Here is a 57,671-nt window from a genome sequence, read left to right as displayed (position 1 = left end):
CAATTGAACTCTGCTCAAGTAGAGCTAGCTAAGCGCATGACAGAGAATATTCAAGCTCTGAGATTGCTGCATACGTTTGGTACTCAGGAGCGAGCTATTGATGAGATAACGCTGGTATTGCAGGATATGCAGACTCAGCTACAGCAACGGGCACAAATATTTTATTTGCCAGAACCTATTCTGGACACATTGCCTATTCTCTCTCTGGCTATTCTGGCAGCACTTGCCTATAGCATGAGTAATACGCCGGAAGCAATTTTGCCACTGCTGGTAACCTTTCTACTGGCGTTGCAGCGGTTATCTGTCCGGTTGCGGGGAGTAGCTGGGGCATTTACTCAACTAGCAGACAATAGTGCCAATATGCAGCGCTTAAACAGTATTTTGGAAACTGGCGATAAGCAGTTTGCCTGGGTTGGAGGTGAACGGTTTGAATCATTGCAGACAGATGTTTGCTTTGAAGAGGTGAGCCTTTCTTACACCAACGATCAGTCGCTGGCATTGCAAAACTTGAATTTTAAAATTCCTAAAAATCAGGTCACGGCCCTAGTGGGACAGTCGGGGGCTGGAAAGTCTTCAATTGTGGATCTATTGATTGGGCTGTACCAGCCGAGTCTGGGACAAATCACTGTGAATGGAAAGAGCTTGCACAGCTTCAACCAGGCAAGCTGGCGGCAGCATATTGGGGTAGTCAGTCAAGATACATTTGTTTTCAATACCAGCATCTTGGAAAATCTGCGTTATGGTGCGCCAGAAGCAACGTTTGATGAGGTGGTAGAAGCAGCACAGGCAGCACAGGCACACCAGTTTATCCTGGATTTGCCGGATGAATATGACACGACGGTAGGAGAGCGAGGGTATCGGTTGTCTGGAGGTCAACGACAGCGGTTGGCACTCGCCAGAGCAATTTTGAAGCGTCCTGAGATTTTGATCCTGGATGAGGCAACCAGTGCATTAGATAGTGAGTCGGAGCGGCTGATTCAGCAAGCATTAGCGGAGTTTCAGCAGGATAGAACTGTGATTGTGATTGCTCATCGTTTATCGACAATCGTAGAAGCAGATCAAATTGTGGTGCTAGAAAAGGGACGACTCGTTGAAGCCGGAAATCACCAAGCACTAGTGAAGCAGCAGGGGCGTTACGCTTATTACTGGAATCTACAAACTCAAGAAGCAACAGTTTAATCAGCAGAAGAAGAATGAAACGTTATTTGAGTTCTAACTTGGAAATGATGCAAACCTCTTCTGAAAGGCGCTCAGCGATTAGCCAACTCAGCCGTTTAATGAAGGAGAAGCGTCCGTTTAGCTATTTACGAATGGGAGATGGCGAACTTCAATGGTTGCTTCGAGTACAACAAGGGCAGGAAATAAAGCAATGGTCTTATGTAAACCAGGGAACATCTGTAGATGAAGCCTTCGGTGTCAATGGATTAAAAAGAGAACAATATAAGCGACTCTTAGAAGCATATGAGCAATGCAGTTATATAGACTTATATGAAAGAGTACCTTACAATCAACAGAGTTTACCTGCACTGAAAATAAACTTTTCTTCTCATACTTATAAGGCAGCAGGAGAACTATCACACTTGATCTTTGAATGGACATACTTCGAGTTCGGGCAGTATGTCTCAAATCGAAAATGTTTATTTGCTTGTGCCGAATCACTCCTGCTGGAGCAACTTTATCTTGATCCTCGCTATCGCCAAATTGCTATAGATTTTTGGACAGATAGCGCTGCTCCAATATTTATGAGAATTCAGAATGATGGACGCTATTATTGGGATTGTTTGGATGAGATCAAGGAAAGTATTCGACAAGTAGTTATTAATCATCAAGTAGACACAGTATTTATCTCTTTGGGCACAGGAGCTAAAATTTTATGCTATGAATTAGCTGAAGAACTAGGGATCTGTACTTTTGATTTAGGTTCAGTTAGCCGAGCATTAGCTTATGCAGGTAGCCCGGGTTATCAAGCAGCTCGTGATTCTCATTTCCCCTTCCTTTTTCGAGTGCCATTTAACATCTACATGGAGGGATTAGAAAAAGCTTACCCGGAGATGAGTGTAGCAGATCTTCTTTCAAAGGCACATGCTCAGCTTTGTATAGACTTACAAAGGAAAATTATTGCCGGTAGTACCGCAACCGATGTTTGTGATAAAAACAGTTTTGATCCTAGTCCAGAAAACCTTCGATATTTTTGGGAAAGTTTTCAATACTACAAACAAAGGTATGTTCCTCTTGCAGAACAAGATAAACGAGCAAGAGAACTTATAAAAGATTTCAATCGATACCGAGTTGTTCAAGGTTTAGGAGTTGATGGATATATTTTCAAACAGCTTGTATCAATCAAGGGGATGCTTCGCAAAATCCTAAAGTTTGATTAGGTAACCTGATTGAAGGTTAACCACTTCCTAAACACCTCGATCGCTTACAACATGGCAGGAGCTAGTTTTAGTAACTAGAGCCGTACTACTTCGCTCTAACAGCACTAGCTCATCCTCAACAGAAATACAACTTAACTTCTGTCAATCATCTAGGATACCTTACTTCATAACTTAGACATCTTTCATAACCAGACATCGCTACCCTTTGTTCTAAAGTATGCAGTACTCATCAATCGCCTCTGCTACCAATCTTCCTCGAATTAGTATTATTACTCCTAGCTATAACCAAGGTCACTTTATTGAGGAAACTATTCGATCAGTTCTTGATCAGAATTATCCTAATTTGGAGTACATCATTATTGACGGCGGTAGTACTGATAACACCATAGAAATTATTAAAAAATACGAATCCCGTATTACCTACTGGGTGAGTGAAACTGATCGCGGTCAAACCCACGCCATCAACAAAGGAATTACCAAAGCAACTGGAGGGATTCTGGCATATTTAAATAGTGATGATTATTACTTACCAGGAACCCTATTTAAAGTCGCTGAACATTTTCGTCAGTTTCCCAAGACTGATTTACTGCATGGGCGCTGTCGATATGTGAATGAGCAGGGTGAAAAGATTGGAGAGCATCTCGGCAGTATCCAATCCTTTGAAGAAATTATTGACCTTTGGGGAGTCTGGTGGCAAGAGAGACAGTTTGTACAGCCGGAGGTCTTCTGGTCAAAGCGAATTACTGACCAAATCGGCCAATTCTGTGAGGACTTACACTATGTGATGGACTATGAATACTGGTGCAGAATACTACAAGCGGGTGGGGTAGTTGGTTGTCTAGATTCTGAATTGACCTGTTTTCGCTTCACTACCACTCAAAAATCTAACCATAGTGAGGCAGTTGCTGAAGAGTTATTGCAGGTTGTGCAACCTTGGCTATGGAGTCATCAAACTGCATTACCTCTGAGACACCGTTTGAGGCTACAGGGTCAATGGTTATATCAAGCTGTACTTATGAAGCAGATTGAGCGCTCGGTGCAGAGTGGCGATCGCAAAGTTCTACGTTGGCTAAAATCTGCTCTTACGCTCATTCAGCACCCAAAAATTCTCCTGGTTTCAGGGTTTCGAGAACGTGCTACTCAGTATTTCTCTCGCTTATTACCCAGTTAGTCAACTCACGATAAAGCTTATGTCGATCGGCTCCCTGGTTCTCAAATTTCAACAAAAGTACGAACACGGTTGGCAGACAGCCCATTTCCGCGATACTGTTCGTCCTCGCATCCTCAACACAAAACCGATCGCTCACACCCTCGATTACTCATGTGAAATTCACGTCCTCACCTACGAGCTAGACTGGCTGAATCTAATTTGGGCACTCAAAACTTTCTATTACTATTCAGGTCGCCACTACGCCCTCTGCATTCATGATGACGGGACTCTTACCACAGAGAATCGCGTTACTCTACAGCACCACTTTCCTAATGCCCGAATTATTGAGCGCCCCACTGCCGATCAGCATGTATTTGCTAAGTTAGCGAATTATCCTCGCTGTTTGGAGTTTCGTAAAACGAATCATCTCTCCCCTAAGGTGTTTGACTTTGCGGCTTATCTGGAGAGCGATCGCATGTTATTGCTCGACAGCGACGTTCTCTTTTTTGCAGAACCGACAGCATTACTCCAGCAGATTGAGGATTCTAACTATCGGCTCAATAGTGTCAATGGCGATGTTGAGAGTGCTTATACCGTTGATCCGGCGATCGTTCAGCAGAAGTTTGGGTTTGAGATGATCGAGCGATTTAACTCCGGCTTAGGATTAATTCATAAAGCCTCGCTCAACTTCAATTGGATTGAAGAATTTTTAGCCTTACCCAATATTCTGGGTCATTTCTGGCGAATTGAACAAACGCTATATACCTTGTGTAGCTGTCGTTTTGGAACCGAGCTATTGCCGCCTGAATATGATGTGCATCTTGAAGGCGACATCAACGGTGCGCCCAGTCGTCACTATGTTGGCAGAATTCGACACCTAATGTATGGCGAAGGAATTCGACATTTAACAAAGGCTGGTTTTCTCAAACATTTAAGTGCTTGATCCATCATCATTTGCTTCCTTACAATATGCAAGTTCTCATGATGCCGGATTATCGAATTGATAATCCTTACCAGACCCTCTTATCTAATGCATTGCAGCAGGAAGGAGTCACCGTTAAATTTCCTGTAGGATATCGCCGTGTATTGCCAATTTATAGAGCAATCAAAAACCTTCCTGAATCAACTAAAATTTTGCATTTACACTGGATCGATCCCTACATCAAAGGCAACAATATCTTTGTTAAATTTATCTATTGCATCAAATTCTTAGTCGATATTACATTGACCCAACTATCTGGTGTTAAAGTCGTTTGGACTGTTCACAATCTTGTCTCTCACAGCTCTAAATTTCCTCGTCTAGAGCTTTGGACACAACGAATGTTAGCAAACCGGGTCAATCGCGTTATCGTACATCATACGAGTGCTGTATATGAAGTTACTCAACAGTACAAATTCTCTTCCTCAAAAGTAGAAGTAATTCCTATCGGGCACTATCGCGATATTTATGAGGGGGCAATTTGCTCTATAGAAGCTCGACAGAAACTAGGCTTACCTGAATCTAGCAAAATTTATTTGAACTTAGGTATTTTGAAACCTTACAAGGGAATTGAACGGCTAGTCCAAACCTGGAAAGATAACCAAACGATTCTAAGTAACAACACATTGCTGATTGCGGGTAAAGCTCTAGACGATCGCTACGGTCGAACCCTTGTAGAGCAAGCTTCTGAGGCAGAAAGCATCATTCTTCAAAATATATTTGTGGAAGATGATCAGATTCATCTGTATTTTAGTGCAGCCGATGTTGTAGTGCTGCCATTTGAGCGCATTCTCACGACCAGTAGCCTGGTCTTAGCTATGTCCTACGGTAAACCCGTGATTGCCCCCCGATTAGGCAACATTCCTGAAACAGTTGGTGCAGCAGACCGGCTACTATACGACCCTAACGAAAAGCATGGCTTACTGCACGCAATTAAGGAAAGCACTCAAATTGATTTGGAAGCTTTGGGGCAACTCACCAACAAAATGTGCGATCGCTTGAATTGGGGGGCGATTGGACAGAAAACCGCCCAACTCTATCAAATAGCACTGTGAACATGCATCCTAAAGTTAGTATTCTCATCCCCTGCTACAATGCTGATCGCTGGATTGCTCAAGCTATTCAAAGTGCCCTCGATCAGACTTATCTTAACAAGGAAGTAATTGTCGTTGATGATGGCTCGACCGATCGCAGTTTAGAAATTATCAAGAGTTTTGGCGATCGCATTCGTTGGGAGTCCCAGCCCAATCGAGGTGGCAATGTCACCAGAAACCGATTGCTTGAATTAAGTACAGGAGAATGGATGCAGTACTTGGATGCTGATGATTATTTGTTACCCAACAAGGTTGAAAAACAGCTTCAATTCTTATCTGAAACTCAGCAAGCCGACGTAATTTATAGCCCTAGTATCTTCGAGTATTGGAACGGTGATCATTCAAGGCAAGAAGTTCTACTGATTCACGAACCGCACGATCCCTGGATTTTATTGGCTCGCTGGTATCTCCCTCAAACGGGTAGTCCCCTATGGAAGAAGCAGGCGATCCTGAATGTAGGAGGATGGAAGCCAGATCAATCCTGTTGTCAAGAACATGAATTATATCTGCGGTTGCTAAAAGCCGGAAAACAATTTAAACATTGTCCCGATGCAAGTTCGATTTATCGGCAATGGAGCGAATCAACGGTTTGTAAACGAGACAAATCAGAGACATTCCGTCAGCGGTTGGTAATCGAAGATGCAATTGAGCAGCACCTAAGAAACATAAACCAACTAACACCAGAACGTCTTCACGCTATCAACCAGGCTAGATTTGAATGTGCTCGAATGATTTGGCTCTTTAATCAACGCTGGGCAAACAAGATTATTACCACTATTAAAACCAGCGATCGCTACTTTGTACCTTCTGGAAGCGCTGCACCTCAAACCTATCGCTTTACTTACAAATTCTTTGGGTTTTCAATCGCTGAGAAAATTGCTGGATTGAAGCGATCGCTGACTCATCCTGCTACGGTATCAACAGTTCTTTAATTTCTTAGCTTTATCAAGTCATTCTCAGCCAAAGTCATTTCAATTATGACAACTCTATTACCCGTCTCGGCACTCGTGCCCACACGCAATCGAGCAGAACCATTTGCTAGAACGCTCAACAGCTTAGCTCAACAGTCTGCTCAACCGATGGAGATGATTGTAGTTGACGGGTCACAGGATGACAAGACAGAGCAACTTTGCCAGCAGTCTGTTTCTGGATTAGAAACCGAAATTCGCTACTACAGAGCAACTGCGCTCGGAGCTGCTACACAACGCAACCAAGCTTTCGCTCACGTATCTCAAGAGTTCATTTGGCTAATGGATGACGACATTCTGCTAGAACCTGAATGTTTAACTCGTTTGTGGAACGCCTTACAAAGTGATCCACTTATGGGCGGGGTTAACGCGATGATTACTAATCAACGCTACTTGCCACCTGGTCGCATCAGCCGTACCCTATTTCAATATCTGCACGGGCAAGCCGAATCTACCTATGCTGGGAAGTGCATAGGGCCGGCCCTCAATCTTTTACCCGAAGATGATCCCGATCTACCGGAAATTGTTCCTGTAGAATGGCTCAACACTACCTGCACACTGTACCGACGAGTTGCATTACCTAATCCCCTATTTCCATCTAATTTTGTGGGGTATTCCTTGATGGAAGACGTTACCCTCTCGCTAACGGTTGGGAAACAGTGGAAATTAGCCAATGCTCGCACTGCGCGAATCTTTCATGATAGCCAGCCCGGAGATCATAAAAATAGTCACTATGTGTTAGCAAAGATGGAATTGCTAAATCGTTATTTTGTAATGACCCAAGTTTTGGAGCGACAAACTTTAAAAGACCACCTTAAGTTAGCCGTGCTGCAATTGTTTGAACTGGTTGCTTTACTGCAAACCTTCAAGGGATGGCGATCGCTTCCATCAGTTCTAATTGGTAAAGCCGAAGGATTGCTCCAACTCTGGCAATCTGGACAGCTTAAAACCGTTGCTGAATCAGTCAAGTAATTCACCTGTTAGGTTTTGCTATGCATCGTGTCATTGAAGGAGCACATAGCCGATGGCGCAACATCTACTATCGCAGTCTTGGCGTAAAGCTTCACGGCTATGTATGGATGCGCCAAATTGAAGTTCCTCGCAATTTTGATGAAATTGAAATAGAGGCGGGAGCTTCGCTTGATCAGGGTGTCGTGCTTTTGTGCAGTGGTGAATCTCAGTCCCATCCAAAAATCTATATTGGAACTCAGACTTATATCAATCGCAATACTTTTTTGGATGCATCTCTATCAATCATCGTGGGTCGACAGTGTGCAATCGGTCCCAATTGCTACATTACTGACCATGATCATGGCTTGGAGGCAAACTTACCACCCCTGGAACAGCCACTCATTTCTAAACCAACTTGTATTAGCGATCGCGTCTGGCTTGGAGCTAACGTCACAATCTTGAAAGGAGTCACTATTGGGAATGATGCCGTAATTGGAGCTGGTAGTGTCGTTACCAAAGATATTCCAGAGAGAGCGATCGCTGTAGGAGTACCTGCAAAAGTGATTCGCCACCGTGATGGTAATGAATTATGAGCAGAAGTGAAAAGTGACTTTTAATTCAAACCTTCAACAGAATTCTACTCGTTTTTTGTTTATAGATGGGCTGAGAGGATTAGCTGCAATTGCTGTTGTTAGCTACCACTTCTATGTAGGAAGTCCACTTCGAGGGACTTTGGCTGGAATCTTTCCAAAGCCATTTATCCTTCTTTTAGAAGAAGGAAGATTGGGCGTTGAAGTATTTTTCGTCATTAGTGGTTTTGTAATTGCTTATAGTTTGCGAAAGACTGCCGCCAATTCACAAAATCTTAAAAGGTTTATTTGTCGCTTTTTAATTCGACTCACCCCTTCTTACTGGGTCACAATCTTTCTAACAGTTATTATAAATTTAACTTCTAATTTTGTCATAACTGATCGAATTGCTCCAATTCCAAATTTAGAAGAAGTTGTTGCTCATCTCTTTTATTTGCAGAATCTATTTAAATACGAACAAATTGTTCCAGTGTTTTGGACACTTTGTTTTGAGGTTCGATTTTACTTTCTTTTTGCCACTTTACTAGTGTTACTCACTTAATAGCTCAAAAAAACAATTAATTTGAAACGCTCAACAATTTTGCTAGGCGTTTTTGCGCCATTTGGATTGCTATCAATTTCACTGACCTATCAAGCTCCTGCTGGAGAAGTTTTCCTTTCTGAATGGTATATATTTTTGTTGGGAGCAATAGTATGTTGGGTTTTTGAAGGCAAAATTAACTCTATCTGGCTTTGGATATATACAGTGGTAGTTGGGGTTACTCTTTTTCCTTCTTAACAGCTAGAACTCATCGCAGCGTTGACAACGGCGTATTCTATCTATTTTGCTGCTCAGTATAAACAACTTTATAATTGGCTCAACTTTGCCTGGCTTCAGTATTTTGGAAAAATCTCCTACAGTTTATATCTGATTCATTTAGTAACAGGTATGAGATTAATTAATATTGGATGTCGAGCAAATTACGACTCGGGACTTTTATCCTTTTTGTTATTCATAATTGCTTTTGCTGTAAGTACATTATCAGCACACATACTATATGTTTCAGTGGAGAAACCTAGTATGAAAATCAGTACAAAGATACGCTGAGTAACTACTGACTGAGTAGAATTATCATTATTGAAAATGAACACTTGCGAAGTTACCGCTGTAATACCAACATACAATCGTTCTAAGCAACTTCTGAAGGCTATTAATAAAATTCTAGAGTGCGATCCACAGCCTGAAGAAATCATTGTCCATGTTGATGCTAATGATACGGCTACCCAAGTAGTGCTTCATAGCAGCAAATTCCAAAGTGTTAAAGTTATACAAAGTGCAACTCAGGTTGGACCTGGAGGAGGGCGAAATAAGTCGATTGCCCGTGCCAGAAATCCCATTGTTGCTAGCTTTGATGATGATTCTTATCCGATTGATCCAGATTATTTTGCTCGGTTGCTTCAGTTATTTGAAATCTTTCCAAAAGCGGCCGTGATTGGTTCTGCTATTTTTCATCAGAATGAAACCGTTACTCCTGATGAGTACACTGCAACCTGGGTCGCAGATTTTGTAGGATGCGGCTGTGCTTATCGCAGAGATGTTTTCTTGCAGACCAAAGGATATGTACAGCTTCCTGTTGCTTATGGAATGGAGGAAACTGATCTGTCACTTCGATTACATCATTTAGGTTGGGGGGTTCTGCAAAGTCCGTGGCTGAGAGTGTTTCATGACACAAAGCTAGAACACCACAGCAATCCTAAAATCACAGCAGCTAGTATCGCCAACCAAGCGCTGTTGGCGTATCTCAGATATCCTGCCACTTTGTGGTGGTTGGGTGGAATGCAGTGTCTTAGCCGCATTTCCTGGTTAATGCGACATCAGCGGTGGAACGGAATTATGACAGGTTTATTTTCAATTCCTGGATTGATTCGGCAACAGCACCACCATCGCCAAACCGTTTCCTCTCAATCGCTATTGTCTTACCTGCGGTTGCGTCGCGGTGGAACTTCCGATATTCCCACTCTGGAAGTGCTATGAAACATCCATCCTGGATTTGCTGCCAGCTTGGCGCACGAGAACACTATGCGATCGCGCGATCGCTTTATCAAGCTGGCAACCTCTCTCTCCTGATCACCGATGCCTGGGTTAAGCCGCAATCGCTCCTAAACTCATTTCCAAATCCGTTATTGAAGTCGCTACAAGAGCGCTTCTATCCAGACTTAGTGGCGGCTCCTGTTGCATCATTTACGGGTTCACTGCTTCGGTTTGAAGTGAGTCACCGAGTTCGCAAAACTGGGGATTGGGAGCGCATGATTGCCCGAAATCGCTGGTTTCAGAAACAGGTAATTCGACATTTGGAAGCAATTCAATCTCGTCGTCCTTTCAAAACTCCGCCTGTTTTATTTACCTATAGCTACGCTGCTCTTGATATATTGTGCTACGCCAAATCTAAAGGCTGGATGACAGTTTTAGGACAGATCGATCCAGGTATTTTTGAAGAAAAAATTGTTTTAGCAGAACATCAAAAACATCCTAATCTTGCTTCAAGTTGGCAGCCCGTTCCGCCTAAATATTGGGAAGATTGGCAAACAGAATGTACATTGAGCGATTGCATTTTAGTTAACTCAAATTGGTCAAAGCAAGCTCTTCAGCAAGTAGGAATTGATGAGCAAAAAATTGAGGTTGTACCGTTGGTTTATACACCACAAAGTGTAGCAAAGAACTTTCAACGAACCTATCCCGACCGCTTCTCCCAACAACGTCCTCTACGGGTTTTGTTTCTAGGGCAGGTGATTTTAAGAAAAGGGGCAGCGGCACTTTTGGAAGCAGCAAAACTGCTGCAAGATAAGCCGATTGAATTTTGGATTGTAGGTCGATCAGAGGTCACTTCAACGGACACATGCAGTCACAATATTCGCTGGATTGGGGCTGTTTCTCGCAGCGAAACGGTGAAGTACTATCAGCAGGCTGATGTCTTTTTGTTTCCTACCCTTTCGGACGGATTTGGCTTGACACAACTTGAAGCACAAGCCTGGAAACTTCCCCTGATTGTTTCAAAATTTTGTGGAGAAGTAGTCATAGATGGCATTAATGGAAAGGTTTTACCGGAAGTGACGGGAGGGGCGATCGCCATCCTACTCCAGAGTTTTGTAGAACAGCCGCAATTGCTCTTAAAGCTGTCCCAATCGTGCCATTCTCAAACTGTTTTTGGCTTATCAAAACTTGCAGAGCAACTTCAAGCCTTGACCTGAGTAAAACCGCTATTTAATTTCTAAATGATTTTTGGCAGCAATGGAAGAAGTTAATTTACGCCCACTTAATATCGTTTTTTACTCAATTGTTCCCTCACCTTACCAGAGGGATTTGTTCTATGCGTTGTCACAACACCCAGAGGTTAATCTGCAAGTCTATTATTTGGAGGCAGAATGTGCAGATTCTCCCTGGTCGCAGAAGGCATTACAATCTTACGAAAAGGTTTTGCCTGGGCTGTTTTTGGCTTGGGGATTGTCTCGGTTTCATCTCAACTGGCATTTGCCTAACTTACAGGATGTTGATGTTGTAATTCTCAACGGCTACCAAAATTCAACTTCGCAGCTTTTACTGTGGCTTCATGCAGGTCGAGTTCCCTGTATCTTTTGGGGTGAGAAAATTGTTGCGGCTTCAAGTGGCATCAAAAGCAAATTGCAAAAGGTTTTAGCTCAGGCATTAAAGCGGTGTTGGGCAATTGTGGCAATCGGTTCACGCGCGGAACAGGATTATCAACAGCGATTTCCACATCATCCTATTTTTAATATTCCCTACTACTGCAGCCTTTCAGATTTTCAAGTAACGGTTCAACGTCCGCGTGAGCCAGTGACAATTCTATTTTGCGGACAAATGATTGAGCGTAAAGGTGTAGATCTGTTGCTGCAAGCGTTCGATCGCCTCCTAGGAACAGGAGTCAATGTGCGGCTGCTGTTGGTTGGACGTGAGGCAGAACTGCCAGAAATGATGCGATCGCTCTCCCCTCAAGCAAAACAACATATTGAATACGCAGGCTTTCATGATCCAGAGTATTTACCTCAATTTTTTGAGCAAGCTGATTTGTTTGTGCTGCCAAGCCGGTATGACGGTTGGGGCGTAGTCGTCAACCAAGCATTAGGGGCTGGACTGCCAATTATTTGCTCAGATGCGGTTGGTGCGGCTGAGGATTTGGTTGATCCAAGAGTGAATGGAGCGATCGTGCCTGCGGGCGATGTGAGTGCTCTATATAATGCCTTGGCGCAGTACGTTTGTGATTCGGAGGCAATTGCCAAAGCCAGTCGAGCATCACTTGCCAAATCAGCAGCCTGGACACCGGAGGCTGGGGCAAAACGTTGGGTTGAAGTTTTTCAAAAAGTTACGGATTTGACCCTTACCGATAGAAAAGGGACTTAGAGCCGCTTACTCGGTAACTTTTCTTACATGACTTCCCGCCGCCTTCGGATTTTATTTCTCGCTTCCTACTTTCCCAAACCTGACAATTCACTCATGGGAACGTGGGCATTAACTCAAGCACAGGCGATCGCCCGTCAGGATGTTGAGCTATTAGTCGTGTCGTTCACCTCTTGGGTTCCTAAAGTTTTAGCGAGAACTGCGGGAGCAAAAGCCTATGCTGATTGCCCAAATGAGTTTATTTGGCAGGGCGGTGTTCGGGTGCGTTATCCCCGCTGGCTCTATTACCCTGTGCCGCCTGTCAAATCCTGGATGTACACTCATTCTGAACCCTACTTAAAAATGGCGTGGTGGTCGGCACAGCAAAACTTCCTTTTCCTTATGGAAGACTTTCGACCGGATGTGATTTTTTGCCATCACGCCCTGCCTAATGGCTGGATGTTAACCCAGCTTCCCTCAGCTCTCCAAAAACCCCTGCTCACACTGGATCACGACTTTAATGAAATTACAGACTGTCATCACTTGCCATTTCGCAAAGCAGCGATGCAACGTGTCGCAGATCAATCCTGGGCAATGCTGGCAGTGTCCAACCGAATGAAGAATGACCTGAATCAGCTATTTCCCAAAACTCGCATTCAAACTCTTCACAATGGAGTTGATCCTCTACCCGATCGCCTGTTTCAGCAGAACCGTCCATTAGAGTTGAAGCATAAGAAAGTTATTCTCTGTTGTGCGCTGTTCGCTGAACGAAAAGGGATTCCAATTTTAGTGAGAGCGTTTCGCCAAGTTAGCTCACACCATCCTGATGCAATTTTGCGAATTGTGGGTTCCGGACCGGACGAAGCAGTGATTCAAGCAACGATCGCTGAATTGAATCTAAGTAATCAGGTTCAAATGGTAGGACGTAAGCCCCATTCCGAGGTGCTGCAAGAAATGGTTTGGGCGGACTGTTTTGCCCTAGTGGGATGGGATGAACCCTTTGCAACCGTTTACCTAGAAGCAATGGCAGCCGGAAAACCCGTAATTTGCTGTAACGATGGTGGCATCACAGATGTACTGCAAGATAGAGTTCACGGTTACACCGTTCCACCTAGATCAGTTGAGGCAACTGCGAATGCACTCGATCGAATTTTAAGCAATGAAGCGCAGCGGATTCAGATGGGACAAAATGCCCAGCGATTGATCCAACAACATCTTACCTGGGATGTGAAAGCCGAAGAACTGGTTCAACTAATGGAAGCTGCTGTCAGCACTCATCAACAACTGAGCCTATCTACCGTAAAACAATGACAAACAATCATCAAGATTGGCAAGCGATCGCATGGTCAGATGAAGCTGAAGAGGCTGGGTCTATCAGTGATTTCCGGATGTATACCCCACCTTCCCCATCAATTGCGGGCACGGTTTGCCTGCTGTTTGGGGTCGTATTGGGATATAACCTTTATCCTGCTGAGGAAACGCCTTCAACAATGGCGCGAGTAGCGGCGATCGCAGTTGGTGTTGCCTTTCTAATTAGCGTTTTCTTTGACAGTCGTAAAGGTCTACGTAACTTATTTCGAACAGATCTGCTCTGTTTGCTGGGGCTATACGCTTTAACTCTGGCTGAATTTCTCTTTCCCCAAGAGGAGTTCAACAACATGGTTGACACGACTGGAACTGCTAATGCCCTAAACCTAGTGTTCATAGGAATAGTAGGACTAATCATTGGACGACATTTGGTTGCTCCGACTCCTGTGCGATCGCGCTGGTTAAATCTTGAAGAAATAACAAATTCTACTCTCTTTTGGGGTTTGCTCCTGGCAGGGTTTCTTGCATATCTGTATATGCTGATGTCAGTTCAGTTCGATCCTGTTGCTTTAATTGAAGGGATGCTAGGGCCTCGCTTCTCAGAACCTTGGGGACGCGATCGATTAGGTGGATGGAGTAGCCTGATTATTGAGTTGAATCTGCTTTCCTATGCTATTCCCCCCCTGACAGCCGTTGTCTGGAACCGCCGTCAAATGTTTCCACTCTGGCAACTGCTGATCATAGGCAGCATCTTTACGCTTGTCATGTTTCAAGCCTTTGCAGGTGGAACGCGCAACATTTTCATTGCCCATATTTCAACATTTGTTATGAGCTATCTGCTCACGCTCCCTCGTAACAATTTTAGAAATACAGTCATTCCAATCCTACTGGCAGGTTTTATCGCAGTTTATGGCTCTTACCACATGTTGGAGTTCAGAACGATAGGGCTTCGCAACTATATCACCAAGCAGGTTTATGCAAGCGGAGAGACACGAGAAACCCTAGCAGTTGACTACAACTTATCGTCAATTGCACCTCTTATAAAGGCTATGCCTGCCAATCACCCTTTTTTGGGACTTGAAGTGCTTTATGTTGCTGCAATTAAACCTGTGCCAAGGGCATTATTCCCTGCTAAACCTGAAGGTTTGAGCATCAGCATTGAAGAAATTGTAGGAGCAGAAGGTTGGACGGTCGCTACAACCTACTTGGGTGAAAGCTACATGATGGGGGGGTGGCTGGGAGCACTTGCCATGTCTCTATTTTTTGGAGCATTAGCAGCCTGGTGGAATCGGATGGCGATGCGCGAGCAGTCTGACTACGCTTTGGTTGTGTATGCGCTAGGATTCTTTGCGGCAGGAATCACCATGCGAAGTATGTTTTGGTTAACGACCGCTATCTTACCCGTCATTGCTTTGATCGTTTTTCGCAATTTCACTTCCGATCGCTAGCCTGTCATGAAAATATTGCACGTCATCCCCGGTCTCAGTCCAGCATTAGGGGGACCACCTCAAGTTGCTTTAAATCTAGTGAAATCGCTGCGAGATTTGGGAGTAGATGCAGAAATTGCAACTACTAACTTTGACCATCCCCACCCATTAGACGTGCCACTCAATCAGCGAGTGGATTATACGTTTGGCTCTGATTCTTCGGATTCTGTACCCGTCTGGTTTTTACCCTTCAATCCACCTGCGTTGAAGGAATTCATCTTCTCCAAGGCATTAACGGATTGGTGCTGGAAACATATTCCTAACTATAACGTACTGGATAATCATTATCTGTTTTCCTATGCACCGACCTGTGCTGCGGCGATCGCCCGTTGGCACCGGACTCCCTACACAGTCCGGGTAATGGGGCAGCTCACGCCTTGGGCACTGGCTCAGAGTCGTTTGAAAAAGCAGCTTTATTCCACTTTAATTGAACGGCATAACCTCAATGCAGCTGCCGCGATTCACTGCACTACACATCAGGAAGCCGCAGAAGTTCGTCACTTTGGCATTAAAGCTCCAACCGTTACTCTTCCTCTGGGCGTTCATGCTCCTGCCCCAAACCCGGAAGCGCGATCGCAGCTACGCGCACAGTATCAGATTTCAACAGATACTCCAGTCATTCTGTTTTTATCACGTTTGCATTACAAAAAGCGACCTGAGTTATTGCTGCAAACTTTGCACCAGTTGAAACAGCAAAATTATCAGTTTCATCTATTAATTGCAGGTACAGGTGAACCGGATTACGTCCAGCAGTTAAAACAGTCAACTGCCTCTCTGGGTTTGACGGACAATGTTTCATTTACAGGATTAGTCCTTGGTGCAGAAAAAGATCGGCTACTCCAGGGATCTGATTTGTTTGTATTGCCTTCCTATTCGGAGAATTTCGGTATCGCGGTTGCGGAAGCTCTAATTTGTGGTTTACCTGTGGTTATCACTCCCGGTATTCAAATTGCTTCTGATGTTGCAACGGCAGAAGCAGGACTGGTGGTTGAAGGTGCGGAAAAACCTTTGGGAGAGGCGATCGCCCAACTCATAACTAGTCCGAAACTGCGTCAAGAACTGGGCGAACGAGGACGCGATTTTGCCAAGTCCCAATATTCCTGGTGCACCATTGCTCAAAATCTAATTCCGGCTTACGAAACGATTGCAAAGCAGAAGAGACGGCCTTGCCTGGACATATAACTCAAATGTTTGATCAAATGTCAACACCAGCAGCAGCATACATTTCGCCAGATTATCTCAAGATGGCAAGGTGGAAGGATAATATTTTATCTTTTCCCATTCAAAATTCTTCTCATAGCCTCATCGCCAACAGCTACTATTTCGGTCATCCCGTGTGGGCAAGAAACTACCTAGCGGTGGTTCATCGAGACCAAAAGTTTCAGGAACGCTGGTTTGCTGTCACGGGCAGTTGGCAGGACAAAATCGTCGTTGATATTGGCTGTGCGCCCGGAAATGTTTATGCATCACTGCGCGATCGCGTGGGTGTACCAAAGCTGCTGCTGGGGGTTGATGTCTCACGGGGAGGACTGGCGATCGCCCAGGAGTTGGGCTACGTTCCAATTCTCGCAGATGCCCAAAAATTACCCTTAAAGTCAGGCTTTGCCGATTTAGTCGTCCTCAACGCTGCCTTACATCACTGTGACGACATGCCAAGAATGTTGGCTGAAGCGGCGCGTTTGGTGCGTCCAGGTGGTTTGCTTGTCACTGATCAAGATTTGCAGCAGACCATGTGGTGCAACAACTGGATCGCTCACGCCATCTGGAATCTGCGCTTACCGATTTACCGTTTCTTGAAGCGTGGAGGACACACTACGGGCGAGGAGCAGCACTGGTGCCAAGCAACTGAAGTCCATCACATGCCGGGAGATGGCGTAACTGAAACTTTTTTCCGAGAAATCTTAGAACCAATGGGATTTGAGGTCAACTTGTATCCACATAACCTGAATGTTGGCGCTGAAGTTTTGCAGAGTGAACGCGGTAAGCAGGCGTGGAATGTTGGACTGGCACAAAGGCTGAGCGGTCGCGATCCTGATTCAGTTGAGGGCGCTCTGGTGATGCTGTGTGTAGCGAAAAAAGATCTAGCAATACCTTGCGTAACAACATAGGGGAAGTGACTATCGCTAGAATATTTTCTGTAAAAAAATTGCGGTTGAAGTTGTTGGGGTGGGCGGTCGCTGCTCTAGTGGGATTTCTGTTAAGTGTGTTGCTCATCATTCCACTTCGACTAGCGATCGCCACTCATAAGGCTCCCCATCCCCAAGCCATTCTGACACTAGGCGGCAACCCTGCTCGTGAGGAAGCAGCGGCTCAACTGGCCAGATACCACCCATTCTTAGAGGTTTGGGTTTCGACGGGTGAAACTCCTCAGGACGCGCAGGTAATTTTTCGAGCAGCAGGTGTCTCAGATAATCGAGTACACCTGGATTACCGTGCAGTAGACACGGTTACAAACTTTACAACACTGGTTTCAGACTTTAAGCAACACCAAATTCACCACGTCTATTTAGTCACATCCGATTTTCATATGCCCAGAGCAAGGGCGATCGCAACGGTTGTGCTGGGCAGTCAGGGAATCACATTCACTCCAATTGCAGTTCCATCCACTCGACCTCAGGAGTCATCAATTCGCATTGTGCGAGATGTAGGGCGATCGCTCCTGTGGATTGTCACTAGACGAACGGGGGCAACCTTTTGGGAACGGATTTCCAGTCGGCAGTAGGCTTAGTGTGAGTGTTTTTAGTTGAGTGTTTCGCTCGTACTGCAAACATTTTGTTCACATGGGGCTGTTCCATTTCCGCTACCCTGCACTAGCACTATAAATAAAGAGAATTTCTGATGTTCCTGCTGAGATGTGAAGTATAAATGAACTTGACATTTCAGTATATACACAGAATTAAATATGATTTATTTTACTAAATGAGTCCACTGGTACCACTAGAACCTCAGCGCTACTTGCCTCTTGTTGCCTGATCTTCTAGAAATGGTAGATAGATACTGTGCATTACTAGTTTCGGGTGCGATCGCTACAGCTAACCTGTTTCTAGGTATCCAGATTCTTCTAAATTTACGGCATTCAGAAGATTGAGTTTTTAACTTGAAGATTGAGTTTTTAACTTAACGATTGTCGTTTTAGTTGATTGGGGCGATCGCGTCATTCGTTCACCGTATATTTCTTGTAGGAAAACTATGAAAAAACACCTTCTAACTGGTGTACTTGCTCTTGGCACCTTGACCGTCACTTCCTTTTTGCAATCTGCTCCAGCCCAAGCATTGAGCTTTAATGGTAGCAATGTAACCATTGATTCTGTGGATGCTGGTCAATCTTTCCTTGTTAACTTTGACGGCAATGTAGAAAAGACCAACATTCCTGGATTGACATCTCAAGCTACCTTTACATTTAATGGGTTTACGACTGTAGGAACTCGTACTGAAGCAGCCTTCACCGTGCTGTTAAAGAATATTTCCTCAATTACCTCTAGAACTTCCGCTCTGGGTTTTGATGTACCAAATTTCACGTTGAACGGTGTTGGTAATGATTCTGGAGCTTTGTCTGGGCGAACTCGTGTGTCTGGACTATTTACGAACGACAGAGGCGGTTCGCTCCCAAATGGTTTCGGAAACATTGAGGTATGCTTTACAAGTGGACCTACTTGCCAAGGAGGTGCTAGCGGCGGCGTGTTCAACAACAGCAGTGGTACGTTTAATCTTGTTCTTGCCCTCAATAGCAACAATCAAACCGTTAATTCTCTCACTTTGAACAATTTTGGTGTTCGTTACCAAAGTATTCAAGGTGTCATCATTGATGGCAAGCAGCAAACTAGTGGAACTGGGCGGGGAACCCCAACACCCGTTCCTACTCCAGCGTTAATACCCGCAGCACTTGGCATGAGTGCGGCACTCCTCCGTAAGAAAAAGCAGGAGGAAGAGGCAGAGAAAGCCTAATTGCCTAAGAATTGTGGATTGAGTAACCTACAATTCTTGCGTAGTGGTATGACAGAGCTAAAATGGTGTATTAGCTTGGGATGGTGCTTCGACTTCGCTCAGCACCCGATCCTGGAGGGGTGAGCGAAGTCGAATCCCAGACTATTGCACTACTTCAGCTGTGTCGTACGCCTACAAAATTTGATGTTATCTAATTTCCATTCCTAAGTAAGTTCTATTGGTTTGGAAGTTGGAGTAATGAGTTATAACTAACATCTAACTCATTCCGGCTTAATATTTTTTGTAGTACTGCTTAGTTTATTCAGTTACCTCACTTGCGAACGCACCACAGAGAGGAGTGCGATCGCTTTCTATTCCCCACTCCACTTGCCCCTACCATGATGCAACTCGACAGCTACACCGTTCGCTCCTACACACCGGGCGCACCGCACTGGAAACAGATATTGTGGTACTTTATCGGCTCACCTTTGGTACAGAGCTATTGGTTGCCCATGTCGGCATTCAAAGTGTGGATTTTGCGCTGTTTTGGTGCCCAAATTGGTCAAGGAGGGCGTATTAAGCCCGGAGTTCGAGTTAAGTTTCCCTGGCGGCTGACCATTGGCGATCATGTGTGGCTAGGAGAAGATACCTGGATTGATAACCTTGCCCCCATCACAATTGAGAGCCATGTATGTATTTCGCAAAATGTCTACCTGTGTACAGGCAATCATGACTGGAGCCATCCTCACTTCCAGCTTAAGATTGGAGCTATTCACATTGAGACATCAAGCTGGATTGCAGCGTGTGCTGTCATTGGCCCAGGAGTGACGGTCGGCAAAGGGGCAGTGTTGGCACTGGGTGGTGTGACGGGGCGATCGCTCGATCCAATGACAATATATTCTGGAAACCCAGCACAGCCTGTCAAAATACGAAAGATGACCGTGCTGCAAAACTAAGGGGAAGTTCAATCCTCATCTTCCCTAGATCCATTACCTGAGCTCGACTTCATCTGTACAGGGACTTTTCATTTGACGTGGGGACACACTAGTGCGGTTGAAGAAGCAAAGCTAAATCTGGCTTGCTTTTTTGCCTCAAGCCAGATTGACAATGCTAATGGACAGATGCTATCCCACTGAGTAAATTCTCCCCGTAATTCTACAACAGAGGAGATTTTGCTTGGCGACACAGAGAATAAGAGAGCGATCGCCCATCCTCTACAAATTCCCGCAGCTTAATTAATACCGGGATTCTGTGAGCTTGAAGATCTCCTGCGTTACACTCTATTATCACTCGCTGCAAATAGGTAGTCTTCCCTGAACCGGGTTGACCCACTATCATCAGATTTGTATCTTTCGCCAACACCTCTAACCCTGATACTCGTTGCGCCTCACTCGGATCGATGCGATTGAGGCTGCGATGACTGAAGTATCCTTGCATTTTGGTCGTGATCTTCTGCCATAGGTCATTCGGTCCTGATCTGCGACTGCTGCTTAACTCCTCCAAAATATCGATATTGACAAACAACTCTCCCAGCGGCACCCAATAGTCCACGCCCCAAAGCGGCATCGTACCGTGTAACTGCTGAATGTCATCATGAAGGCGCGATCGCACCTGCTGCACTAAATCATCGACTGAGGCGATCGGTGGGAGCGGTTTGGGAAGTGCATGAAGCTCCTGAAGAACCGGGATGATAGTTTGAATCGTATTGGCATCGACACCCTGATAAATACGATCGCCAACGTGAATTTCTCCCCCACTGATTTGCCCTACATTGGTGTTGAACTTACCATCCTGATGTGCAATTAAAATAAAGTTGTACACTCAAATTGCTCAAAAACAGTTTAGCCTTGAGAAAGATTAAAAAGCAGCAATAATTAAAGTTGTACACCATCCTTGTAAAGAGGGCTTTTCTTCAGTAAATAAAGTTTTACACCGATCAAAGTCTATGAAAATAAAGTGGTAACGGTTATGCTCCCGTTGGCTTTCAATTTTCTAACATCTTAAGTAGAAACTTATAAATCTCGACCATTGCTAATGTGTCCAGTTGACAGTAGGATTTCAAATCGTTAATCATTTGAGTCCTTTTTGCCTCATCCAAGCAGATCAGCATTTCTTCCCACACTGCTTGGGCTTGATCGCCTCGTTGGATGGTCTGCGACTTATAGCTGAGATTAGAAACGAGAATAGGAAGGACGTTTTTGATTGAGGTAGAACCTCGGAAACTAGGATGCTTGTAATGATACTTGAAGATATCTTCTAGATCCCAAAGACGATTAGCGATCGCTACTAATTCCGAAGCGTGCTCAGGAAAGTCTCCGGCAAGTTTTCGAAGCGAACTTGCTTCAAAAGATTTGTGGTAAACAACAATGGAGCCTATGGAAGCAATGTCTGTTGTCAAGGCTGCAATAAGGGATGGTCTGGGATCAGACTGGTCAGTATGTAGGTATTCGTGATGCTCTACGGAGCCATCAGATTGGAGAACATGACAACTGTATTGGAAAGAAAACTGCTCATAGGGTTTGAGTCCATCAAATCTCGGAATAGCTGGATTTTGTGCTTCAAAGTCGAAGAAGTGGATAGGGTGCTCAAGTTTGGCAAGGCTGGCAACGATCGCTGCTTTATCAATTACAGGCTGGTTGGTAAGAACACTATCAACGTAGGTACGCTGGTTGTCTGAAAGGGCATAGCTAAGTGGAAGGTCTGCGATCGCCAACACTCCTTGAGCAAGCAGCGTATCTTTCTTCTTCCAGTCCAATCGAGGGATGGTGAAGATAGAGACTTCAGGGACGTGCTGCCAGCAAGTTTGCGTGAAAGGGCAAGGGTTGGGGCTAGTACAATGTTTGCCGATCGCCAATGTTGGTTCTAGGTTTTCAGTCAAGGTCACCCTGAATTGCTCAAGTTGTTTGGAAACTTCAGACAAAAGCCGATCGACTTCTTCAGTGATATCTTCGATTACAAAGAGGTCTGTCAGGTTGGGAAAGCAGCAGGTCTGAGTATTGATATGCATTAGCTTCGTTTTACCAATAGGTAACCCTGCCTCAATCAAAACGTATTTTTGAAGAGCTAAATCCCACTGATGCTCATCTTTGACTTTGCTGGAGGATTTGACCTCAATCAATTCCCAGGTAACTGCTGAAGTTTTCTGAAGAATGTCGCATCGAATGAACAAGTTATCAAAACTGAAAGCAGCTTCAAAAAGGCAAGCTACTCCAGTCGCGATCGCTTCCTGAGTGGCTTGAAGAGCCTCGTTTCCGTTTCCCACAATCAATTGCCCATTAGAAAATTGCTGACGGGCGTAATGTCCAACTTCCTTGCCCTGGTCGATGATGCGTTGCTGGGCTGGGGAGAGAGCAGTGGCTTGCTGTGGCTCCTGCACTTCCAACCAAAGTTTCTTAAGGCATTGCAGCCCGCTCATAAAGTTGGATTTTTTCAGGAGGGCAGCCATATTTTGTATCGTGGAATTTTAGACTCTGTTCAGAGTTAGAATTCCCGATTCAGGAGGCTGACGTTTGAATGCATGAAATCTTTTTGGGGAAGTACCTAACTTTGCAGGAATTTTGCACTTGTACGCAAACGTACAGGAAGTATGGCGATCGCATTAATTCATATCCGGAAAATCCGGAAGAAACAATTCTATCTCTAAAATCTCTCTGTGAACACATTCTTGACCCTGTGATTGCTCACTTCGGTAGAGAGCGGTTTCAGTTGACCTATGGGTTTTGCTCAAAAGATTTGAAGCGGTTTCTGGCTCAGAAAGACCCGGAGACAGGCATAAAGAATGGTCGGGTTGATCCAAGCCGAGATCAGCACATGGCGCATGAGAAGAACCGGAATGGCAAATATTACTGCGATCGCCTCGGTGCTGCCTGTGATTTTTGGATTGTGGGACTGGAGAGCGATCGCCTTGTGGAGTGGATTTTGGAACAACGATTGCCGTTTGATTCGCTGTACTACTATGGGGGCAATCGATCTATTCACATCAGCTACGCTCCTCAGCAAAGACGGGATATTTGGACGTTTACAGCCGGAGGGGTGCCAACGAGGAAGGGTATTGAAAGTTGGATAGAGACAGTTAAGTGATTAAATTGAAATCTTTAACGCTCGATCGCTCCCAATGCTTTTAATGTGGTTTTCTCTTCTTCAGTCAGACCTTTCACCTCAGTAATATCCATATCTTCGTAAGGTTTATCGCTTTTCAAGGTTCGGATACATTCGCCTGTTCTAACATCCCATAATCTGATAGTCTCATCTTGACTTCCACTTGCTAAGACTGTTCCATCAGCACTAAAAGTAACTGACCAAACTCTGCTGGAATGTCCTCTTAAAATCTTGAGGCATTCCTCAGTATGGGGATTCCAAAGCCTAACTGTTTTGTCAAGACCACCACTAGCTAGAGTTAAATTATCAGGGCTAAAGGCTAGTGAATCAATTTGAGCAGCATTCGCTTCTATAGTAGTAAGACATTCTCCAGATTGAATATTCCATAAATTAATTTTCGAATCAGTACTGCCACTAGCTACAAGTTCACCATTGCTACTTATCGATACTGCCCATACTGGATATGTATGTCCATAAAAAGTATTGAAACATTTCCCGGTTCGAACATTCCACAGCTTTATAGTCTTGTCATAGCTTCCGCTTACAAGAATTGAGCTACAGGGACTAAAAGCTATAGAAGAGACGAGGTTATCGTGTCCTTTAAGGACACTAAAGCATTCTCCCGTAATAACACTCCATAATCTGATCGTACTATCACCACCTCCGCTAGCTAAAAGTTCATTATTAGGACTAAATGCTATTGAGGCTAACCATTGAGTATGTCCACGTAAAACTTTTAGAGTTTCCCCAGTTTGAATATTCCATAATCTGATTGTCTGGTCACTAGCAGCACTAGCTAGAGTTAGGTTATCAGGACTAATAGCTACCGCTCTTATCCACTTCGTGTGTCCCTGCAAGGTCTTTAAAGGTTCTCCTGTATGCATATTCCATAGCTTCACTGAAGAATCATTACAGCCACCAGCTATGATATTACTTTTGCTACCAATTGCTATCGACTCGATCCCATAACAAAAGCCAGTTAGAGTTTGAATACAATTTTCAGAGTGAATATTCCATAGCTTTACTGTTTGATCATCACAGCTAGTAATTAGCGTTATACCATCCGAACTCACAGCAATAGAACCTACTGAATCAGGATGATGCAGAATTTTGAGACATTTTCCTGTAGTTCTTTGCCATAGCCTAACTGTTCCGTCTCGACTGCCACTAATTAAAAGTGAATTATTCCCATTAAAAACAACATCATTTATTGAATCTGTGTGCCCTTGAAAAGTCTCTAGGCATATTCCTGTTTCTATATCCCAAATCTTGATTGTTGAATCATTGCTACCGCTAGCTAAAACTAAGCCATCTGAACTAAAAACAATACAATTTATACGCTTAGTGTGACCTGGTAGCCTTTTTAGGCACTCTCCCGTTTGAATATTCCAAAGCTTAATTGTTCTGTCTGCACAACAAGTGGCTAGAACTTTACCATTTGGGCTCAGAGTAGCCGAATCAGTAAAGAAATCAAAATGCATAGATTGCTCTTCAAATGTTCTCACACATTCTCCTGATTGAACATTCCAGATCTTGACTGTTAAATCTCTACTACTACTAGCGATGATTGTCCCACTTGAATCAAGAGCAACAGTCTGAACTCCATGAGTGTGCCCTCGTAGAGTTCTCAAGCAACTACCAGTATGTGTATCCCATAATTTTATTGTCCAGTCACTACTACTACTAACCAAGGTTTTTCCATCTGCACTAATAGCAACTGATCTAACCCAATCGCTATGTCCTCTAAGGGTTAGAAATAGTTTCCCATTGGAAATTTGCCAGAGATGAATTTCTCCGTTAGTATCACCAGTAGCAAAAAAAAATCCATCTGGACTACAGGCTACTGATAAGATACGACCAAAAGTTTTTGAAAAAATAGAACCACTAAGATTTGCTCTGTGAAGGTTAACATGACAAAGATTTGCACGCGTGAAATCAGCGTTACGAATTACAGTATTGGAGAGATCACTACCTTCTAAAGCAGCATTGTCTAAATAAACTAATAAAGTTGCTACGTTTCCACCAACGTACTCGGCTTCTTCATCAGTCCTGTTTCGTGTTTTATATAAAACTGCTTGTAAAGAAGAATTTTTTTGCTGTGCCTTGAGCATCGGAAGAATCAAATCTATAACTGCCTTAGTTAGTGGAGTCTTGCCAAATGTTTGACGAAGCTTTTCTAAAGGTTCACTTGTAAATAATTGCAATGGTGGTGTCAGTAATGATCTGCCAGAATTATCTATTTGACGTTGGAAGTAAGCAGACCACGTGTAATCTTGCGGTTCTGCACTTAAATCTAAACAGGACTGCATTTGTGCTGGTTCTATAAAATCAGGAGCTAATGCTCCCAGCTCTGCTGCAAACTTGTAAGCAACAAAAAACTCCAAAAGCGATCGATGAGCAGGCATATAATCCCCATCTGTATTACGGATGAGCATTGTCTGCCCCATCATGTCGTAATGCCAATGATCCAGATCCTTCTCTTCCTGAACCACAGAACCAAACAAACGACGAATGCGATCAGGAAACTCACGGTAATTGAGGCTCATGCGATCGCTACTCAACATCTCCCAAGACAACTCGCACAAGAAATAAAGCTTCTCTGCCATTGAGGTAAACGTGCGCTCCTCCTTAATGTCTCGCTCCATCTTGCGCCGCACCGCATATAGATAAACCCGTGACATATCAACAGGCTTACCTGCTTCAATATCTGGCAACGCCTCCAGAATCAACTCCGTCATTACCGGACGACGCGCCAGATCCAAAAGCTGCGGATTGCTCATCACCTGTTCCACAGTGGCAAGCTCCGCTTGCTGAGACATCACCTGCCGAATCTGCTCATCATTGAATTTCTCCAGTTCTAGCACCTCAAACTGGGGCATCTCTCCGGTTAGGTTCGCAGTCGATGCTTGCAATTGGGCATTTAGCAGTGCCCGTCCTTCTCTAGCTTCTGGAAAATGTTCGGTGCGGCAGGTGAGAATCACCTTTGCTCCAGGCACGACGACTTTCGCTAATTCCCAAAAGTTATTGATCATCTCTTGGCGATCGACCCGTGCTGCCATTTCATCAAATCCATCAAAAATCAGCAGCAGTTTGCCCATCCGGTTGAGTTGCTCAAACGCAGAATAGGTGAGCGATCGCACCTCATGTTTACGAAAGAAGAATTCTGAAAACAGTGATTCCACACTCACTGCCTTGGCATAGTCGCGCAGAGGAATGACCAGCGGCAAACGGGGACGTTCTACACCACGCTTTTGTGCTTCCCGGTAGCGTGTTAGAGCTTGGCTGGCGTAGTGAAACGCAAACCAGGTTTTGCCCGTACCAAATTCTCCTAGCACTGAGATATGTTCTTTTGCTGGGTCGTCCAGCCACAAATCAATGTAGCCATCAATCCAGCCATCGCGATCGTCGTAGCGGCTTACCCCGATTCGCTGCTTTGTGTCCGGGTCAATCTCTTCTTTTGTGCAAGCTAGCGGCACATACTTCTGATCAATACCCCGTCGCCCAATCTCAGATTCTAGCCAGCCCAGGTAGCCACCAAAATCAGCATCCTGATCCAGCAGTTCATCGAAGGTATAGCAGCCCAGGTCGTGATTCTCCTCCTTCTCTACCTCCTCCCGTGCTGCCCGACTGATCCGCCGTGCCGTTACGAGCCAGCCCTCGTCTGCCCGCTGTGTTTCAACCGACTGTCGCAGTGCCCTAATGTCGCCCAACCCCACTTCGCCATCAACGCCACGCACCAGGATGCGATCGTACCGCCCCCGTCGCACAGGAATGTCGATAATCCACTCAAAGTAATCGTCCTGCCACACCTCATAGGGTTCAAAACGATAGCCCAACGTCTCAAACCAGCCTTTCATCTGCTGAGCTAGGGCAAAGGCTCGGCACTGGCGTTCTTGCAATTGGCGCTCTTGGGCTAAGGCGGGAGTAGCAATTGCTTCGGGTAGCATGGGATAGCTCTGAGCCGCCAACCGCGCCATTTCAGTCCGCATTGCTTCTAATGTTGGCAGTCGATGTAGCCGATCCTGGATACTGCTAATCTGGCGGTGCAGCGACTCTAAACGCTGGTTTGTCAAGACTTCAGCCGGGGTACGAGTCCGTTTAGCAACTTCGATGAACACCGCTGCAAATTGATAAAACTCCTGCCGCGCATCAATCCCTAACGCCTGAATCTGGTCGCCTAAACTATGCCCAGCAAGAAAGGTTTCGCCGTTCTTAAGCAGCAAACTCGGATTATTTTGCTCCAATGCTTTGCGGAAAATGGCTTGAATCTCTGCTTGTCGGAACATCTCCAACACAGGTTTTGGCTTGCCAATGCCGTATTCCACCAGCGTGTATTGATAAACTGCCGTAAAGTCAGCAGGCGGATGGTCGGGGTCAAGGTTCAGTTGCTTCAGCAACTTAATCACAAGTTCGCTCCGCTGGAGCTTGTTCTGAACAACAGGACTCGCGAAACCGACAATCAGATCAATCAGCTTAGCCAACTCAAGCACAGGCTTCCTCCTACTGACTCAGGACAGTCCAATAAATCCCTAACCGCTATTATCCAAATCCTGAGGTAGAAATAGGCAATTTAGGCAGATTTGCTTAATCTATCTCCTAAACTCTCTCCAACAATCAGTGAGGAAACGCCTGTATTAACTCGGTCTGCCTGTGATTTTTGGATTGTTGGGGTGGAGAGCGATTGAAGTGAACCCTTGCTACCCCCGAGAATCCCTAACTGTTGAAGAGGGCAGTGATAAACTCTTGCCCATTTCTCCGCAAATCGCCGTGTAGTGCAAACGCGATAGCCTGAACTCGAATGTCTCCCATTCTATAAACTGCATTTCTGCCAAAATCTTGTGGATATATCAAAAATGCCTTGCTCACTTCTTTGGTCACAGCATAGGTAGTGATTTGATATAAGTCAGAATCATCAACTTTTCGTTTATACTTAGTATCTAAAACACAATACACCGAATCATTTTTTGTATTGTATATTACTAAATCAATCTTGAGGAAGCGATTTTCTCCAGTTTCGATCAACATTCTTTCTTGCTTTCAAGAATTCTGGGTAGTGCTTGAATCAGCGGATTAGAATCATATTCAGGTAAACCATGCAACTTATAGTTAACTACTGGGACAGCTATACCGGAAGGTAACTCCACATATTCACTCTGGCTTGGCATCCCTAGCTTCCTCCTTCTTCCGCTTCAAAAGGCTCAAATAATCCGGACGGCTTGACTTCTGAGTAACAGATTCTACAGACTTAATTTCTTCAATAGCAACATCGTTATTTACGGGCACATTACCTAACTCAAAAGCCTGTTCCTCCCGGAGTTCCGATTTCTCAAAGGCTCTATTTCCTCTAATATCCGACACTCTTGCAGCATTACTTAAAGTATTGCTGGAAAGCTGTTCAAATCTTTTTTCTGCTTTAGCAACAATCTCTTCAATATCAGTTGCAAGATCCACATCATGTTGTAGCTCATCAGATTCATAAATTTTTCTATCAAGCCTTTCACTTTCATGTAAATGCTCAATTTCCTCAATTGACTTGTTGAGATAACGTTCTTCTGAATCAATCAAAAAGCACTTTTCAAAACCTCTCCCATCAACATCCCGAATGTAAACGAAGTTAGGTTGCCTCAAATCATAAGAAATGTCTAAATACTTACTTTCCTTATCTAAAGAACTGTTTCTTGCCTTTTCAAACCATTGTTGTTTAATCGCCGTTTCACAGGTGTAATTCATTCCCTTAAACCGAATACCACGGCTGGTTACAGTTCCCCGATCTTTAGGTAAAAGATTGAGTTTAATAATATCTTCTGGGAACGATCTAAGTCTGCCAGAACGATTTCTAATGCCCCATTTCCACAACTCAGCAGGAATAGGTCGAACATTGTCAACAATCATCATCTCCTGTCTGTTATAGCCTTCGATGTAATCTTTATTATTGTGGCGAAGAATACATTTAATGATGATTTTTGTGAAATCTTTAATCGCTAACTTTCCATCGAAACGATAGTCTTTACCACCTCGTTTCCTGAAATCAACATCAATGTATCCCGGTGCAAAAGGTTTCACACGATCATGAAATATTCTAAACTGTCTTTCAACTATGGCTTTCCAATCTGCTCTATAAGAAGCAGTATTTTCAATCTTTACGTGCAAGTTTTTGCTTAGGGTCTCTATTGGGGTTCCTAACAGTTCTCCCCTATCCGCCAAAAGAGTGTATGGAAGATGGTAACAGGGCCATTCCTCGTCAGTTATAGAAATACCGTATTCTTGGCAGAAGGATACCTTGTCTGTAGCAGCATTGGCTAATGCCATCATTGCTCCTAACCAGGAAGGTCCCTCTAGACCGACATAAACACCTACAATCATGCGGCTAAAAACATCAATGACCACATATACTACCGGTCTACCCACAATCCAGTTAGGGTTGTAGCTTGAGACAAGATAGACATCTGCAACTGTTGCATCAATTTGAAATCGAGATCCTGGTCCAATTACTTCGGCAGTCGAAGTTCCCAAAACTGCTCGATTTTCAAGCAAATATGTTTTCTCACCCTTCCGACGAATTAAAGCTCTCTCAATATCAAATTCTTGTTCGTACCAATATTTAAATTGGGTAAAAGTGGGTCTTTCACCAGGTGATATCAATTTTATTTTTTTAGTACCATCTGCGGTATAGTAGATATCTTCAGCATAGTAAGCCTTGAGCATTAACTTGTAAGCCGTCTTAAGGAAATTTTTCTTCGACGTTTCATAAAAGGAGTTTATTGATACTCTAAAAATCCTCCTATCTGCTTCATCAATATTTCTACCCTCACCAATCTCTGGTAAAGCAGCATATTTTCGAGGTCTTCCTCTTTTCTTTTCTCCAGCCCTTTTAATCTTTCCTGGACCACCTGAATTGCAGTAATCAGGAAGGAGAGCATTAACAGTTTTTCCCCTTTGCCAGTAACGTCTCAAGTACATGTAGACAGTTTTTTCTGTTATTCTCTCGCCATTTTTCTCTTGCCTACTTCCTCTATTTTTTCCGGCATTGAAATTGTCAACGACATTCTTAATCATTGAACCACGAAGATTTTTATAGTAAATAGATGGTTCATTTTTAGGATCAACTAAAGTAGAAATAATATCCCACGCTTTATCGCGAATCGTCCTCTCTGATTCGCTTAAATTCACTTCTTCTACTAAGCTTTTATGAATAAACGGATCATGGCTAGTTTTCTTTGCCTGTCCCTCAGAAAGAGCATCTACAATCTCTACAATCTTACGAGACGTTGGAAAACCAGTTTTAGCAAAAATATCAATAACGAGCGCTATTGTATAGTCTTGATCAATCCATAAAATCCTCTCAGTTGAGCGTTCTGCTCCCTCAATATTCCACTCAATTAAATCATTAACATAGACAAGGTTTTTCATGCTATTTTCGATGCCTCCAAGCTATTACAGACTTTGATCTCCTTAATATCTGCAGTTAGCATGTCCGAGCATTGTTGCGACGAACTCATATTAATAACGATTTCTTTGCGTGCAACGAGATTTCTAAAAAGATAGAGTGAAGTCCCTTTTTCCAAATCTAGTTCAATGTCTAAGGCATTTGTTACTTGATTAATTCTTAAATTAAGCTTTTTAAGCCGTTGCTTTAGAATATCTGCTATTGCTTGTAAATCCTGAATTTTCTTTTGTAAGTTTTCTTCAAGCCTATAGGCACCGTGAACCCATTCAATATTTTTAGCAAGGGACTTTGGAATATGATTTTCTGTTACTAATCCCCATTCAATTCCCTTTACCATGTAATAGTTTCGTTCTATCTCAAACTTCTCAATAACTCTTTTTTTCTCGAGTTCGGATGAAGGTTTTACTGTTAATGCAATATTAAATGTTTTCCCATCTTGTTTTACAGTCACCATAAAATCGGTTGTTAAAATCTTAGGGAATTTACTTGTAGTGTCTATAGGATATTTCACACCAATATCAGCAGATATTCTCTGAGCCAGTTCAAGATCCAGCAAGGGAAACTGTTCTCTAATGTCAATTACAACGTCTGACCACTCAAGAATGTAAAACAATCGAGTTTCATGGTCTGAGAAGAGATGATGTAAGCGATTTGTTTTCCAACCTCTATCTCTGGAAACCCTACCTTTTGAGGGAAAATCTCGCACCGTAATCCAAGGAGTGTATTTGTCAAGAACCCCTTCTCCGCGTTTTTCCCTAAGGAAGCGATCAAACTTCTCCTGATTCCATTCCTCTCTTCTCCGTGGCATAAGAAAATCCTGGGCAGTACATAAGTATGCCCAGAATTATACAGCCTTTTCTCCCACTGTCTAACTTTTTTATTTATTGTTTGACTTTTTTATTTATTGTTTGACTTTTTTATGCATCTACAAGTCTTTTTGGGACTTCGTGCATTGCTATTCCACGGTCACTGATTTAGCCAGGTTGCGTGGCTGGTCAACATCTAAGCCTCGACGGGCAGCAATGTGATAAGCGAGAAACTGGAGCGGAATTACCGTGAGAATAGGGGATAACAACTCATCTACAGGTGGCACGGGCAACAAGTTATCAAACACTTCGGCGGCTTCCGAATCGTTCATTGGGGTCACGCCGATCAGGCGTGCGTCTCTGGCTTTGGCTTCTTGGGCGTTGGAGAGTGTTTTTTCGTAGACGCTACCGGGGACGGCGATCGCCACCACCGGCACCTTGGCATCCAGCAGTGCGATCGGACCGTGCTTCATTTCGCCAGCAGGATAGCCTTCTGCATGGATGTAGCTGATTTCCTTCAGTTTCAGGGCACCTTCGAGGGCAATCGGGAAGTTGATGCCACGTCCCAAAAAGATGAAGTCTTTGGTCTCAGCAAAGTCGTGCGCCAGTTCCTCAATGTAGCGTTCCTGGCTTTCTAGAATCACTTCAACCTGAGAAGGCAGTTGCCGTAGCCCGGTAAGAATTTCCTCCATTCGCTCCAAAGAGATAGTTTTACGGCGATAGGCTAGATCTAGCGCGAGGCAGTAGAAAGCAACCAGTTGAGCCGTAAAGGTTTTGGTTGCAGCAACGCCGATTTCAATACCGGCGTGGGTGTCGATTAGGTGTTCCACCAGATGTGCCAGGGAACTGTCAGTGCGATTGGTGATTCCCAGAAAGCGCGGGTGAAACTGCGGCTCTCGCTCTAAACGACGCTGCTTTTCCATGTGCAAGGCGGATAGGGTGTCTGCCGTTTCTCCAGACTGCGTAACCCCAATCGTCAAAACGTTTGGCAACAGCGGTGGTGGCGAATAGCGAAACTCTGAAGCGTACTGTACTACGGTGGGAATGCCTGCCAGTTGCTCTAGCAAATATTTCCCAACCAGGCTAGCGTGCCAGCTTGTGCCGCAGGAGACGATTTGGATTTGATCGAGGTTGCTGTAAAACGACTCAGGAAAGCCCAGGTTGATTGGGTTCTTGTCTTGATCGGCAGTCCAATCGCTCTTAATGTAAGCTTCCAGGCAAGAACGCACAACACCGGGCTGTTCGTAGATTTCCTTCACCATGAAGTGACGGAAGCCTTGCTTTTCGACAATGATTGGGTTCCAGTTGAGGGTGCGGGGTTGTTTTCTCAGGCGATCGCCCGCAAAGCTATAGACCTCAACGCCCATCGGGGTGAGTTTGGCTAATTCGCCATTATCCATCGTCAGCACGGCGCGAGTATGAGCCACCAGAGCAGGCGTGTCTGAGGCGCAGAAAAACTCACCCTGCCCAAACCCCAATGCTAAAGGAGCCTGCTGCCGTACTGCAATTAGTTCATCTGGGTAGTCGGCACACACTACCGCCAGCGCAAAAGCTCCCCTTAACTGGTTGACAGCCTGTCGAGTTGCCTCCAGAAACGGCGACTGGTAGTTCAGCGACTTCTCAGCTTCGGGCGGGTTTGCCATGAACTCGGCAATCAGGTGAGGAATGACCTCTGTATCGGTGTCAGAGAGAAATTTGTATCCCTTTGCCTTCAGTTCTTCACGTAGTTCCCGATAGTTTTCGATGATGCCATTTTGGACAACGGCAATCTTTCCGGCTGCGTCGGTGTGGGGATGTGCGTTATATTCCTCTGGCTTGCCGTGTGTTGCCCAGCGGGTGTGTCCGATGCCTACCTGAGCTGGATTTTCTAGTCCTTCTAGCTTTTCCTGCAAATTTTGTAGTTTGCCTTTCGCCCGTACACAGTGAACCTGTCCTTCCCATACGGTGGCAATTCCAGCAGAATCGTAGCCCCGATATTCTAGTTTGCGTAGCCCCTCCAGCAAAATTTCACTGGCTGCCTGGGTGCCGACATATCCTACGATTCCGCACATTTGACTCTACTCCTGAGCAATGATTTCCTGAGCAACGAGCGGCAGATCTGCCGCAAACGATCCTAGTACATTGTGTTCAATATTAGTGTCTTAACAATTTGCTGGATGGCGATCGCAACCCAGGAAGGGGCAGGTCTTGCTAGTGGAAAATTCGTAAAAAAATAGGGAGCAAATCGCTCCCTTTAGGCGTTAGATCCTGGTATATCCGTCAACCCAGGAATATTAAGGTTAGTCAGTGTGCCTAGTAAGCCAAGCCCATGCTACGGGTGGTTTCAGCGCCCAGATAAACCCGAATGCTGAGGAAGTCAGTAGGGCAAGCCGTTTCGCATCGCTTGCAGCCTACACAGTCTTCTGTGCGGGGTGATGAAGCGATTTGAGCAGCCTTACAGCCATCCCAGGGAACCATTTCCAGAACGTCTGTAGGGCAAGCCCGGACGCACTGGGTGCATCCAATGCAGGTGTCATAAATCTTGACGGTATGAGACATTGAATAAAGGCTCCAAACTACATGATGTTAACGGTCGTGATGTTATCGGCGATGTTGCTGTTGAACCTGCACAGCAGACCGATGAATAAGTGCTTCGTGGACGAGACTAGTTTACAGCAGCGCTTTTGCCCAACTCTGAGAAAACGTGCAAAACTTCAAAGAATGTAATATCTGGGGCTAACCCCTCCACCTCTGTGACTCAAGACCAAATTCCGCTGCATTTAGCAATTTCAGAGAAGCTGCGATCGCAAATTTTTGCTAAGCAGTATTCACCGGGAGAGCAACTGCCGAGTGAGCATCAGCTAATGGAGCAGTTTGGAGTGAGCCGGATTACAGTGAGGCGGGCGATCGCCAATTTAGTCAACCAGGGCTTAGTGATTTCCCAGCGCGGAAAGGGCGTGTTTGTTAAGGCGCAGCAAAAAGTGATGCGATCGCTGGCTAACCCACTGATTTTCTTTGACGAAGACATGGCGAGGCAAGGTGTATCAGCTTCTATTCACAGCCTTTCCTTTGAGGTGTTGCAGGCTCCTGATGAAGTGCGGCAAAAGCTAAGGCTGCCCGCAACGGTCAAAGAAATTTTTTGTCAGAAAAAGGTAATTCTAACCGACCAAACTCCAGTTGCAGTAGACATTACCTACATTCCGCTGGAAATTGGTAAAGCCTTTGCTAAAGAGCTGCAATCTAGCCTGATTTACCCCACCTTAGACCAAAGCGGTGTGTCGATTGAGCGGGTTGAAACGACGCTGGAATGCACCCACGCTACCCACGAAATTAGTGAACATCTGGACATTCCTCTGGGTGCGCCGCTCCTGGTCAACCGTTACACCACCTACACCAGTCAGGATCAGCCGATTATTTGTGGAGAGACAATTTCACGGGGCGATCGCCTCTGTTACTCCGTGGTCTTAACCAAACGCTAAGAGAAAAACCATTCGTACTGTCACTGGCGTGGATCACAGCGATCGCCAAACTTCCGGGATTGAATGGGAACAGCATGAATCTGTGGAAGGGTTTTTGTTCATTAATCGATCAGGTTGCACTACTGGGTCAGCGGGCGATTTAGACCAATAGCGATCGCCCAATTTACAGTAGGAAAGCATGACAAGACAACGGTGGGGCCGCTACCTCAGACGACAAGGGGCTGACTTCTGGCAGCGCTTAAAAGCTTATCCGTACAGGGAACGGTTGCAGCATTTGCAGGTTAGAAGCGCCAAAGTTTGGCGATCTATCAAGGCAGATGATTCTGAAGACTGGGTTCATCGCTTTAGAAATCAGCGAGTTAAGGTTGTCGGCTATCTCAAGACCAATACTCCTGAGGACTGGCGCGGCTATCTCAAAGTCCAGAGTTTGGTTTTTCGCCAACATCTGGCAACCAATCCATCCTGGCTACCGGGCGCAGGGGCAGCAGCAATTTCGCTAATTTTGTGGCAAGTTGGCGTATGGCAACCCCTAGAGCGGGTCGGCTACAATACGCTGTTCAAAGTACGGCAGCTATTGCCCCATGAGGGGTGGGCTTCAGAGATTGTTCTGGTGGCGATCGATGATGAGAGCTTGCAGGAATATGGTTCGTTTCCCTGGTCACGCGATCGCTACACCCAACTTTTGCAATCCCTAAAAGCCGCTCCGCCTGCGGTGGTCGGATTCAACATCCTATTTGCTGAGCCAACGCCCGAAGATGCAGCACTGGCACAAGCAATGGTAGAAAACGGCTCTGTCGTGCTGGCAGTTGGCTGGGATGCCTCTACAGAACTGGTGCCGCTGGTGCCAACTTTTGATCAGGTGGCAGGAGTGGGGCACATCTACAATCCGATTGAGCCAGACGGTATCTCTCGGCAGGTATCGCTTTATGTGCAAGGGTTCCCCGCATTCGGGGTGGATGTGGTTCGGGCTTATAACAGCAAGAGCGATCGCCCCGTTCCACTCATCCAACCCTTGCCCAAACTAGAGCAGCAAAACGCCTGGATAAACTGGCCCGGTTCGCGGGAAGATTTACGCTCAGCAACCTACTCATTCCGGGATGTCGTTGCGGGGAGAGTACCTCCAGAGGCGCTAGCTGGCAAAATTGTCCTGGTTGGCCCAACCGCCACAGGGCTAAGTTCACTGCAAACGCCCTTTGACCAAAATCCACCTGCCTCCAGCCTGCAACTTCATGCAGCCGTGATTGACAACTTGCTGAAGCAGCGGTTTTTACAGCGATTGCCCTGGACCGTAGAAGGGTTGCTGATTATCGGTGTGGGAGTCGGTTCCAGTCTGATTTTGGCTTCGCTGGGGTTTAAGCGGCGAACGGCAATGACGCTGCTGGTGCCGATAAGCTGGGTGGCGATCGCCACGATCTTATTCACCAGCCAAAATGTGTGGATTCCGATCGCGGCTCCGGTCGGCTGCTTTTTACTAGCAGGGGCGGGCATTCAGGTGCGTGACCAGCTTGAAAAACAGCAGATTATGAGCCTGTTTGTACGTCACGTTTCTCCCCAAACGGCTGCGCTGATTTGGCGTAATAGAGCCAGCATCTTTCAGCACGGTCAGCTTGAGGCCCAGGAACTCATGGCAACTGTGCTGTTTATGGACATTCGCAACTTCACCACCATTTCTGAAAGCATGTCGCCGCGAGAGGTGCTGAACTGGCTCAACCTCTACCTTGGCACGATGACCAACTGCATCCTTAAATATGACGGCGTGGTAGATAAATACATTGGCGACGCAATCATGGCGGTGTTTGGCATTCCGTTACCGCATACCTCGGTGGCGGAGATCCGGCAGGATGCAATAAATGCAGTGACAGCGGCGATCGCCATGCAAGAACAGCTCACCCGACTCAACCAAAGGCTACAGCAGTCTGGCTTGCCCACCATTCAGCATGGTATCGGCATTCACACGGGAATGGTCGTCGCGGGCAGTGTCGGCAGTCCCCAGCGGCTCAACTATTCCGTGATTGGTGATACGGTCAATATTGCGGCTCGACTAGAACGCTTAAACAAAGAACTGAAGTCCACCAAACCTCACACGCTACTCGTCAGCAGCACCACCTTTGATTACGTCCACCACCGCTTTGTGGGTAGCCCGGTGCAAACCTTACAGCTTCGAGGTCGGCAGGAGCCAACGGTTGTTTACGAAATTACGAGTCAACTGTAGGTAGTTTGAGTTACCTGTAAGGGCGAACGGCCGTTCGCCCCTACCGTGTACTGAACGTTTAGAGGAATAATCTCTAGCCTCTAATCTTCTGTGACCAGACGCGAGTGGGCAGACCCCAAACGTAGATGAATCCCTCAGCGGCTTTGTGGTCAAATTTGTCGTCAGACCCATAGGTTGCTAGGTCAGGCGTATACAGCGAATTGGCAGACTTGCGCCCAACCGGACTCGCTGTTCCTTTAAACAGTTTGACTCGCACCGTACCCGAAACCTGTTCCTGGGTTTGCTGCACAAAGGCATCCAGGGCTGCTTTCAGCGGGCTATACCACAGTCCGTTATAGACCAGTTGAGAGTAGGTTTCCTCAATTCCGCGCTTGTAGTGACCCACGTCGGCAGTCAGGGTTAGGCTTTCCAAATCCCGATGTGCCTGAATCAGCACCAGCAAAGCCGGAGCTTCATAAATTTCTCGTGATTTGATGCCGACCAAACGGTTTTCGATCATGTCGATGCGACCGACGCCGTGCTTGCCTGCCAGGTCATTCAATTGGCTGATCAGGTCTACTGGAGACAGCATTTGACCGTTGAGCGCAACAGGAAGCCCTTTCTCAAAGCTGATTTCGGCATACTCTGGCTCATCAGGAGTGTCAGCGATCGCCTTCGTTAACAAAAACACCTCTTCCAGCGGCTCATTCCAGGGATCTTCTAGCGGTCCGGCTTCAATGCTGCGTCCCAGCAAGTTGCGATCGATGCTGTAGGGCGAAGACTTTTTCACTGGAGAAGGAATGCCAAATTGCTCTCCGTAGGCGATCGTCTCCTCCCGGCTCATGCCCCATTCACGGGCGGGTGCCAGCACTTTAAGGTCTGGGTTTAGAGCGGCGATCGACACATCAAACCGCACTTGGTCATTGCCCTTGCCCGTGCAGCCATGCGCTACTGCATCGGCACCATACTCTGCCGCTGCTTCTACCAGCAGTTTGGCAATTAGCGGACGCGCCAGTGCGGTTGAGAGGGGATAGCGGTTTTCGTACAGCGCATTCGCCTGAATCGCTGGGAATGCATAGTCTTGAATAAACCGCTCTGTCGCATCTGCGATTAAAGACTGCGTGGCACCCGACTTTAGCGCCTTTTCGCGAATTGGCTCTAGTTCGTCTCCCTGCCCCAAATCAGCAGCCAGCGTGATCACCTCTTCAACTCCCCATTCTTGCTTCAGGTAGGGAATGCAGACGGAGGTGTCTACCCCACCGGAATAAGCCAATACAACCTTTTTGGCGCGACCCATGACTTTTTGCCCTAACAACTAAAGTCAATATTATGCAGCCAATTCAGCTCAATTCCTGTTAGGGATGCACAGATTTTTTGCGAACTGCCTGTCAGTTACAGAGCCTACTACCCGCTTGCTGAGGGAATTGCTTCTTGGATTGAGTGGTTCAAGGTTGGTGGAGGGAGAGCGATCGCCCTCCCTCATCGATAAACCTAGCCAGCGAGAAGATCAGCGATCAGTGCTGTTGTCTTCATCTTCATCGTCGAGTAATCCAAAGATTGCTGTTGTTCCGCCGATCGCAATCATATTTGCTGTGTTGCTTAGTTGCTTTTGAATATCCGTGGGGTTAGGTAGGGTGGCAAGAGAAAGGCTGATGCCTGTGGCGGTAGCGGTGATGACAGTGGCGAGAGTCAGTAATTGCTTTTTCATGGTTTGAACTCCAGGTTGACTTGTTCTCAGTCTGTCAAACCCATTTCTGGTCGAGTGTTCAGCGATTGTTCAGGGATTGTTCAAGATCGTTCAGGAGTGTCCAGTCTTGTTCGCGTAGATAGAATAGTGAGTGAGCTACAACGTTGAGGTGCCGGGAGGATGGAGCGATCGCGCAAATTGGTTCTGACCAACTGGACACAAGCGAACGATGCGCTCATTCAATCCTTTGCGGGTAACAAATCAGAGCTAGCAAAGCATCTCAAAATGTCCCGTACTACAATCACGGCTTTCTTTAAGCTGGAGCCAGTGCGGGAGGCAGAGTTTCGTAAGATTTGCCTTACGTTGCGGTTGAATTGGCAGGAAGTTTCAGCAGTCCAAGCGGCGATCGCTCCACTATCCCAAGAAGACGAAGCTAACCAGACGATCGCTTCACCAGAAGATAATCATATTGATGCTCTGATTCCGCAAATTCGGGAGCATTGCCGACAGAAGATCCTTAACCAACATAGTCGAATGCGATTGTTGAGCGGTGAGGAAATTGGGGTTGACCAGCTTTATGTGGATGTGTGGGTACTGAACCGATCGCCCTGTACCTATCGGGTATCGCAATCGAAGCTTTTGGAAACCTTTGATTTACGAAATGATCGTCTGGGGTTGGGCGATCGGATTCAGCGTATTGAGGGCTTTGAGATTGCTAATGGAAAGCCTAAATTGGTGATCTTGGGCAAACCGGGGTCAGGGAAAACAACTTTTCTGAAGCATCTAGCAGTAGATTGGTGCAAAAGTAAGTTTCAACCGAATCTGATTGCAGTCTTGATTGAGTTTCGTGAAATTCGGGATGAGCAATGGTATTTACTGGATTCAATTAGGCAGGAATTACGACTAGAAGAACACCAGGTTAAGACATTGCTGAACCAAGGTAATCTCCTGGTACTGATGGATGGACTGGATGAAGTACCAACAAAGGAACTACGGAGCAAAGTTCAGAAACAACTTCAGAAGTTAGTTGAGCAATATCCTAAAAATCGGTTTATTTTGACCTGCCGTACTCAAATCATAGCCGCCATTCCAAAGGGATTTACCTCAGTAGAGGTGGCAGACTTCAGTGTGGAGCAAGTGCAGCAGTTTATCCAGAATTGGTTTGAGGCAAATGGTAAATCTAAGACGGTAGCTACACAGCAATGGACAACAATTAAAAATGCCGTTAACAATAGCCCAGCATTGAACGAACTAACGGTAACTCCAGTATTGTTAAGTCTCACATGTTTAGTGTTACAGGACGAGGGGGAGATTCCGTCGGATAGAAATTGGCTCTACCAGAAGGGCATCAAACTGCTGCTAAATCGCTGGAATGAGGAGAAGCAAATTGATGGCTGGGAAGTGGGAAGTGAAACCTATCGACAACTGGGTGTTGAGCGAAAAGAGAAGTTGTTGATGACGATTGCAGCTCACAAGTTTGAGAATCCAGAAAATTTTGTGTTGTTTGAGCAGAATGAAATTGTAAGGCAAATTACTCGATTGCTACCCCTTGCTCATCAACAAGAGGCAGTTGCTGTGTTGAAAGCCATTGAAGCGCAGCATGGATTGCTGATTGAACGGGCAGATGAGCTGTGGTCGTTCTCCCACTTAACTTTTCAGGAATACTTCACGGTTCAATGGCTGACTCAACTTTCTTCTGAAGAACTAGCTGAGAAAATTGCAGATCAGCAATGGCAGAAGGTTGTGAAGCAGTTAGTGAAATCTCAACAACCTGCGGATCGTTTACTACGGTTGATTAAACAGGCAATTGATCGATCAATTGCCCATGAATCAAAAATAACCCAATTCCTACCAAGGATGTTGCAAAGAGCAGAATCTATTCAGGCACCTGGTAGACCTGCTGCCATTCGAGCTTTTTATTTTGCTCTTGAACTTGACTACGTCCATGCCCCCGGACGTATCCCTGCCCTCGCCCGCGCTCGCGACCTCGTCCTCGACCTTGCCTTTGCTCTCGACCCCGCCTTTGCCCTCGACCTCGCCTTCGCCCACGCCGACACCCTCGATCTCGTTCTCGACTTCTCGTGCGCTCTTGCCCACGCCCACACACGCAAATCCAATTCAGAACTGGCAACTCAGCTTGAGCAACTTAGAGGCTTCCTCCCCAGAAACTCTAAGGAGTTCTGGCAATGGTGGCAAACTAAAGGAGAGCAGTGGGTTGAACAACTGCGTCAGGTGATGATCGAGCATTGCAATGTTGGTCATGATTGGCAATTTACAGAGGCTCAACAGCAACAATTGCAACGCTACTACGATGCCAACAAACTTCTTGTTGACCTGATGAATATTGAGGGAGCCGTTAGCGATTCTGTCCGGGCTGAAATTGAGGACACGCTGTTGTTGCCCTGGGATGAACTGCAACGCCGTCAATCAAGTTGACTTGAAGCTTCACCTTTAAAACTACAATAGCCAAGTTTAGGAGTGTAATTGTCCCCTATTCCTCGACTCTATGACGCTGCATCAGACTAATCACCTCATTGGGATTGCGAGTTGGCATTAACCTTGACCAGTCTCTCACCTCGGCAATTCGGGCAATGTGCATCAGGTGAATAATCTTTTTGACCCAGGCAGGCGCGCCGATCAAAATCATCTGGTTCGATCGCTTGTGGGAACGAGAACGGCTATTCAACACAGCATTGAGCGGGTTTTCATCAGCATTGTCAGATAGATTCTGTAATTCTTGATTGTCTTCAGGTTGGCTCATAATCATGATGTACTTATTCACGTACATTATCCTATCAGATTGTACGCATTTACGTACATTTACATCGTTACAAGCCTCTGACACGATTAGGGGCATGGGAAAAGCGGGAAAAGCACTCAGGCAGGTGCTAGAGAAACACGGTATCAGCCAAAATCGATTGGCAGTCACAATGGGACTTGCCAGATCTACCGTTAACCAATGGTTTAACGAAGTTACCGATCCATCAGCAGAATCCGTTACTCAGATCGTTGCTGCTCTGGAAACCCTTAATGAAGTCGCTGCAAAGGAATTCATTGCCCTGTATCTAGGGCGCATCGCCCAAGACGATGAGCCGTCGTCACTTGATTGATTAGAAGTTGTTGGGGTGCGATCGCCCCTCTGCATTCGGGAATTCTGCTACCAATCGATTGCAGGGGCAGAATTTTGTGAAATACAACCCGGACAAACATCATCGGCGATCGATCCGGTTGAAGGGGTATGATTACACCTCCGCAGAAATGTATTTCATCACCATTTGTACGTATCAGCGGGAATGTTTGGTGAAATCGTTGAAGGTGAGATGCAGTTGAATGAATTGGGCAAGGTCACACAGAATTATTGGCAGCGGCTGCCTCTACATTTTACGGTCGAGCTAAATGCATTTACTGTGATGCCGAATCATTTACACGAAATTCCGTGGTGGAGCGACAAACTGGGTAGGGGCGAAGCGTTCGGTAGAAGGATTGTAAAATCAGATGAAAATTCCTGCCCGAACGCTTCGCCCCTACAGCCAAATGGGACAAAACCAGGGTCGATTGGGGCAATTATTCAGAACTTCAAATCTATTTCGACCCAAAAGATTAATCGATTATTCTATCGAAGTCATCATCGTCAGGTTTGGCAACGCAACTATTACGAACACATCATCCGCAACGAAAAATCCTTGCATGACATTCGTCAATACATTCACTACAATCCTATTTCTTGGCAGCAAGACCAGTTACATCCTGATAATCCTTCTAGGTGGTAAGGCGATCGCCATATCTAGCATACAAGTTTGAATGTCTGGGATAGAACTGAGCAGGGTTAGACTTTACACTGGGTACAGATTTGCTTTAATAAATCCAGCTTCACTCTCACCCCTTCCCAACACCCTATGGTTACTACCCCTCCTGCTAAAGGCTCATCCAGTCAATACGAAGTTGCAGATGCCGGAGAAAAAGTAGAGGCGCTTGTAGAGGAACAGCGCACAACCGATGTCGAGATTGACCTGGAATTTCTCTACACTAGAGACATCGAGTTTCGCCAGGAAACGATTTACTTCCTTGTTGTAGATCGCTTTTATGACGGTGATCTTAGCAATAGTGAAGGACCAAATCCAGAGCTATACGACCCGAACCGCCAAGAATGGGGCAAATATTGGGGCGGAGATTTGCAGGGTGTGATTGACAAGCTCGATTACCTCAAACAAATGGGCGTGACGGCAATCTGGTTAACTCCGTTGTTTGAGCAGATTGAAGATTTGTTCATTGAGAGCGCCGCGATTCACGGCTATTGGACAAAAGACTTTAAGCGCATCAACCCTCGTTTCATTGGCAAGGACGAGGAACCTTCTCTGAACAAAACTCAAGATGAGCGAAACACCACCTTTGACAAGCTGGTTGATGAGATGCATCAGCGCGATATGAAACTGGTGCTAGATATTGTTTGTAACCACAGCAGTCCAGACATCAGTGGCGTTAAAGGTGAACTATACGACGACGGGGTGAAAATTGCTGACTTCTACGACGATAAAGATAACTGGTACCACCACTACGGCGAAGTGGTGGATTGGGAAGATGATTGGCAGGTACAAAACTGCGAGCTTTCCGGCTTAGCTACGTTCAACGAAAACAATACCGATTACCGCAATTACATCAAGTCGGCGATTAAACAGTGGCTTGATCGAGGGGTAGATGCGCTGCGGGTCGATACGGTAAAACACATGCCAATCTGGTTTTGGCAAGAATTTAACGCTGATATTCAGGCACACAAACCCGATGTGTTTACCTTTGGTGAGTGGATTTATAGCCATCCAGCGGACGATCGCTCCGTCGAATTTGCCAACCACTCCGGCATGACCATGTTGGACTTTGGGCTGTGTGTAGCAATTCGGGCAGCGCTAGCGCAGGGTGCAGAAGATGGTTTTCATGTCATTCAGGATATCTTTGACCAGGATCATCGCTACAGTGGTGCCAATGAACTGATTACGTTCATCGATAACCACGACATGCCCCGGTTTCAGTCGCTCAACCCTGATCCAGAGATGTTAAGAGTGGCGATCGCCCTCGTCATGACCGCCCGTGGCATTCCCTGCATCTATTACGGCACCGAGCAATATCTGCACGACGACACCGACGGCGGCAACGATCCCTACAACCGCCCAATGATGCAGTCTTGGGATACTGACACCGACCTGTATCGCTCGATTCGTCTGCTCTCTGGACTGCGGCGACTCAATCCTGCCATATCGCTAGGCGGTCACTGGCAAAAATATCTCACTCCTGATGTCTACTGCTATGTGCGACGTTATCGGGATTCCTTCTGTTTTGTAGTGCTCAATCGCGGTGAAGCGGTGACACTTGATGAGGTTGACACCGAGTTGCCCGATGGTGACCATACCTGCGTCTTAACCCGCTGCAAATATGAAGCAAAAGACGGCAAGATACATGGATTAGAGCTTGCGGCACGCGGCGTCATCGTCATTAGTCATGTAGGAGAACGGATCAAAGCTCAAACGATTGTGCGGGCACAGCTCAACGGAGTAGAGACTCAACCTGGTGAGATTGTGGTGGTCACAGGCAACTGTCCAGAGTTGGGTAACTGGGATATCGCTAAAGCCTATCCGCTGGAATATATCAACACCAACACCTGGTTTGGCGAAATTCCCTTTAACGAGAGTGCCGGAAAGCTAATCAACTACAAATATGCGTTGTGGCGGCAGGGACAAGCGCCGCTGCGCGAAAATCTGGTGACTCGTCATTGGGTGATTGCCAGTGAAGGCACTGTCAAGTGGCGTGATACCTGGGCTTCAGGACGCGAATCGTAGTTGAACGTGGTAGAAAGCTATGAAAACAGATAGCCTTTTCTATCGCATGTTTCAAACGGCACCCGGATTACTGTTTGAACTGATGGAGCGATCGCCCATAGAGGCAACTGGCTACGAATTTCGCTCCGTTGAGCTAAAACAGACCGCTTTTCGGATTGATGGAGTGTTGTTGCCTATCAATCAGTCCACCAACCGTTCGGTCTATTTTGTTGAGGTGCAATTTCAGAAAGACCTCCAGCTTTACCATCGAGTTTTTGCCGAAGTTTTCCTCTACCTGGCTCAAAACCCTGATACTGACGACTGGGAAGCAGTTTTAATCTATCCCAGTCACAGTACGGAACCAGATGAATCAAAACTGTACACAGTGCTATTAGATAGTTCCAAGGTGAGACGAGTTTACCTGGACGAGCTAAATACTCAGCATGAACTCTCACTAGGTTTAGAAATTACCAAACTGGTAGTTGAACCGGAAGAAACTGCGCCCGCTCAAGCTAGACAGCTGATTGCACGGGCACAGCAAGAAGAAGTAACGGGAATGACTCGTGAAGAATTTGTTGAGCTAGTTGAAACTATCATTGTGTATAAGTTCAGCCATCTGAGTCGAGAGGAGATTGAAACCATGCTAGGACTAGGTGAATTAAAGCAAACGCGAGTTTATCAAGAAGCACTTGAAGAAGGGCGTGAAGAAGGGCGTGAAGAAGGGCGTGAAGAAGGGCGTGAAGAAGGAGTTTTAGAAGCGATCGCAGAAGTATTAACCGCTCGATTTGGTGAGAGGGCGCGTGAACTAACTCAGGAATTGACACGCAACACAGAGATCACCGTCCTAAAAGAGCGGTTAAGACAAGCGATCGCCGTAACTTCACTAGAGGAATTTGAACAAATTGTGAGAGGAACTCAGAGAGATTCTGAGTAATGCCGCTTTTGTAACTTCCGCTACTCATTCGTTCGGAAAGAAGCAGTGTAATGCGGATGTCCTTAGAACGGTGTGGAGAGTTGACATGTACTTAACTCCCAGAGAAATGGAGCGGCTAACGATTTTTACAGCGGCAGAAATTGCCCGTCGCCGTCGGGAAAAAGGGATAAAGCTGAATGTCCCTGAAGCGATCGCCTACATTACCGATGCTCTAATTGAAGGCGCACGCGAAGACAAATCAGTGGCTCAGCTCATGTCTGAGGGCGCAACTTTGCTGACCACTGAGGATGTGCTGCCCGGTGTCACCGAGCTGATTCCGCTGATTCAAGTGGAAGCCCATTTTGCCGACGGCACTAAGCTGATCAGTATTCACAATCCGATTCGTAGCACTGGAACTTGAAACGACTATGGCAGATGTGACAGCAAATGCTTCAAATCCTTTTCCAGGTGAGGTGCTGTGTGTTCCTGGAACTCTACAAATCAACGCTGGACGGGACACCAAAACGCTGACGGTAGCGAACCTGGGCGATCGCCCCATCCAGGTCGGCTCTCACTACCACTTTTTTGAAGTGAATCGCGCCTTGCAATTTGATCGGGCAGAAGCTTATGGGTTTCGGCTGGACATTCCGGCAGGCACGGCAATTCGGTTTGAACCGGGTGATACCAAAGCGGTGGCTCTAGTTGCGATCGGGGGGACGCGCTATGTGCATGGACTCAATAACCTGGTGAATCAGGCGTTGGAGGTGCCCCATGCCAAAGAAACCGCCCTAGAGCGAGTGCGATCGCTGGGTTACAGCACGGTGTCATCAGAGGAAGAGCATGGAAATTAGCCGGGAGCGTTATGCCGAGTTATTTGGCCCTACGGTGGGCGATCGCATTCGGTTAGGAGATACGTCTTTGATCGCTGAAGTCGAGCGAGACACTACGGTTTACGGCGACGAATGTGTGTTTGGCGGAGGTAAAACTCTGCGCGATGGCTTGGGGTTAGCCCCGGGCATTACAGCCGCTGAAGGCGCACTAGATCTGGTAATCACGAATGTGGTGCTGATGGACCCGGTGCAAGGCATTGTCAAGACAGACATCGGCATCAAAGATGGGCGAGTTGTCGGCATTGGTAAAGCGGGCAACCCTGGCGTGATGGAGGGCGTGCAGCCCAATCTGGTGATTAGTGCCAATACGGATGTGCGATCGGCAGAAGGTTTGATTGCTACTCCCGGTGGCATTGACTGTCACGTTCACTTTGACAGTGCTGGACTCTGTGCCGAAGCCCTTTCTAGCGGACTCACGACGATGATCGGTGGGGGACTGGGTCCGGTGACGGTGGGTATCTGTTCGGGGGGAGCCTACAATATGGGCTTGATGCTGCAAGCCTCCGAAGGCTTTGCTATGAACTTTGGTTTCTTAGGTAAAGGCAGTTCTAGCCTTCCTGCCAGCTTAGTTGAACAGGTTGAAGGGGGCGCGATCGGGCTCAAAATCCATGAAGACTGGGGCGCGATGCCTGCCGTAATTGATACCTGTCTTTCGGTGGCCGATGAGTACGATTTTCAGGTGCAAATCCACACCGATACGTTAAATGAGTCGGGCTATGTGGAAGACACAATGGCGGCGATTCGGGGACGCACCATTCACATGTATCACACTGAGGGTGCAGGGGGTGGACATGCCCCTGACATCATCAAGGTGGCTGGCTACTCGCACTGTCTGCCATCTTCAACCAATCCCACAAATCCTTACACGGTTAACACATTTGATGAACATTTGGATATGGTTATGGTCTGCCATCACCTCAATCCAAAGGTGCCAGAAGATGTCGCCTTTGCCGAATCGCGGATTCGGGCTGAAACGATCGCCGCTGAAGACATCTTGCACGACATGGGCGCGATTAGCATGATGGGGTCTGACAGCCAGGGGATGGGGCGGATTGGGGAAGTGATCTGTCGTACCTGGCAGTTGGCATCGAAGATGAAGGACCAGCGAGGCGCACTACCCGAAGATAGCGATCGCAACGACAATCAGCGAATTTTGCGATATCTGGCAAAGTACACGATTAATCCAGCCAAAACTTGTGGAATTGATGCCCATGTGGGTTCAATCGAACCGGGTAAAATCGCTGACATTGTGCTGTGGCAACCGGGCTTTTTCGGCATCAAACCCGAACTCATTATCAAAGGTGGGTTTATTGCCTGGTCGCCAATGGGCGAGTCTAATGCTTCGCTAATGACCTGCGAACCGATTCTCTACCGTCCGCAGTGGGGCAGTTTTGGCAGTGCTAAGCAATCCACTTCTTTTTGCTTTGTTACCCAAACTGCATTGGATCAGGGCTTGCCGGATAAGCTGAAGCTCCGCAAACAGCTATTACCTGTAAAAGGGACGCGATCGCTAAGTAAAGCGGATATGTTGCACAACAATGCCTGCCCTGACATAGAGGTTGATCCAGACACATTTCAGGTGCGGGTGAATGGCGAAATTGCCACTTGTGAACCCGTCTCACGCGTGCCCCTCGGTCGGCTCTACATTTTCCGGTAAACCCAACTTGAAGGAGAAAGTGATGCAAAAATCAGTGGCTCGTTTAGGAGTGGGTGGGCCCGTTGGCAGTGGTAAAACAGCCTTACTGGAACGGTTAGTGCCTTTGTTAATACAGCAGGGCATTGAAGTGGCAGTCGTCACCAATGATTTGCTGACTCAAGAAGATGCCGATCGCCTCAAGCGTAAAGGGTTTTTACCCAGCGATCGCATTATTGGTGTGGAAACGGGTAGTTGCCCCCATACAGCCATTCGCGAAGATCCGACGATGAATCTGCTGGCTATTCGCAACCTGGAGCGATCGTTCCCAGAACTCGATCTCGTTTTTGTCGAAAGTGGGGGTGATAATCTGGCATCAACCTTTAGCTACGACTTAATTGATGCCTACATTTTTGTGCTGGATGTAGGGGCAGGCGATGACATTCCCCGCAAAAATGGGCCCGGTTTTATGCAGGCAGACTTAGTGGTGATCAACAAGATTGACATTGCCCCTTATGTGGGTGCTGACTTGGCTTTAATTCAGCGTGAAGCCTCAGAACGACGACGCGGCAAGCCGATCGCCTATACCAACTGTAAAACAGGTGAAGGATTGGACCAGGTGGTGCAGTTTATCTTTAACCAATTGCTGTTTCAATCCGTCCGAGTAATGGCTTAGTCACTCGACGGAAACAGGGATTAAACAGGTATTAAGAATTAAAAAAACAAGTATGGTTGCTCAACTTATTGACCCGGCGGCTGTTAATCCGGCAAGTGTTAATCCGGCAATCGCTGCACCCGATCAGTCATCGCAGAAACATCTTAGTTTGCAGATTGGATTGGATCAATTCAATCAATCTTTTGTGTATCGGCAGTATGCTACCTATCCGTTCAGGCTCTCCCGTTCGCTGCGGCTCGATCCGACAGATACTCATCGTGCCTATCTTTACATCATGAATTCGTCACCTGGATTGTTAGCGGGTGATCAGTTTCAGCTCAGCGTGCGATTGAGCGATCGCACCAGTCTGTATCTCACCGACCAGTCGGCTACCAAGGTGCATCAGATGCCGATCGACCAACGTGCCCGCATCCACTATGACGTTGAGGTTGGTGCTGATGCCAGTTTAGAGTTTCTCCCAGAGCCAATCATTTTGTATCGTGATGCCAGTTTGGAGCAAACGATGCAGGTGACGCTGGCACCCACCGGAAGTCTGTTTCTGAGCGAAATCATAGTTCCCGGTCGGTTAGCGCGAGGAGAATGTTTCCAGTTTCAGCGTTATTTTAATCGGTTGCAGGTCTACACTCCTGCTGGAGCGTTGGTCTTCACCGATGCTATGCAGTTAAAGGGACAGGATAGATGTGGAGCCTACGGTTCTATCTTTGCGCCTCAACCCATTCTCGCTAATTTGATTCTGGTTATGCCCGGAGTTGATTTGCAATCTCTGGCTCTGGATTTAGAGCAGTTTGCCCAAAAACAGGCGTTCACTGCTGCCAGTTCTGCTTTGCCAAACTGTAACGGCTTACTGGTCAGAGCAATGGCATCTAACGTGCCGATCTTGAAAGCTTACATCAGCCATGCTCTAACCCAGATTCGGCATTTGAGTAGTCAACCTGCTTTACCAGAGATTCCAAAATGACAATCCTGGCAGAAACCTATTTGGGTAATCAAGCAACGAACTCAGCTTTACAGCAGCAAGTAGCGCAGGCTCGACAAGCAGAAGCTTTATTAGAAGTCTATTTGCAGACCGACGATCGCGCCAAAGGTCGGATTCATGCCCACTCGACAACGGGTGTTGAGCTTGGCATTATCAAAAGTCGCGAACAGTTCCTCAGTACAGGAGATGTGTTTATCACCAATCTCGGACAACTGTTGTTAATTCACCTCCATACCCAAACGGTCATGGTACTGAGCTTTAACGGTGATGTAATGGGTCATGCCATTGACCTAATTTATTTAGGTCATGTTCTTGGCAATCACCATTGGCCAATTTTGGTGCAGGGCGATCGCATTTACCTGGAAATGGTGGCCGATCCAGCCGTAATGGAAGCAACGGTGAAAAACATCAATATTCCAGGTTTGTGTATTGACTATGAGGTGCGATCGCCCGATGCCCCGCTGCAATTCTCGCCACATACGCATCACTAATGGTTATGGTTGATTCTCGTCTAGCTCTGATGCAATTGTCTGATTCCTTTTTCCCATCAGGCTCTTTTACCCTTTCCCACGGTTTAGAAGCAATGGTGCAAACTAACCAAATTCGCTCTGCTCAAGATGTAGAAGCATTTCTTCAGTTGCTATTGCATAACAAAGTGGGTTGCTCAGATTTAATTGCTTTAATTCATGCCTATCGTGCTAGTGCCGCCAATGATCTCAGCGAAATTCGACGAGCCGACCAGCAGTTATATGCTCAGACTTTAATTCAGGCAACCCGTGAAGCTCAATGCCGGAGTGGACAAGCATTGTTGTTAGTGGCGCAATCAACCTGGAACGATGCCCAACTGGTAGCATTCCAGGAGGATATTGATACTCACGACACTCCCGGTTTACATCCAATTGTGTTTGCAATGGTGGGTCGTGCCGTTCACTTAAGTGAGAGAGACACCAGTTTTGCGTTTCTCCACAGTTTTGTCACAGGTTTAGTCGGTGCGGCGATCCGTCTGGGCGTTTTGGGGCACTTGGGCGCACAGTCGATTCTTCATAGGATGTCATTAGAGATAGAGGCGATCGCCACTCAAGCCTCAGCTCTTTCTCTAGAGGACATGTGGTCATGCACACCCGCAATCGACATTGCCCAAATGTCTCATCAGCGATTAGTCAGCAAGCAATTCTCGACGTAATCAAATTGGATCAAGTCGAACTAAAGAATAAACTTCTCGATTGCCACTGCCGCCCCGTCTGCTTCAACGCTCGGCGCAACCCAGTTGCCGTAGGTCTGCACCTCAGCGGGGGCATTGCCCATTGCCACACCGATTCCGGCATAGTCCAGCATCTCAACATCGTTGAAATTATCGCCAACCGTCATCACGTTTTCAGGTTGCAGTCCCAGCATTTCTTCTGCCAGATAGCGCACGGCGACCCCTTTATTGACCAGCGGGTTTGCCACTTCAAAAAAGGTGGCAACCGATTTCGTGAAGTAAAGCTCGGCAGGGGTATAGCGCTGACGTAAGGAAGTGAGCAATTGGTCGATCAGTTCAATGTCGTCGCTCAGCGCCAAAATCTTAGTCGGTTCGCGGTCTAGCACCTGCCGCAGATCGCCAACTGGAATCGGTACTACGCCCGACCGCTCTGCATACGCCTCAGTTTCTGAAGTGATTTCTCTTACATAAAGCTGATCGTCGATGTAAAAGTGAATCGAGAGAAACCGCTTTAACTCGGTTTGCTCAAAGTAGTCGAGCATTTGGTGAGCCGTCTGTCGCGACACCGGGTAGTGGCGATACACCTTCTCATCCACCGGACTTTTGATGAATGCGCCCTGATAAGCTAGTAGCGGCAGACTAGAGCCAACTTCTTCGTAAAACCGCAAAGCAGACTGATACATTCTGCCAGTGGCGATCGCCACCTGCACCCCTTTCGCCTGAGCTGCGCGAATTGCCTGTTTCACTGCTGGGCGAATTTGATTGGATTCCCCAGCAATCGTACCGTCGATGTCTAAGACCAAAAGCTGAATCTGACCAATCTCACTGCTAGAAGCGCTTTCAGAAGCGATCGCCAATCTATCTTGCTGCATCATGGTTTGGTTCAACTCAGCAATTCTCACTTTAACGGTTAGAGGCACAAAGAATCGCCTGTCTACTTTGGGGGTTTGACCCCTAATTCAGGGAACCCCTTCCGTGCTAGCCTTTGGGCTATGAGTGAGGCACGAAATCGACGCAGGGCGAGCTATCAAGTATTGTTCGCGACACTGTGGCTGACACTGCTAGTTTTGGCAGTGAAACTTTGGGCTGGCTGGGCGACGCGATCGCTCAGTCTGCTTGCAGAATCGCTGCATACGTTGATCGATAGCTTTAGTATCGTGCTGAGTCTGTCCGCGATCGCCTCCTCCTATCGCACGTCAGGGCGAGAAATTTGGACTCACGATAGGCGAGAAACAGCGGGGGTGCTGCTGCTTGCGTCGTTTTTAGGATTTTCTGGGTTTAGCTTGCTGGTTCTGTCGGTGCAGCAGCTTGACGTGGTTACTCAAGGATTAGAATCGCAGTTTCCGGTAGAGATCAGCATGCCGCTGATTCAGCTTTTGGTCGTGGTGGTGGCCATCAACCTGTGTATGGTGTGGTTTCAGCGCTACGAAGCTCGGCTATTGGAAAATCAGGCGCTACAAATCAATGCCAATCACGTGCTAAAAGATGCCTGGTTGACGGTTTTGGTTTGCGTCGGACTGGTTGGGGTTTGGCGCGGCTATGTCTGGCTTGACCCGCTGCTGGCGATCGCCCTTGTGCTCATGAGCATCCGCAGCTATTGGCGAATGCTCAACTGGCAGTTGCCCTGGCTGGTGCGGCAGGTGGCGATCGCCCCCGAAGTTTTGTCACAAATTGCTCGACAGGTCGAAGGCGTTACCCACTGCGAAAAAATTCGCTCGAAAGGGCTGGTGGGTCGTCAGGTGTTAGTTGAAATGTCCCTGGCGCTACACCCAGAGTTTATGTCTGTCGCTCGCTCAATCGCTGAACGGGTAGAGGCAGCGATTCGGGAGCGCTATGGAGCAGTGAAAGTGGTGATTTATATTGAGGGCGATCGCTTCAAGCCTGACTCCGGTGCAGAATCCCTTCGATTCAGAAATATCAGCAGCCGACGCAGCGATCCCGACTTGAACTAAACCAGGAGACATTCCTTGTAGGGGCGAACGACCGTTCGCCCCTACAGCAGGCGTTCTACCTGAGCGAATGGGGCGTTAAAATCAAGGCTATGCAGCAATCTTCCTCCTCCCCCTTATTTGTCCTGATCGATGGGCACTCCCTTGCCTTTCGCTCTTATTTCGCCCATGCCAGAGGGCGAGATGGCGGACTGCGTACCTCCACGGGCATTCCCACAAGCGTCTGTTACGGCTTCCTCAAGTCCATGCTTGACATGATGGAAAGCCAGAAGCCGCAGTACGTGGCGATCGCCTTTGACCGGGGAGAAGCCACCTTCCGCCACCAGACGGACGAAACCTACAAGGCGGGTCGCCCCGATGCCCCCGAAGACTTCATGCCTGACCTGGAAAACCTCCAGGAATTGCTCGATGCCTTCAATCTGCCGGTGCTAGCCATTGCGGGCTATGAAGCAGACGACATTCTGGGAACGCTGGCACGGCGTGCCAATGCAGCAAACTATCGGGTAAAGATTCTCAGCGGCGATCAAGACTTGTTTCAACTGATTGATCCCGAACAAAAGACGACGGTGCTGTATCTGAGCAATGCCTTTGCTGCTCGTGCTAACACTGGCGCAAACGAGTTTGGCGCAGAGCAGGTGAAGGAAAAGCTAGGAATTTTGCCTAGTCAGGTTGTGGACTACAAGGCGCTATGTGGCGACTCGTCTGACAACATTCCGGGGGTGAAGGGAATTGGCGCAAAAACTGCGGTTCAACTGCTGAACGAATATGGCTCTCTAGAGCAGATCTACGCTTCTCTCGACCAGATCAAAGGCGCAGTCAAAAAGAAGCTGGAAGAGGGCAGAGAGTCGGCGCTACATTCGCAGTACATGGCGCAAATTCACCTCGACGTGCCGGTGGAGGTGGACATCGAAGACTGCAAGCTGAAAGGGTTTGATGGCGATCGCCTCCTCCCCCTCCTAGAAAAGCTAGAATTCCGCCAGTTTATTCGGCAGATTCCCAAAATACAGAAGACGTTTGGAGGCGAGGCGATCGCAGAAGACGAAACCGGCCCTGCAATAGAAGACGAACCGCCCTCAACCAATCCGCTTAACTTCAACACCAACAGCGAAGATCTCTGGTTCTTCAGTCCAGAAGATACCGAAGCCAGCCAGCAGGTTGCAGCAGTAGACATTCAACCCCAAATCATCGACACGCCTGAGAAACTAGAGGCGCTAGTCAAACGGCTCAAAACCTGCAAAGATTCCACCGCTCCCGTCGCCTGGGACACCGAAACCGATGCAGTGGATGCCAGAATCGCTAACCTAGTCGGCATTGGCTGCTGTTGGGGTGAAGGTCTGTCAGACATGGCTTATATCCCTGTGGGGCACAAGTCAGGCAAAAACCTGGACAAAGCCACCGCATTAGAAGCGCTGCGTCCAATTTTAGAGAGCGCCGACTACCCCAAGGTGCTGCAAAACGCCAAGTTCGATCGCCTGGTGCTGCGAAATCAGGGAATTCACCTGGCAGGCGTTGAGTTTGACACAATGCTAGCCAGCTACGTGCTAAATCCTGACACCAGCCACAACCTGACCGATTTAGCCCTGCGCTACCTCAACCTTGCCACTCAGAGTTACACCGATCTGGTGCCCAAGGGTAAAACGATGGTGGATATGGACATTCCTCCTGTCGCCATCTACTGCGGCATGGATGTCTACACCACGTTTCACCTGATGCCCAAACTGCGGGCAGAACTGGAGCCACTGCCAGATTTGTATCGCCTGTTTCGAGAAGTAGAAGTGCCGCTAGAACCCGTCTTGGCAGAGATGGAATACTGCGGTGTTCGCATCGACAAAGACTATCTAGCAGAATTCTCTAAACGGCTGGAGAAAGACCTGGACACAATTGAGCAGCAGGCTTATGAGTCAGCAGGCGAAAAATTTAACCTGGGATCGCCCAAACAGTTGAGCGACCTGCTATTTGACAAACTGAAACTCGATCGCCGCAAGTCGCGCAAAATCAAAACAGGTTACTCCACCGATGCGGCTACTCTGGAAAAACTTCAGGGCGATCATCCTGTCGTGGACGCAATTCTGGAGCATCGTACCCTCATTAAGTTGAAGTCTACCTATGTAGATGCTCTGCCCTTATTGGCAGACCCAGAGACACAGCGAATTCACACCGACTTCAACCAGGCGATTACCTCAACGGGCCGGCTTTCCTCCTCCAATCCAAACTTGCAGAATATTCCGATTCGCACGGCGTTTAGTCGGCAAATTCGGGCAGGGTTTGTGCCAGAACCGGGCTGGTTGCTAGTAGCGGCAGACTACTCTCAGATTGAATTACGAATTCTGGCGCACCTGAGCCAAGAGCCTGTGTTGGTAGAAACCTATCGGAATAACCAGGACATTCACACGCTGACTGCAAGACTGCTGTTTGAGAAAGAGACGATTACCTCAGAAGAACGCCGCATGGCGAAGGTGATTAACTTTGGCGTGATTTATGGCATGGGTGCTTCCCGGTTTGCGCGAGAGGCAGGAGTCAGCCGAATTGAGGCACAGGGCTTTATCGATCGCTTCAATGAACGCTATCCCCTCGTGTTTGAGTATTTGCTGAGAATGCAGCGAGAGGCGATCGCCAACGGCTACGTCACCACCATCAAAGGTCGTCGCCGCTACTTCAACTTCACCACCGACAAACTAATTCGCTTGCGTGACAAAGATCCTGACGAGATTGACCTGAGCAAAATCAAATCACCAGGACAATATGATGCTGGACTGCTGCGAGCGGCAGCAAACGCCCCGATTCAAGGCTCCAGCGCCGACATCATCAAAATTGCAATGGTGAAACTGCACGAATTGCTCAAAGGCTACCAGTCAAAGCTGTTGCTGCAAGTGCATGACGAACTGGTGTTTGAAGTGCCGCCTGACGAATGGGAAGAACTCCAGCCCAAAGTGAAATCCGTGATGGAGTCAGCGGTCGAGCTAGCCGTGCCACTCCTGGTTGAAATCCGGGCCGGGAAAAACTGGATGGATGCAAAATGAAGGATCTTCAGTTTAGAGACATCCAAAATTTGCTCTAAAAATGGGAAAGAAACAAACTCTTAATGCAAAACGACTCACCAAAAAGCAGGTTCAAGAACTAATAGAATCTGAAGGGAAACTGCATGAAGAATTTACAAAATCTTTTGAGAGAACGTACAGCACTGGATACAAGGATCAACCTCTAGTCTATGAGCTACCCGATGATCGATTTTTGCTTGTCTTTGACCCTAAAGACATTTCGATCCCTGGTAAAGGCGACATCTATTCCAAAGATAGTCTTTTACGGATGATTCGATTCCACCAAAAAGTCAAAGAAGACGCAGTTAATGGTCGCAGTAGTTCTATATCTAATTGGAAATATTACTCAAAACATAAAGCTCAGCTTGTCAATCAAATCGACGCACTGACTGATGAACTAGCAAGATGTTTGAGTATTTCAAACACTCAGCTAGATTTCTCCTACAAAAGCTTGGATATCGTATCTAGCAAAGCTGAAGACTACGGACTTGAAAATGTTCAAACCGAACTGTATGACAATCTAGTCGCATACGTGGGAGAAGTTCTGCGACGTAGAGTAAAAGGACATTGGGTTATCGAAAAAGACCATTCAGATCGGGAATATTTAGTTGTATACGTGAGAGAAGTTCTGCGGCATGAAGTAGAAGAAGATTGGCTTGCCGAAAGAGACTACTCAGACTGTGGGTATCCTCTGATTAGCGCAAATCAGGGATTGTTAATGCCTATTAATGTGGTGTGGCGAGAGCTGAGCGGGCTTGAGCCAATGAATTTACGCAAGGAAACTGCTAATGAAGTGAGACGATTTTCACTAACATATTGCTAGATTTAACAGTTTCTAGATGCAGTTTCGTAGCACGGGCTTAACTAAACAAGGGGCTTAAGCCCCTTGTTCTACAATCAATTCACAAGTGAGTGTACAGAAGTAGAATTTTATCCCTGTTCTACCAGATTCAAAGGAGTAGGAGATGCTAAAATTTCCCGGCGACCGCTCCCCCGATAGGTTCTTTCCCGGCGATTTCCACCCTGCCCAACAAAATGGTGATCTGAGCTAGCAGGACTTAGCTCAGCCGAGCGCGAGATAACCCCCTGATTGACCGTCAGACCCATGAGCATCAGCCCAGACAGCATAGCGAAGGTGAGAACGCGCATAAAAGAAGTTGCCTATATAAGCTTCCGCTCCCTTATACAGTGACTCACATTGCTGTCCGGAATTGACACTCTCCTTGGCTCTGGAGTGGCAAACAGGATTGCCTAGTTTGATAAGATGTCCAGCATAGTCGAAGAAACTTATAAGTCGTTCCCCTATGACAATTAAAAAGTATGTTTACTGGCAAGATGAGGAGATGTGGCTTGGTTATCTAGAGGAGTATCCAGACTACTGGACTCAGGCGGAAACCGAGAACGAATTGAAGGAAAACTTAGCTGACATCTACAAAGAATTAACAGGTGGAACGCTCTCCAATGTCCGAAGAGTGGCTGAACTTGAAGTATCGTGAAAAGACGAGATTTGATCAAACACCTTGAAGAAATGGGGTGTGTATTTGTTCGTCATGGTGGCAAGCACGACTGGTATCAGAATCCAAAAACGAAAGTATCTCAACCTATTCCAAGGCACCGAGAGATTAAGGAACAGCTTGCTAAGCACATTGTCAAAATGCTCAGTAATGAAAGCTAGCTCTCGCACTTCTATTTCACGCTAAATC

The 57,671-nt window shown here is 46.6% G+C and carries 52 protein-coding genes (1 of these 52 only partly in view); 39 read left to right on the top strand and 13 right to left on the bottom strand.

Annotated features, from left to right (window positions below; translation table 11 throughout):
• The 19 genes from H6G00_RS31605 to H6G00_RS31515 form a co-directional block, all read left to right on the top strand.
• Positions 1 to 1,179, top strand: partial view of an ABC transporter ATP-binding protein gene (locus tag H6G00_RS31605; protein WP_190799757.1) — the 3' portion only. The gene continues 651 nt to the left of window position 1, outside the view; the window shows 1,179 of its 1,830 coding nt (coding positions 652-1,830); its start codon lies beyond the left edge, outside the window; the stop codon is at positions 1,177 to 1,179.
• Between the two features lie 14 nt (positions 1,180 to 1,193).
• On the top strand, positions 1,194 to 2,378 hold the full coding sequence (locus tag H6G00_RS31600) for a hypothetical protein (RefSeq protein ID WP_190799756.1): 1,185 nt from the start codon (positions 1,194 to 1,196) through the stop codon (positions 2,376 to 2,378).
• Between the two features lie 217 nt (positions 2,379 to 2,595).
• Positions 2,596 to 3,549 (top strand): glycosyltransferase family 2 protein, encoded by a 954-nt coding sequence (locus H6G00_RS31595; protein WP_190799755.1) that lies wholly within the window; start codon positions 2,596 to 2,598, stop codon positions 3,547 to 3,549.
• A 19-nt stretch (positions 3,550 to 3,568) separates the two neighbouring features.
• Positions 3,569 to 4,471, top strand: coding sequence for a hypothetical protein (locus tag H6G00_RS31590; RefSeq protein ID WP_190799754.1), 903 nt, complete (start codon positions 3,569 to 3,571; stop codon positions 4,469 to 4,471).
• Between the two features lie 26 nt (positions 4,472 to 4,497).
• Positions 4,498 to 5,562 carry a glycosyltransferase gene (locus H6G00_RS31585; RefSeq protein ID WP_190799753.1) on the top strand — a complete coding sequence of 355 codons (1,065 nt, stop codon included), beginning with the start codon at positions 4,498 to 4,500 and terminating at the stop codon, positions 5,560 to 5,562.
• Positions 5,563 to 5,564: 2 nt separating this feature from the next.
• Positions 5,565 to 6,533 carry a glycosyltransferase gene (locus H6G00_RS31580; RefSeq protein ID WP_190799752.1) on the top strand — a complete coding sequence of 323 codons (969 nt, stop codon included), beginning with the start codon at positions 5,565 to 5,567 and terminating at the stop codon, positions 6,531 to 6,533.
• A 45-nt stretch (positions 6,534 to 6,578) separates the two neighbouring features.
• Positions 6,579 to 7,541, top strand: a complete 963-nt coding sequence (locus H6G00_RS31575) for a glycosyltransferase family 2 protein (protein WP_190799751.1) — start codon at positions 6,579 to 6,581, stop codon at positions 7,539 to 7,541.
• Between the two features lie 20 nt (positions 7,542 to 7,561).
• Positions 7,562 to 8,113, top strand: coding sequence for an acyltransferase (locus tag H6G00_RS31570; protein WP_190799750.1), 552 nt, complete (start codon positions 7,562 to 7,564; stop codon positions 8,111 to 8,113).
• A 13-nt stretch (positions 8,114 to 8,126) separates the two neighbouring features.
• The gene (locus H6G00_RS31565) at positions 8,127 to 8,651 is read left to right on the top strand and encodes an acyltransferase (protein WP_190799749.1); all 525 of its coding nucleotides are present in this window, start codon (positions 8,127 to 8,129) and stop codon (positions 8,649 to 8,651) included.
• A gap of 582 nt (positions 8,652 to 9,233) precedes the next feature.
• Positions 9,234 to 10,124, top strand: coding sequence for a glycosyltransferase family 2 protein (locus H6G00_RS31560; protein ID WP_190799748.1), 891 nt, complete (start codon positions 9,234 to 9,236; stop codon positions 10,122 to 10,124).
• Entirely contained in the window at positions 10,121 to 11,338 is a 1,218-nt protein-coding gene (locus H6G00_RS31555; RefSeq protein WP_190799747.1) for a glycosyltransferase family 4 protein, read from the top strand. Before H6G00_RS31560 ends, H6G00_RS31555 begins: the two co-directional genes overlap by 4 nt.
• 40 nt (positions 11,339 to 11,378) lie before the next feature.
• Positions 11,379 to 12,503, top strand: a complete 1,125-nt coding sequence (locus tag H6G00_RS31550) for a glycosyltransferase family 4 protein (protein ID WP_190799746.1) — start codon at positions 11,379 to 11,381, stop codon at positions 12,501 to 12,503.
• Positions 12,504 to 12,530: 27 nt separating this feature from the next.
• Positions 12,531 to 13,790, top strand: a complete 1,260-nt coding sequence (locus H6G00_RS31545; protein WP_190799745.1) for a glycosyltransferase family 4 protein — start codon at positions 12,531 to 12,533, stop codon at positions 13,788 to 13,790.
• On the top strand, positions 13,787 to 15,235 hold the full coding sequence (locus H6G00_RS31540; protein WP_190799744.1) for an O-antigen polymerase: 1,449 nt from the start codon (positions 13,787 to 13,789) through the stop codon (positions 15,233 to 15,235). The genes H6G00_RS31545 and H6G00_RS31540 overlap by 4 nt, the downstream gene beginning before the upstream one ends.
• A gap of 6 nt (positions 15,236 to 15,241) precedes the next feature.
• Complete coding sequence (locus tag H6G00_RS31535) at positions 15,242 to 16,456, top strand: glycosyltransferase (RefSeq protein WP_190799743.1); 1,215 nt, start codon at positions 15,242 to 15,244, stop codon at positions 16,454 to 16,456.
• Between the two features lie 17 nt (positions 16,457 to 16,473).
• A complete protein-coding gene (locus H6G00_RS31530; RefSeq protein WP_242042614.1) occupies positions 16,474 to 17,382 on the top strand; it encodes a class I SAM-dependent methyltransferase in 909 nt (302 codons plus the stop codon).
• Positions 17,383 to 17,393: 11 nt separating this feature from the next.
• Positions 17,394 to 17,996, top strand: a complete 603-nt coding sequence (locus H6G00_RS31525; RefSeq protein WP_347278252.1) for a YdcF family protein — start codon at positions 17,394 to 17,396, stop codon at positions 17,994 to 17,996.
• 467 nt (positions 17,997 to 18,463) lie between these two features.
• Positions 18,464 to 19,219 (top strand): cistern family PEP-CTERM protein, encoded by a 756-nt coding sequence (locus H6G00_RS31520; protein WP_190799741.1) that lies wholly within the window; start codon positions 18,464 to 18,466, stop codon positions 19,217 to 19,219.
• A 380-nt stretch (positions 19,220 to 19,599) separates the two neighbouring features.
• Entirely contained in the window at positions 19,600 to 20,154 is a 555-nt protein-coding gene (locus H6G00_RS31515; RefSeq protein WP_190799772.1) for a WcaF family extracellular polysaccharide biosynthesis acetyltransferase, read from the top strand.
• 199 nt (positions 20,155 to 20,353) lie between these two features.
• Here H6G00_RS31515 and H6G00_RS36925 read toward each other — a convergent pair whose 3' ends face one another.
• Together H6G00_RS36925 and H6G00_RS31505 are read right to left on the bottom strand one after the other, a co-directional pair.
• Positions 20,354 to 21,019: an NACHT domain-containing protein gene (locus H6G00_RS36925; protein ID WP_190799740.1), complete on the bottom strand. Its 666-nt coding sequence runs from the start codon at positions 21,017 to 21,019 to the stop codon at positions 20,354 to 20,356.
• A 163-nt stretch (positions 21,020 to 21,182) separates the two neighbouring features.
• Positions 21,183 to 22,643, bottom strand: coding sequence for a DUF2779 domain-containing protein (locus tag H6G00_RS31505; protein WP_190799739.1), 1,461 nt, complete (start codon positions 22,641 to 22,643; stop codon positions 21,183 to 21,185).
• Between the two features lie 77 nt (positions 22,644 to 22,720).
• Here H6G00_RS31505 and H6G00_RS31500 point away from each other — a divergent pair, with 77 nt between their 5' ends.
• Complete coding sequence (locus tag H6G00_RS31500; RefSeq protein ID WP_190799771.1) at positions 22,721 to 23,278, top strand: hypothetical protein; 558 nt, start codon at positions 22,721 to 22,723, stop codon at positions 23,276 to 23,278.
• A 14-nt stretch (positions 23,279 to 23,292) separates the two neighbouring features.
• Here the strand turns inward: H6G00_RS31500 and H6G00_RS31495 are convergent, their stop codons facing one another.
• The 6 genes from H6G00_RS31495 to psaC form a co-directional block, all read right to left on the bottom strand.
• On the bottom strand, positions 23,293 to 27,786 hold the full coding sequence (locus H6G00_RS31495) for a pentapeptide repeat-containing protein (protein WP_190799738.1): 4,494 nt from the start codon (positions 27,784 to 27,786) through the stop codon (positions 23,293 to 23,295).
• A gap of 223 nt (positions 27,787 to 28,009) precedes the next feature.
• Complete coding sequence (locus H6G00_RS31490; RefSeq protein WP_190799737.1) at positions 28,010 to 28,321, bottom strand: hypothetical protein; 312 nt, start codon at positions 28,319 to 28,321, stop codon at positions 28,010 to 28,012.
• A 123-nt stretch (positions 28,322 to 28,444) separates the two neighbouring features.
• Positions 28,445 to 30,706 carry a Mu transposase C-terminal domain-containing protein gene (locus H6G00_RS31485; RefSeq protein WP_190799736.1) on the bottom strand — a complete coding sequence of 754 codons (2,262 nt, stop codon included), beginning with the start codon at positions 30,704 to 30,706 and terminating at the stop codon, positions 28,445 to 28,447.
• Positions 30,703 to 31,551 carry a TnsA endonuclease C-terminal domain-containing protein gene (locus H6G00_RS31480; protein WP_190799735.1) on the bottom strand — a complete coding sequence of 283 codons (849 nt, stop codon included), beginning with the start codon at positions 31,549 to 31,551 and terminating at the stop codon, positions 30,703 to 30,705. The genes H6G00_RS31485 and H6G00_RS31480 overlap by 4 nt, the downstream gene beginning before the upstream one ends.
• Positions 31,552 to 31,698: 147 nt before the next feature.
• The gene (gene glmS / locus H6G00_RS31475; RefSeq protein ID WP_190799734.1) at positions 31,699 to 33,600 is read right to left on the bottom strand and encodes a glutamine--fructose-6-phosphate transaminase (isomerizing); all 1,902 of its coding nucleotides are present in this window, start codon (positions 33,598 to 33,600) and stop codon (positions 31,699 to 31,701) included.
• 241 nt (positions 33,601 to 33,841) lie between these two features.
• Positions 33,842 to 34,087 (bottom strand): photosystem I iron-sulfur center protein PsaC, encoded by a 246-nt coding sequence (gene psaC, locus H6G00_RS31470; protein ID WP_012411495.1) that lies wholly within the window; start codon positions 34,085 to 34,087, stop codon positions 33,842 to 33,844.
• A gap of 194 nt (positions 34,088 to 34,281) precedes the next feature.
• Here psaC and H6G00_RS31465 point away from each other — a divergent pair, with 194 nt between their 5' ends.
• Positions 34,282 to 35,007, top strand: coding sequence for a GntR family transcriptional regulator (locus H6G00_RS31465; protein WP_347278250.1), 726 nt, complete (start codon positions 34,282 to 34,284; stop codon positions 35,005 to 35,007).
• A 178-nt stretch (positions 35,008 to 35,185) separates the two neighbouring features.
• Positions 35,186 to 37,219 carry an adenylate/guanylate cyclase domain-containing protein gene (locus tag H6G00_RS31460; protein WP_190799733.1) on the top strand — a complete coding sequence of 678 codons (2,034 nt, stop codon included), beginning with the start codon at positions 35,186 to 35,188 and terminating at the stop codon, positions 37,217 to 37,219.
• Positions 37,220 to 37,292: 73 nt separating this feature from the next.
• Here H6G00_RS31460 and H6G00_RS31455 read toward each other — a convergent pair whose 3' ends face one another.
• A complete protein-coding gene (locus tag H6G00_RS31455) occupies positions 37,293 to 38,495 on the bottom strand; it encodes an argininosuccinate synthase (RefSeq protein WP_190799732.1) in 1,203 nt (400 codons plus the stop codon).
• A 210-nt stretch (positions 38,496 to 38,705) separates the two neighbouring features.
• The gene (locus tag H6G00_RS31450) at positions 38,706 to 38,906 is read right to left on the bottom strand and encodes a hypothetical protein (protein WP_190799731.1); all 201 of its coding nucleotides are present in this window, start codon (positions 38,904 to 38,906) and stop codon (positions 38,706 to 38,708) included.
• Between the two features lie 159 nt (positions 38,907 to 39,065).
• On the opposite strand from H6G00_RS31450, the gene H6G00_RS31445 reads away from it, so the two are divergent.
• Positions 39,066 to 41,321 carry an NACHT domain-containing protein gene (locus H6G00_RS31445; RefSeq protein WP_190799730.1) on the top strand — a complete coding sequence of 752 codons (2,256 nt, stop codon included), beginning with the start codon at positions 39,066 to 39,068 and terminating at the stop codon, positions 41,319 to 41,321.
• 55 nt (positions 41,322 to 41,376) lie between these two features.
• Here the strand turns inward: H6G00_RS31445 and H6G00_RS31440 are convergent, their stop codons facing one another.
• Complete coding sequence (locus H6G00_RS31440) at positions 41,377 to 41,646, bottom strand: hypothetical protein (RefSeq protein ID WP_190685926.1); 270 nt, start codon at positions 41,644 to 41,646, stop codon at positions 41,377 to 41,379.
• Between the two features lie 94 nt (positions 41,647 to 41,740).
• Here H6G00_RS31440 and H6G00_RS31435 point away from each other — a divergent pair, with 94 nt between their 5' ends.
• The 11 genes from H6G00_RS31435 (at position 41,741) to H6G00_RS31385 (ending at position 50,963) form a co-directional block, all read left to right on the top strand.
• Positions 41,741 to 41,995, top strand: a complete 255-nt coding sequence (locus H6G00_RS31435; protein ID WP_190685929.1) for a helix-turn-helix transcriptional regulator — start codon at positions 41,741 to 41,743, stop codon at positions 41,993 to 41,995.
• Positions 41,996 to 42,178: 183 nt separating this feature from the next.
• Positions 42,179 to 42,655: a transposase gene (locus H6G00_RS31430; RefSeq protein WP_242042612.1), complete on the top strand. Its 477-nt coding sequence runs from the start codon at positions 42,179 to 42,181 to the stop codon at positions 42,653 to 42,655.
• Positions 42,656 to 42,781: 126 nt separating this feature from the next.
• A complete protein-coding gene (locus tag H6G00_RS31425; RefSeq protein WP_190799729.1) occupies positions 42,782 to 44,713 on the top strand; it encodes an alpha-amylase family glycosyl hydrolase in 1,932 nt (643 codons plus the stop codon).
• 19 nt (positions 44,714 to 44,732) lie between these two features.
• Positions 44,733 to 45,626 carry an Rpn family recombination-promoting nuclease/putative transposase gene (locus H6G00_RS31420; RefSeq protein ID WP_190799728.1) on the top strand — a complete coding sequence of 298 codons (894 nt, stop codon included), beginning with the start codon at positions 44,733 to 44,735 and terminating at the stop codon, positions 45,624 to 45,626.
• Between the two features lie 85 nt (positions 45,627 to 45,711).
• Positions 45,712 to 46,026, top strand: coding sequence for an urease subunit gamma (locus tag H6G00_RS31415; RefSeq protein ID WP_190799727.1), 315 nt, complete (start codon positions 45,712 to 45,714; stop codon positions 46,024 to 46,026).
• Positions 46,027 to 46,033: 7 nt separating this feature from the next.
• On the top strand, positions 46,034 to 46,456 hold the full coding sequence (locus tag H6G00_RS31410; RefSeq protein ID WP_190799726.1) for an urease subunit beta: 423 nt from the start codon (positions 46,034 to 46,036) through the stop codon (positions 46,454 to 46,456).
• Positions 46,446 to 48,152: an urease subunit alpha gene (ureC, locus tag H6G00_RS31405; RefSeq protein WP_190799725.1), complete on the top strand. Its 1,707-nt coding sequence runs from the start codon at positions 46,446 to 46,448 to the stop codon at positions 48,150 to 48,152. The genes H6G00_RS31410 and ureC overlap by 11 nt, the downstream gene beginning before the upstream one ends.
• A gap of 22 nt (positions 48,153 to 48,174) precedes the next feature.
• The gene (gene ureG, locus H6G00_RS31400) at positions 48,175 to 48,804 is read left to right on the top strand and encodes an urease accessory protein UreG (RefSeq protein ID WP_190799724.1); all 630 of its coding nucleotides are present in this window, start codon (positions 48,175 to 48,177) and stop codon (positions 48,802 to 48,804) included.
• Positions 48,805 to 48,856: 52 nt separating this feature from the next.
• Positions 48,857 to 49,762 (top strand): urease accessory protein UreD, encoded by a 906-nt coding sequence (locus H6G00_RS31395; RefSeq protein ID WP_190799723.1) that lies wholly within the window; start codon positions 48,857 to 48,859, stop codon positions 49,760 to 49,762.
• Positions 49,759 to 50,271: an urease accessory protein UreE gene (locus H6G00_RS31390; protein WP_190799722.1), complete on the top strand. Its 513-nt coding sequence runs from the start codon at positions 49,759 to 49,761 to the stop codon at positions 50,269 to 50,271. Before H6G00_RS31395 ends, H6G00_RS31390 begins: the two co-directional genes overlap by 4 nt.
• 5 nt (positions 50,272 to 50,276) lie before the next feature.
• Entirely contained in the window at positions 50,277 to 50,963 is a 687-nt protein-coding gene (locus H6G00_RS31385; protein ID WP_190799721.1) for an urease accessory UreF family protein, read from the top strand.
• 20 nt (positions 50,964 to 50,983) lie between these two features.
• Here H6G00_RS31385 and H6G00_RS31380 read toward each other — a convergent pair whose 3' ends face one another.
• The gene (locus H6G00_RS31380) at positions 50,984 to 51,853 is read right to left on the bottom strand and encodes a Cof-type HAD-IIB family hydrolase (RefSeq protein ID WP_190799769.1); all 870 of its coding nucleotides are present in this window, start codon (positions 51,851 to 51,853) and stop codon (positions 50,984 to 50,986) included.
• Positions 51,854 to 51,973: 120 nt separating this feature from the next.
• Between H6G00_RS31380 and H6G00_RS31375 the strand changes: the two genes are divergently transcribed.
• The 3 genes from H6G00_RS31375 to H6G00_RS31365 all read left to right on the top strand — a co-directional run bounded on the left by H6G00_RS31375 (position 51,974) and on the right by H6G00_RS31365 (position 56,791).
• Positions 51,974 to 52,933, top strand: a complete 960-nt coding sequence (locus H6G00_RS31375; protein WP_190799720.1) for a cation diffusion facilitator family transporter — start codon at positions 51,974 to 51,976, stop codon at positions 52,931 to 52,933.
• 89 nt (positions 52,934 to 53,022) lie between these two features.
• Positions 53,023 to 55,950 (top strand): DNA polymerase I, encoded by a 2,928-nt coding sequence (gene polA, locus H6G00_RS31370; protein ID WP_190799719.1) that lies wholly within the window; start codon positions 53,023 to 53,025, stop codon positions 55,948 to 55,950.
• Between the two features lie 40 nt (positions 55,951 to 55,990).
• A complete protein-coding gene (locus tag H6G00_RS31365) occupies positions 55,991 to 56,791 on the top strand; it encodes a hypothetical protein (RefSeq protein WP_190799718.1) in 801 nt (266 codons plus the stop codon).
• 107 nt (positions 56,792 to 56,898) lie between these two features.
• Here H6G00_RS31365 and H6G00_RS31360 read toward each other — a convergent pair whose 3' ends face one another.
• Positions 56,899 to 57,117, bottom strand: a complete 219-nt coding sequence (locus H6G00_RS31360; protein WP_190799717.1) for a hypothetical protein — start codon at positions 57,115 to 57,117, stop codon at positions 56,899 to 56,901.
• 155 nt (positions 57,118 to 57,272) lie between these two features.
• Between H6G00_RS31360 and H6G00_RS31355 the strand changes: the two genes are divergently transcribed.
• Both H6G00_RS31355 and H6G00_RS36920 read left to right on the top strand, forming a co-directional pair.
• Positions 57,273 to 57,464 carry a hypothetical protein gene (locus H6G00_RS31355; protein ID WP_190799716.1) on the top strand — a complete coding sequence of 64 codons (192 nt, stop codon included), beginning with the start codon at positions 57,273 to 57,275 and terminating at the stop codon, positions 57,462 to 57,464.
• Complete coding sequence (locus H6G00_RS36920; protein ID WP_190799715.1) at positions 57,461 to 57,643, top strand: type II toxin-antitoxin system HicA family toxin; 183 nt, start codon at positions 57,461 to 57,463, stop codon at positions 57,641 to 57,643. Before H6G00_RS31355 ends, H6G00_RS36920 begins: the two co-directional genes overlap by 4 nt.
• Positions 57,644 to 57,671 lie beyond the last annotated feature (28 nt).

The sequence above is a fragment of the Leptolyngbya sp. FACHB-541 genome (assembly GCF_014695875.1).
GTDB lineage: Bacteria > Cyanobacteriota > Cyanobacteriia > Elainellales > Elainellaceae > JAAUTN01.
The sequence above is the reverse complement of the archived record's forward strand: the minus strand, read 5'-3'. Positions and strand labels throughout refer to the sequence as shown.

What these genes read in the sequence shown, in the direction of transcription:
- H6G00_RS31600 (WP_190799756.1), top strand. Translation starts at nt 1,194, where the DNA reads ATGAAACGTTATTTGAGTTCTAACTTGGAAATGATGCAAACCTCTTCT.
- H6G00_RS31595 (WP_190799755.1), top strand. Translation starts at nt 2,596, where the DNA reads ATGCAGTACTCATCAATCGCCTCTGCTACCAATCTTCCTCGAATTAGT.
- H6G00_RS31590 (WP_190799754.1), top strand. Translation starts at nt 3,569, where the DNA reads ATGTCGATCGGCTCCCTGGTTCTCAAATTTCAACAAAAGTACGAACAC.
- H6G00_RS31585 (WP_190799753.1), top strand. Translation starts at nt 4,498, where the DNA reads ATGCAAGTTCTCATGATGCCGGATTATCGAATTGATAATCCTTACCAG.
- H6G00_RS31580 (WP_190799752.1), top strand. Translation starts at nt 5,565, where the DNA reads ATGCATCCTAAAGTTAGTATTCTCATCCCCTGCTACAATGCTGATCGC.
- H6G00_RS31575 (WP_190799751.1), top strand. Translation starts at nt 6,579, where the DNA reads ATGACAACTCTATTACCCGTCTCGGCACTCGTGCCCACACGCAATCGA.
- H6G00_RS31570 (WP_190799750.1), top strand. Translation starts at nt 7,562, where the DNA reads ATGCATCGTGTCATTGAAGGAGCACATAGCCGATGGCGCAACATCTAC.
- H6G00_RS31560 (WP_190799748.1), top strand. Translation starts at nt 9,234, where the DNA reads ATGAACACTTGCGAAGTTACCGCTGTAATACCAACATACAATCGTTCT.
- H6G00_RS31555 (WP_190799747.1), top strand. Translation starts at nt 10,121, where the DNA reads ATGAAACATCCATCCTGGATTTGCTGCCAGCTTGGCGCACGAGAACAC.
- H6G00_RS31550 (WP_190799746.1), top strand. Translation starts at nt 11,379, where the DNA reads ATGGAAGAAGTTAATTTACGCCCACTTAATATCGTTTTTTACTCAATT.
- H6G00_RS31545 (WP_190799745.1), top strand. Translation starts at nt 12,531, where the DNA reads ATGACTTCCCGCCGCCTTCGGATTTTATTTCTCGCTTCCTACTTTCCC.
- H6G00_RS31540 (WP_190799744.1), top strand. Translation starts at nt 13,787, where the DNA reads ATGACAAACAATCATCAAGATTGGCAAGCGATCGCATGGTCAGATGAA.
- H6G00_RS31535 (WP_190799743.1), top strand. Translation starts at nt 15,242, where the DNA reads ATGAAAATATTGCACGTCATCCCCGGTCTCAGTCCAGCATTAGGGGGA.
- H6G00_RS31530 (WP_242042614.1), top strand. Translation starts at nt 16,474, where the DNA reads ATGTCAACACCAGCAGCAGCATACATTTCGCCAGATTATCTCAAGATG.
- H6G00_RS31520 (WP_190799741.1), top strand. Translation starts at nt 18,464, where the DNA reads ATGAAAAAACACCTTCTAACTGGTGTACTTGCTCTTGGCACCTTGACC.
- H6G00_RS31515 (WP_190799772.1), top strand. Translation starts at nt 19,600, where the DNA reads ATGCAACTCGACAGCTACACCGTTCGCTCCTACACACCGGGCGCACCG.
- H6G00_RS31505 (WP_190799739.1), bottom strand. Translation starts at nt 22,643, where the DNA reads ATGGCTGCCCTCCTGAAAAAATCCAACTTTATGAGCGGGCTGCAATGC.
- H6G00_RS31490 (WP_190799737.1), bottom strand. Translation starts at nt 28,321, where the DNA reads ATGTTGATCGAAACTGGAGAAAATCGCTTCCTCAAGATTGATTTAGTA.
- H6G00_RS31485 (WP_190799736.1), bottom strand. Translation starts at nt 30,706, where the DNA reads ATGAAAAACCTTGTCTATGTTAATGATTTAATTGAGTGGAATATTGAG.
- H6G00_RS31480 (WP_190799735.1), bottom strand. Translation starts at nt 31,551, where the DNA reads ATGCCACGGAGAAGAGAGGAATGGAATCAGGAGAAGTTTGATCGCTTC.
- glmS (WP_190799734.1), bottom strand. Translation starts at nt 33,600, where the DNA reads ATGTGCGGAATCGTAGGATATGTCGGCACCCAGGCAGCCAGTGAAATT.
- psaC (WP_012411495.1), bottom strand. Translation starts at nt 34,087, where the DNA reads ATGTCTCATACCGTCAAGATTTATGACACCTGCATTGGATGCACCCAG.
- H6G00_RS31460 (WP_190799733.1), top strand. Translation starts at nt 35,186, where the DNA reads ATGACAAGACAACGGTGGGGCCGCTACCTCAGACGACAAGGGGCTGAC.
- H6G00_RS31455 (WP_190799732.1), bottom strand. Translation starts at nt 38,495, where the DNA reads ATGGGTCGCGCCAAAAAGGTTGTATTGGCTTATTCCGGTGGGGTAGAC.
- H6G00_RS31450 (WP_190799731.1), bottom strand. Translation starts at nt 38,906, where the DNA reads ATGAAAAAGCAATTACTGACTCTCGCCACTGTCATCACCGCTACCGCC.
- H6G00_RS31445 (WP_190799730.1), top strand. Translation starts at nt 39,066, where the DNA reads ATGGAGCGATCGCGCAAATTGGTTCTGACCAACTGGACACAAGCGAAC.
- H6G00_RS31440 (WP_190685926.1), bottom strand. Translation starts at nt 41,646, where the DNA reads ATGAGCCAACCTGAAGACAATCAAGAATTACAGAATCTATCTGACAAT.
- H6G00_RS31435 (WP_190685929.1), top strand. Translation starts at nt 41,741, where the DNA reads ATGGGAAAAGCGGGAAAAGCACTCAGGCAGGTGCTAGAGAAACACGGT.
- H6G00_RS31430 (WP_242042612.1), top strand. Translation starts at nt 42,179, where the DNA reads ATGTTTGGTGAAATCGTTGAAGGTGAGATGCAGTTGAATGAATTGGGC.
- H6G00_RS31425 (WP_190799729.1), top strand. Translation starts at nt 42,782, where the DNA reads ATGGTTACTACCCCTCCTGCTAAAGGCTCATCCAGTCAATACGAAGTT.
- H6G00_RS31420 (WP_190799728.1), top strand. Translation starts at nt 44,733, where the DNA reads ATGAAAACAGATAGCCTTTTCTATCGCATGTTTCAAACGGCACCCGGA.
- H6G00_RS31415 (WP_190799727.1), top strand. Translation starts at nt 45,712, where the DNA reads ATGTACTTAACTCCCAGAGAAATGGAGCGGCTAACGATTTTTACAGCG.
- H6G00_RS31410 (WP_190799726.1), top strand. Translation starts at nt 46,034, where the DNA reads ATGGCAGATGTGACAGCAAATGCTTCAAATCCTTTTCCAGGTGAGGTG.
- ureC (WP_190799725.1), top strand. Translation starts at nt 46,446, where the DNA reads ATGGAAATTAGCCGGGAGCGTTATGCCGAGTTATTTGGCCCTACGGTG.
- ureG (WP_190799724.1), top strand. Translation starts at nt 48,175, where the DNA reads ATGCAAAAATCAGTGGCTCGTTTAGGAGTGGGTGGGCCCGTTGGCAGT.
- H6G00_RS31395 (WP_190799723.1), top strand. Translation starts at nt 48,857, where the DNA reads ATGGTTGCTCAACTTATTGACCCGGCGGCTGTTAATCCGGCAAGTGTT.
- H6G00_RS31390 (WP_190799722.1), top strand. Translation starts at nt 49,759, where the DNA reads ATGACAATCCTGGCAGAAACCTATTTGGGTAATCAAGCAACGAACTCA.
- H6G00_RS31385 (WP_190799721.1), top strand. Translation starts at nt 50,277, where the DNA reads ATGGTTGATTCTCGTCTAGCTCTGATGCAATTGTCTGATTCCTTTTTC.
- H6G00_RS31380 (WP_190799769.1), bottom strand. Translation starts at nt 51,853, where the DNA reads ATGCAGCAAGATAGATTGGCGATCGCTTCTGAAAGCGCTTCTAGCAGT.
- H6G00_RS31375 (WP_190799720.1), top strand. Translation starts at nt 51,974, where the DNA reads ATGAGTGAGGCACGAAATCGACGCAGGGCGAGCTATCAAGTATTGTTC.
- polA (WP_190799719.1), top strand. Translation starts at nt 53,023, where the DNA reads ATGCAGCAATCTTCCTCCTCCCCCTTATTTGTCCTGATCGATGGGCAC.
- H6G00_RS31365 (WP_190799718.1), top strand. Translation starts at nt 55,991, where the DNA reads ATGGGAAAGAAACAAACTCTTAATGCAAAACGACTCACCAAAAAGCAG.
- H6G00_RS31360 (WP_190799717.1), bottom strand. Translation starts at nt 57,117, where the DNA reads ATGCGCGTTCTCACCTTCGCTATGCTGTCTGGGCTGATGCTCATGGGT.
- H6G00_RS31355 (WP_190799716.1), top strand. Translation starts at nt 57,273, where the DNA reads ATGACAATTAAAAAGTATGTTTACTGGCAAGATGAGGAGATGTGGCTT.